Annotated in this window: 54 protein-coding genes and 1 tRNA gene (1 of these 55 cut by a window edge); 17 read left to right on the top strand and 38 right to left on the bottom strand. The window is 53.1% G+C overall.

The window, feature by feature from the left end; all coding sequences use genetic code 11:
* The first annotated feature begins 183 nt into the window (after nt 1-183).
* Nucleotides 184-2031 carry a bifunctional homocysteine S-methyltransferase/methylenetetrahydrofolate reductase gene (locus tag B5D23_RS02885; RefSeq protein ID WP_078683910.1) on the top strand — a complete coding sequence of 616 codons (1848 nt, stop codon included), beginning with the start codon at nt 184-186 and terminating at the stop codon, nt 2029-2031.
* Between the two features lie 426 nt (nt 2032-2457).
* Here B5D23_RS02885 and B5D23_RS02875 read toward each other — a convergent pair whose 3' ends face one another.
* The 16 genes from B5D23_RS02875 to B5D23_RS02800 all read right to left on the bottom strand — a co-directional run bounded on the left by B5D23_RS02875 (nt 2458) and on the right by B5D23_RS02800 (nt 16762).
* Complete coding sequence (locus B5D23_RS02875; RefSeq protein ID WP_234985055.1) at nt 2458-2778, bottom strand: heavy-metal-associated domain-containing protein; 321 nt, start codon at nt 2776-2778, stop codon at nt 2458-2460.
* Complete coding sequence (gene hisA / locus B5D23_RS02870) at nt 2747-3484, bottom strand: 1-(5-phosphoribosyl)-5-[(5-phosphoribosylamino)methylideneamino]imidazole-4-carboxamide isomerase (protein ID WP_078683871.1); 738 nt, start codon at nt 3482-3484, stop codon at nt 2747-2749. The genes B5D23_RS02875 and hisA overlap by 32 nt, the downstream gene beginning before the upstream one ends.
* A complete protein-coding gene (locus B5D23_RS02865; RefSeq protein ID WP_078683870.1) occupies nt 3481-4140 on the bottom strand; it encodes a hypothetical protein in 660 nt (219 codons plus the stop codon). The genes hisA and B5D23_RS02865 overlap by 4 nt, the downstream gene beginning before the upstream one ends.
* Nucleotides 4140-4727, bottom strand: coding sequence for an imidazoleglycerol-phosphate dehydratase HisB (gene hisB, locus B5D23_RS02860; RefSeq protein ID WP_078683869.1), 588 nt, complete (start codon nt 4725-4727; stop codon nt 4140-4142). Before hisB ends, B5D23_RS02865 begins: the two co-directional genes overlap by 1 nt.
* A gap of 225 nt (nt 4728-4952) precedes the next feature.
* A complete protein-coding gene (tatC, locus tag B5D23_RS15330) occupies nt 4953-5681 on the bottom strand; it encodes a twin-arginine translocase subunit TatC (protein WP_078683908.1) in 729 nt (242 codons plus the stop codon).
* A 557-nt stretch (nt 5682-6238) separates the two neighbouring features.
* Nucleotides 6239-6541 carry a Sec-independent protein translocase protein TatB gene (gene tatB, locus B5D23_RS02850; RefSeq protein WP_078683868.1) on the bottom strand — a complete coding sequence of 101 codons (303 nt, stop codon included), beginning with the start codon at nt 6539-6541 and terminating at the stop codon, nt 6239-6241.
* Nucleotides 6542-6615: 74 nt separating this feature from the next.
* Nucleotides 6616-8169 carry a glutamine-hydrolyzing GMP synthase gene (guaA, locus tag B5D23_RS02845; protein ID WP_078683867.1) on the bottom strand — a complete coding sequence of 518 codons (1554 nt, stop codon included), beginning with the start codon at nt 8167-8169 and terminating at the stop codon, nt 6616-6618.
* 30 nt (nt 8170-8199) lie between these two features.
* The gene (guaB, locus tag B5D23_RS02840; RefSeq protein ID WP_078683866.1) at nt 8200-9714 is read right to left on the bottom strand and encodes an IMP dehydrogenase; all 1515 of its coding nucleotides are present in this window, start codon (nt 9712-9714) and stop codon (nt 8200-8202) included.
* 724 nt (nt 9715-10438) lie between these two features.
* On the bottom strand, nt 10439-11002 hold the full coding sequence (locus tag B5D23_RS02835) for a tetratricopeptide repeat protein (RefSeq protein WP_159445883.1): 564 nt from the start codon (nt 11000-11002) through the stop codon (nt 10439-10441).
* Nucleotides 11003-11042: 40 nt separating this feature from the next.
* Nucleotides 11043-11183 (bottom strand): CcmD family protein, encoded by a 141-nt coding sequence (locus B5D23_RS02830; protein WP_078683864.1) that lies wholly within the window; start codon nt 11181-11183, stop codon nt 11043-11045.
* Nucleotides 11184-11219: 36 nt separating this feature from the next.
* Nucleotides 11220-11900: a cytochrome c biogenesis protein gene (locus tag B5D23_RS02825; RefSeq protein ID WP_284690174.1), complete on the bottom strand. Its 681-nt coding sequence runs from the start codon at nt 11898-11900 to the stop codon at nt 11220-11222.
* Nucleotides 11901-11972: 72 nt separating this feature from the next.
* Nucleotides 11973-12647 carry a heme exporter protein CcmB gene (locus B5D23_RS02820; protein ID WP_078683863.1) on the bottom strand — a complete coding sequence of 225 codons (675 nt, stop codon included), beginning with the start codon at nt 12645-12647 and terminating at the stop codon, nt 11973-11975.
* On the bottom strand, nt 12644-13309 hold the full coding sequence (locus B5D23_RS02815; protein WP_078683862.1) for an ABC transporter ATP-binding protein: 666 nt from the start codon (nt 13307-13309) through the stop codon (nt 12644-12646). The genes B5D23_RS02820 and B5D23_RS02815 overlap by 4 nt, the downstream gene beginning before the upstream one ends.
* 10 nt (nt 13310-13319) lie before the next feature.
* A complete protein-coding gene (locus tag B5D23_RS02810) occupies nt 13320-15194 on the bottom strand; it encodes a heme lyase CcmF/NrfE family subunit (RefSeq protein ID WP_078683861.1) in 1875 nt (624 codons plus the stop codon).
* A gap of 72 nt (nt 15195-15266) precedes the next feature.
* Nucleotides 15267-15695: a cytochrome c maturation protein CcmE gene (locus tag B5D23_RS02805; protein ID WP_078683860.1), complete on the bottom strand. Its 429-nt coding sequence runs from the start codon at nt 15693-15695 to the stop codon at nt 15267-15269.
* A gap of 20 nt (nt 15696-15715) precedes the next feature.
* Nucleotides 15716-16762 (bottom strand): hemolysin family protein, encoded by a 1047-nt coding sequence (locus B5D23_RS02800; protein ID WP_078683859.1) that lies wholly within the window; start codon nt 16760-16762, stop codon nt 15716-15718.
* Between the two features lie 208 nt (nt 16763-16970).
* Here B5D23_RS02800 and B5D23_RS02795 point away from each other — a divergent pair, with 208 nt between their 5' ends.
* From B5D23_RS02795 to B5D23_RS14990, 4 genes are all read left to right on the top strand, one after another.
* A complete protein-coding gene (locus B5D23_RS02795) occupies nt 16971-17588 on the top strand; it encodes a D-glycero-alpha-D-manno-heptose-1,7-bisphosphate 7-phosphatase (protein ID WP_078683858.1) in 618 nt (205 codons plus the stop codon).
* Nucleotides 17585-18622: a glycosyltransferase family 9 protein gene (locus B5D23_RS02790; RefSeq protein ID WP_078683857.1), complete on the top strand. Its 1038-nt coding sequence runs from the start codon at nt 17585-17587 to the stop codon at nt 18620-18622. Before B5D23_RS02795 ends, B5D23_RS02790 begins: the two co-directional genes overlap by 4 nt.
* Nucleotides 18615-19634 carry a glycosyltransferase family 9 protein gene (locus tag B5D23_RS02785; RefSeq protein ID WP_078683856.1) on the top strand — a complete coding sequence of 340 codons (1020 nt, stop codon included), beginning with the start codon at nt 18615-18617 and terminating at the stop codon, nt 19632-19634. The genes B5D23_RS02790 and B5D23_RS02785 overlap by 8 nt, the downstream gene beginning before the upstream one ends.
* Nucleotides 19635-19951: 317 nt before the next feature.
* A complete protein-coding gene (locus B5D23_RS14990; protein ID WP_159445882.1) occupies nt 19952-20122 on the top strand; it encodes a hypothetical protein in 171 nt (56 codons plus the stop codon).
* A gap of 99 nt (nt 20123-20221) precedes the next feature.
* On the opposite strand, the gene nadD is transcribed toward B5D23_RS14990, so the two are convergent.
* Both nadD and B5D23_RS02770 read right to left on the bottom strand, forming a co-directional pair.
* A complete protein-coding gene (gene nadD, locus B5D23_RS02775) occupies nt 20222-20878 on the bottom strand; it encodes a nicotinate (nicotinamide) nucleotide adenylyltransferase (protein ID WP_078683854.1) in 657 nt (218 codons plus the stop codon).
* 2 nt (nt 20879-20880) lie between these two features.
* Nucleotides 20881-22140, bottom strand: a complete 1260-nt coding sequence (locus B5D23_RS02770; RefSeq protein WP_078683853.1) for a glutamate-5-semialdehyde dehydrogenase — start codon at nt 22138-22140, stop codon at nt 20881-20883.
* A 266-nt stretch (nt 22141-22406) separates the two neighbouring features.
* On the opposite strand from B5D23_RS02770, the gene B5D23_RS02765 reads away from it, so the two are divergent.
* The 6 genes from B5D23_RS02765 (at nt 22407) to B5D23_RS02745 (ending at nt 28434) form a co-directional block, all read left to right on the top strand.
* Nucleotides 22407-23072 (top strand): tetratricopeptide repeat protein, encoded by a 666-nt coding sequence (locus B5D23_RS02765; protein WP_078683852.1) that lies wholly within the window; start codon nt 22407-22409, stop codon nt 23070-23072.
* Nucleotides 23073-23279: 207 nt separating this feature from the next.
* Nucleotides 23280-23414 (top strand): hypothetical protein, encoded by a 135-nt coding sequence (locus tag B5D23_RS15270; RefSeq protein WP_284690173.1) that lies wholly within the window; start codon nt 23280-23282, stop codon nt 23412-23414.
* Nucleotides 23411-24997 carry a sigma-54-dependent Fis family transcriptional regulator gene (locus tag B5D23_RS02760; RefSeq protein WP_078683851.1) on the top strand — a complete coding sequence of 529 codons (1587 nt, stop codon included), beginning with the start codon at nt 23411-23413 and terminating at the stop codon, nt 24995-24997. The genes B5D23_RS15270 and B5D23_RS02760 overlap by 4 nt, the downstream gene beginning before the upstream one ends.
* 154 nt (nt 24998-25151) lie before the next feature.
* The gene (locus tag B5D23_RS02755) at nt 25152-25577 is read left to right on the top strand and encodes a VanZ family protein (RefSeq protein ID WP_078683850.1); all 426 of its coding nucleotides are present in this window, start codon (nt 25152-25154) and stop codon (nt 25575-25577) included.
* A 66-nt stretch (nt 25578-25643) separates the two neighbouring features.
* The gene (locus B5D23_RS02750; protein WP_078683849.1) at nt 25644-26273 is read left to right on the top strand and encodes a phosphatase PAP2 family protein; all 630 of its coding nucleotides are present in this window, start codon (nt 25644-25646) and stop codon (nt 26271-26273) included.
* Nucleotides 26266-28434, top strand: a complete 2169-nt coding sequence (locus tag B5D23_RS02745; protein ID WP_159445881.1) for a glycosyltransferase family 39 protein — start codon at nt 26266-26268, stop codon at nt 28432-28434. Before B5D23_RS02750 ends, B5D23_RS02745 begins: the two co-directional genes overlap by 8 nt.
* 88 nt (nt 28435-28522) lie before the next feature.
* On the opposite strand, the gene B5D23_RS02740 is transcribed toward B5D23_RS02745, so the two are convergent.
* Nucleotides 28523-29776 carry a GGDEF domain-containing protein gene (locus tag B5D23_RS02740; RefSeq protein ID WP_078683847.1) on the bottom strand — a complete coding sequence of 418 codons (1254 nt, stop codon included), beginning with the start codon at nt 29774-29776 and terminating at the stop codon, nt 28523-28525.
* Between the two features lie 174 nt (nt 29777-29950).
* Nucleotides 29951-30439 carry a CBS domain-containing protein gene (locus B5D23_RS02735; RefSeq protein WP_078683846.1) on the bottom strand — a complete coding sequence of 163 codons (489 nt, stop codon included), beginning with the start codon at nt 30437-30439 and terminating at the stop codon, nt 29951-29953.
* A gap of 139 nt (nt 30440-30578) precedes the next feature.
* Here B5D23_RS02735 and B5D23_RS02730 point away from each other — a divergent pair, with 139 nt between their 5' ends.
* Both B5D23_RS02730 and B5D23_RS02725 read left to right on the top strand, forming a co-directional pair.
* The gene (locus B5D23_RS02730; RefSeq protein ID WP_078683845.1) at nt 30579-31103 is read left to right on the top strand and encodes a type 1 glutamine amidotransferase domain-containing protein; all 525 of its coding nucleotides are present in this window, start codon (nt 30579-30581) and stop codon (nt 31101-31103) included.
* Nucleotides 31104-31117: 14 nt separating this feature from the next.
* Nucleotides 31118-32059, top strand: coding sequence for a DUF3641 domain-containing protein (locus B5D23_RS02725; protein ID WP_078683844.1), 942 nt, complete (start codon nt 31118-31120; stop codon nt 32057-32059).
* A 44-nt stretch (nt 32060-32103) separates the two neighbouring features.
* Here the strand turns inward: B5D23_RS02725 and B5D23_RS02720 are convergent, their stop codons facing one another.
* The 4 genes from B5D23_RS02720 to B5D23_RS02700 form a co-directional block, all read right to left on the bottom strand.
* Nucleotides 32104-33876, bottom strand: a complete 1773-nt coding sequence (locus tag B5D23_RS02720) for a DEAD/DEAH box helicase (RefSeq protein WP_078683843.1) — start codon at nt 33874-33876, stop codon at nt 32104-32106.
* Nucleotides 33877-34390: 514 nt separating this feature from the next.
* Nucleotides 34391-34807, bottom strand: coding sequence for an RrF2 family transcriptional regulator (locus B5D23_RS02710; RefSeq protein WP_078683841.1), 417 nt, complete (start codon nt 34805-34807; stop codon nt 34391-34393).
* A gap of 390 nt (nt 34808-35197) precedes the next feature.
* Complete coding sequence (locus tag B5D23_RS02705) at nt 35198-36181, bottom strand: glucokinase (protein WP_078683840.1); 984 nt, start codon at nt 36179-36181, stop codon at nt 35198-35200.
* Nucleotides 36182-36243: 62 nt separating this feature from the next.
* On the bottom strand, nt 36244-37395 hold the full coding sequence (locus B5D23_RS02700) for a transporter substrate-binding domain-containing protein (RefSeq protein WP_159445880.1): 1152 nt from the start codon (nt 37393-37395) through the stop codon (nt 36244-36246).
* Nucleotides 37396-37598: 203 nt separating this feature from the next.
* Between B5D23_RS02700 and B5D23_RS02695 the strand changes: the two genes are divergently transcribed.
* Nucleotides 37599-38969, top strand: a complete 1371-nt coding sequence (locus B5D23_RS02695) for an MATE family efflux transporter (protein WP_078683838.1) — start codon at nt 37599-37601, stop codon at nt 38967-38969.
* A 40-nt stretch (nt 38970-39009) separates the two neighbouring features.
* Here the strand turns inward: B5D23_RS02695 and B5D23_RS02690 are convergent, their stop codons facing one another.
* Nucleotides 39010-39312, bottom strand: a complete 303-nt coding sequence (locus tag B5D23_RS02690; protein ID WP_233813910.1) for a DUF4389 domain-containing protein — start codon at nt 39310-39312, stop codon at nt 39010-39012.
* Nucleotides 39313-39565: 253 nt separating this feature from the next.
* Here B5D23_RS02690 and B5D23_RS02685 point away from each other — a divergent pair, with 253 nt between their 5' ends.
* A complete protein-coding gene (locus B5D23_RS02685) occupies nt 39566-40474 on the top strand; it encodes a Smr/MutS family protein (RefSeq protein ID WP_078683836.1) in 909 nt (302 codons plus the stop codon).
* Nucleotides 40475-40509: 35 nt separating this feature from the next.
* Here B5D23_RS02685 and B5D23_RS02680 read toward each other — a convergent pair whose 3' ends face one another.
* The 9 genes from B5D23_RS02680 to ftsH form a co-directional block, all read right to left on the bottom strand.
* Nucleotides 40510-40737, bottom strand: a complete 228-nt coding sequence (locus tag B5D23_RS02680; RefSeq protein ID WP_078683835.1) for a DUF2905 domain-containing protein — start codon at nt 40735-40737, stop codon at nt 40510-40512.
* Nucleotides 40734-41465, bottom strand: a complete 732-nt coding sequence (locus B5D23_RS02675) for a sulfite exporter TauE/SafE family protein (RefSeq protein ID WP_078683834.1) — start codon at nt 41463-41465, stop codon at nt 40734-40736. Before B5D23_RS02675 ends, B5D23_RS02680 begins: the two co-directional genes overlap by 4 nt.
* Nucleotides 41466-41574: 109 nt before the next feature.
* Entirely contained in the window at nt 41575-43917 is a 2343-nt protein-coding gene (priA, locus tag B5D23_RS02670) for a replication restart helicase PriA (RefSeq protein ID WP_078683833.1), read from the bottom strand.
* A gap of 56 nt (nt 43918-43973) precedes the next feature.
* The gene (galU, locus tag B5D23_RS02665) at nt 43974-44843 is read right to left on the bottom strand and encodes a UTP--glucose-1-phosphate uridylyltransferase GalU (RefSeq protein ID WP_078683832.1); all 870 of its coding nucleotides are present in this window, start codon (nt 44841-44843) and stop codon (nt 43974-43976) included.
* Between the two features lie 33 nt (nt 44844-44876).
* Nucleotides 44877-46229, bottom strand: coding sequence for a phosphoglucosamine mutase (gene glmM, locus B5D23_RS02660; RefSeq protein WP_078683831.1), 1353 nt, complete (start codon nt 46227-46229; stop codon nt 44877-44879).
* 61 nt (nt 46230-46290) lie between these two features.
* The gene (locus B5D23_RS02655; protein WP_078683830.1) at nt 46291-47208 is read right to left on the bottom strand and encodes a CdaR family protein; all 918 of its coding nucleotides are present in this window, start codon (nt 47206-47208) and stop codon (nt 46291-46293) included.
* A gap of 20 nt (nt 47209-47228) precedes the next feature.
* Nucleotides 47229-47978: a diadenylate cyclase CdaA gene (gene cdaA, locus B5D23_RS02650; RefSeq protein WP_078683829.1), complete on the bottom strand. Its 750-nt coding sequence runs from the start codon at nt 47976-47978 to the stop codon at nt 47229-47231.
* A 12-nt stretch (nt 47979-47990) separates the two neighbouring features.
* Nucleotides 47991-48866 (bottom strand): dihydropteroate synthase, encoded by an 876-nt coding sequence (gene folP / locus B5D23_RS02645; protein WP_078683828.1) that lies wholly within the window; start codon nt 48864-48866, stop codon nt 47991-47993.
* A gap of 1 nt (nt 48867) precedes the next feature.
* Complete coding sequence (gene ftsH / locus B5D23_RS02640) at nt 48868-50937, bottom strand: ATP-dependent zinc metalloprotease FtsH (protein ID WP_078683827.1); 2070 nt, start codon at nt 50935-50937, stop codon at nt 48868-48870.
* A gap of 380 nt (nt 50938-51317) precedes the next feature.
* On the opposite strand from ftsH, the gene B5D23_RS02635 reads away from it, so the two are divergent.
* Nucleotides 51318-51413 (top strand) — tRNA-Sec (locus tag B5D23_RS02635).
* Between the two features lie 245 nt (nt 51414-51658).
* Complete coding sequence (gene infA / locus B5D23_RS02630) at nt 51659-51877, top strand: translation initiation factor IF-1 (RefSeq protein WP_078683826.1); 219 nt, start codon at nt 51659-51661, stop codon at nt 51875-51877.
* A gap of 158 nt (nt 51878-52035) precedes the next feature.
* Here the strand turns inward: infA and B5D23_RS02625 are convergent, their stop codons facing one another.
* The 4 genes from B5D23_RS02625 to argF form a co-directional block, all read right to left on the bottom strand.
* Entirely contained in the window at nt 52036-52401 is a 366-nt protein-coding gene (locus B5D23_RS02625; RefSeq protein ID WP_078683825.1) for a L17 family ribosomal protein, read from the bottom strand.
* A 633-nt stretch (nt 52402-53034) separates the two neighbouring features.
* The gene (argH, locus tag B5D23_RS02620; RefSeq protein WP_078683824.1) at nt 53035-54423 is read right to left on the bottom strand and encodes an argininosuccinate lyase; all 1389 of its coding nucleotides are present in this window, start codon (nt 54421-54423) and stop codon (nt 53035-53037) included.
* 8 nt (nt 54424-54431) lie between these two features.
* Nucleotides 54432-55625, bottom strand: a complete 1194-nt coding sequence (locus tag B5D23_RS02615; protein WP_078683823.1) for an argininosuccinate synthase — start codon at nt 55623-55625, stop codon at nt 54432-54434.
* A gap of 24 nt (nt 55626-55649) precedes the next feature.
* Nucleotides 55650-56060, bottom strand: partial view of an ornithine carbamoyltransferase gene (gene argF, locus B5D23_RS02610; RefSeq protein WP_144012513.1) — the end only. Its footprint extends 492 nt past the window's final position; the window shows 411 of its 903 coding nt (coding positions 493-903); its start codon lies beyond the right edge, outside the window; it ends in the stop codon at nt 55650-55652.

The following is a 56060-nucleotide window of genomic DNA, read 5'->3' as shown; positions in this document are numbered from 1 at the left end:
AAGCTTCCACGGCTTTTAAACTCGATGAGGATACGTAAGGGAATCATTCCCTTACGCGGGGGTTTGGGGGCTGGCCCCCAACCTTTCCCCTCCCACCTGTGCAGCCATAAACTTGACAAGAAGAGGAGTGGTGTAGAATCTATTTTGCCCACTTATCGCATGTGGGAAAGGGAAAAGAAGAAGATGGAACAGAGACTGACAGAAGAGCTTAAACGCCGGGTTGTACTTGCAGACGGCGCAATGGGTTCCCGCATATTTGAAAAGGGGATACCTGCGGAGCTGAGCTACGACGAGCTAAACATAAGCCACCCGGAGCTGATTTCCGAAATCCATGCTGAATACTTGCAGGCCGGTGCAGAACTGCTAGAGACGAACACATTCAGTGCAACATCGCTGCGCCTGGAACGCTTTGGGCTGGCCGGGAAGACGCACGAAATCAACCGCAGGGGGGCAGAACTCGCGCGTGCTGCGGCAGGGGAACACTGCCAACACCGCCAGTGCTGGATTGCAGGCTCAATGGGTCCGCTGGGGCGACTGGAAGAAATGCCAAGTGCCCACAAAATTGCGGAACTCTATACAGAGCAGGCAGCGGCGCTGCTTGAGGGTGGCGTTGACGCCCTGATACTTGAAACATTTACTCGCCTGGATATGCTGCTCCCGGCACTCGAAGCCGTGCGTAAACTGACGGAGCTTCCTGTCATCGCACAGCTCGTTTTCACTGCACAGGGGAGCTCCTTCTCCGGGCTAAACATTGAAGACTCACTGCGCCGCCTCGAAGACGCTGGCGCTGACGTCGTGGGCACAAACTGCGGTTCTGGCCCACTTGGCGTACTGCGCGCACTGCGCAACGCTGGCACCCGACAGTGTCCTCTCTCGGCGTTCCCTAACGCAGGGTTCCCGGAGCAGATTGGCGACAGAATGCTCTTCAATAGTGATCCGAGCTACTTTGCTCAGTCCGCACTGCAAGCCATCCCTCTTGGTGCCCGCCTGATTGGTGGCTGCTGCGGAACAGGGCCAGCACACATCGCGGCACTTCGCAAGGCGCTTGATGCTGGCGAATACCGCAAAGTCAAACAGCCTGAGCCTCAGCCAGAGACTGGCACCACAGGCGAAGAGCTGCGCGCACTTCCCGAAACACTTTTCTCCCGCAAACTCCGACGCGGCAAAAAAATGATTCTTGTGGAGCTGGACCCTCCCAAGCACCTTGATACAGGCCTTGCACTGGAAGCGGCATCCGCCCTTTCACGCGCTGGCGTCGACGCGATCACCATTGCAGAGAACCCGCTCGCCGTTCCGCGCCTGTCCAACACCACGCTTGCAGGCATGATTCATCGCCGTACTGGAAGCGAGGTTATTGTCCACATCACAGGCCGTGACCGAAATCTTGTCGGAATGCAGGCGACGCTGATGGGCCTTGCCGCCGAGGGACTTTCCAACGTGCTCGCCGTGACTGGCGACCCGCCGCCCTCCGGCTCCGACGACGTTGTCAAAGGCGTTTTTGACCTCCGCTCTTTTGACCTGCTCGACCTGATACGTCGCTTCAACAAGGGCATGAATCATCACGGCGACAGCATGCGTCTGCGCGCTAACTTTTGCGCTGGTGCTGCCTTCAATCCCAACACCAAGAACAAACCCATGCAGGTTCGCCGCATGGAACGAAAAATCGAGAATGGTGCCGGGTATTTTCTCACGCAGCCTGTATACACAAAGGCCGACGTTGACGCCGTCGCGGACATGACCGCTCATATTTCCGCTCCAATCTTTCTCGGGATTATGCCGCTCATCAGCTCCCGGAATGCAGAATTTTTGCACAACGAATTCCCCGGAATCACCATCCCCGACGACATCCGTCAGCGCATGAAAGATGCAGGCGACAAGGGCGTCGACGAGGGTATCGAAATCGCCTGGGACCTCGTACAGCACGCCTGGGACAAATTCGCTGGCATTTACATCATGCCCCCCTTCAACCGCTATGCTATCGCCCTTGAACTTATGAAACGCCTTCAGCAAAACGGCATGTGGGAAGCATAGCAGCATATATTTTATTGGGGCGCTGCCCCAAACCCCGCAAGGGGCTTTGCCCCTTGACCCCACCCAAGGACGAGGCCCTTGGGAATCCCGCTTTCGCCCGAAATAAAAGGGGACCGAAATGTGATGAGAGCTACGCTCTCCTCACATTTCGGTCCCCTTTTTTTCGGCCTAGTTAACTGGGCGTGCGTTCTTTTTCTTTGCGCTCCACCCCTTTCTTTTTGAACGCGAGCGTTCAAAAAGAAAATGGAGGCAACGCACGGGAAAGAGAAAGAAGCCGCTTTAGGCAGCCCCAACAAGTTTAAAAGCCGTGGAAGCAAAGCTTCCACGGCTTTTAAACTCGATGAGGATACGTAAGGGAATCATTCCCTTACGCGGGGGTTTGGGGGCTGGCCCCCAATTCTTCCCCTCCCATCCATCTTCTTACCTCTACTGAACGAGGTCGCCAGCATCGAAGCCGATGCTTTCGACAGCGTCCTTGAGAACAGCGTAATCAGGCTCAGAATCAGAATAAAAAGAGGCGACGCCTTTCTCAAGGTCGACAGAGACACTGGAGAGGCCGGAAACCTTGGCGAGAGCCTCAGTAACGGCGGCGACACAATGCTGACAGCTCATACCTTTCACGACGAGCTTGTAGAGGGACTTTCCCATTTCTTTCTCCAAAGCGGCGACGCGATTGTCACGCCGCTGCTTTCCTAGCTTCATAACCTGTTTTAATTTATTCCCCGCTTCGCGAGTCAATCCACTCATTTGCAGCCTCCAGATCAAGGGTCCCCTCATAAATTGCCTTACCGGAGATAGCTCCTTCGAGGCCGATTTTGCAAAGGGGAGACAGATTCTGAATATCGTCAAGACTGGCAACGCCGCCAGCAGCTATGACGGGAAGTGAACTCGCTTCACAGAGGGCTTTCAGTGCTGGCACATTGGCACCAGACTGCATACCGTCACGGCTGATATCCGTATAAATGATAAACTGAGCGCCCTGCTCTTCGAGCCGAGGGAGCACGTCAAACACAGTCATACCGGCATCTTCGACCCACCCACGGGTTTTGAGATTTCCATCGACAGCATCGAGGGAAACACCAATCTTGCCGGGAAGAGCCGCACAAAGTTCGCCAAACAGCTCTGGATTTTCCAGGGCCATCGTTCCGATGATGAGTCTGGAAACTCCTGCTTCGACGTAGGCCTTTGCGGTGGCGATGTCTCGAATGCCGCCGCCAAGCTGTACGGGGATATCGACAGAGTGGCAAATATCATGAATCAGGCGCCAGTTTGCGGGATGCCCGTCAAAGGCACCATCGAGGTCGACGACGTGCAGATACCGTGCACCGCGAGCAGCCCAATGCTTTGCAGCGTCGACAGGGCTTTCGTTAAACACGGTTTCTTTGTGTGCCAGCCCCTGCTTGAGCCTGACGCATTTACCACCTTTGATATCAACAGCAGGAAAAACAATCACAATCCAAACTCCTTCACACCTCGAGCAAGGCCTTCCTGAGCCAGCTCGGAGGCTGTTATCCATTTCCCTTTGCGTTTAAAAAACTTGTGGGCCTCAAAAAGATTTTCTGTCAGCGACTTCTGTGTCTCGTCAAAGTGATAGCGCTTCACAAGGCTTTCATTTTTGACATCAACGAGAAAGAGATCCAGCGTTACCCCTGCTGGAGTATCCACAGAAACTTCACTTCCTTTTCGTTCGTGAAAGGCGAGCAGATGTGGGACGAGCAAGTAATCAACTTTCATGCAGTTCCCAACCCGCAGCCAGTAATCAAGAGCGGCGACCCGCTTCTTTTCCTTGTCAATTCGGCTCAGAACAATGTGTTCGCATTGCTCGGAGGTAGAAGGAACAAGATAGGACGGATTTGTACTGGCCTTCAGCTCCTGCTTGAGGAGTTCGTCAAGACGGCCAAGTACATCCTGAGAAACAGGTTCCGCACCTTCGGGAATATAGCCAGCGAGCAGTTCATTATCCATCTGCGGCTGGGTAAAATGCGCAACTGCGAGGCTTCCCTTTGGGGGTTCCACACGGGGTGTAATACCTTCGCAGGCAGTCAGTCCAAACAGAAAAACGCCACACACCACGCTCAGAACCAGAAATCGAACATTGGTGTTTCTCATCAATCGAGCCTCCCCTTGGTGCTTTGCACACCATCACCAGTCAAAGTTGCAGCTTCGCGAATAGCGAGACCAAAGGCCTTGCAAGCGGATTCAACGAGATGATGCGCGTTTCGGCCATAGAGATATCTCATGTGCAGATTCAGTCCTGCGCGGAACGCAAGAGACTTGAAGAATTCACGCCACAGGTCTTTTTCTTCACCTGCAACGAGAGCTGGTACCACGTCATCCTCATAGACCAGATAGGCACGGCCAGAAATATCAATATCAACCTCGGTTAAAGCCTCATCCATAGGAACCCGGGCGTTTCCAATGCGCTTGATGCCCTTTTTGCCACCAAGAGAATCACGAAGCGCTTCACCAATGCACAGCCCAACGTCTTCGAGGCTATGATGGGCGTCGACCTCGATGTCTCCTTCGCAGACAACGGTCAAGTCCCAGCCAGCCCAAAAGGCTATCAGGGTAAGCATATGGTCGGCAAAACCAACTCCAGTTTTAATGCTGGAAGCACCTGTGCCATCCAGACACAGTTCCATTGTGATGTTGGTTTCTCCGGTCTGTCGCTCAATGCGCGCAGCTCTGGGCTTCATGTACTACTCCAGTTTATTCATGGTTCAAAGGGGTTGTCACATATCAGATTTGCGGAAGTAGCATGCACGCTTTCTGCTTTAAGGTCAAAGAGTAAGACCGCATGCCTGCTCCATAAATCTTTCGCAGAATTCCATAGCATACTGTAGCGCGTCGGGGAGAATTTTGCACTCACCAAAAAAAGAAAGCGCCCATCCAAAGATGGGCGCTTTTAGGTTCGGGATGAACTACTCTGCGTTTTTCATTTTGCGAGGTTCAGCTTTGCCAAACAGCCAGGCGACAATGATACCAAGCTCATACAGAATAATGAGCGGACCAGCCATAAAGCACTGTGAAACCACGTCCGGGGGTGTCAAAACTGCGGAGATAACAAATGCCACGAGAACAAAGTATTTTCGTTTGTCCTTGAGCCAGCGGGAAGACACCATTCCAAGGCGGGCAAGGAAGAAAATAAAGAGTGGCAGCTCAAACGCGACACCAAAAGCGGTGAGCAGCTTGAGGGAGAAAGAGAGATACTCTTTCAGGCTGGGCATCGGCTTGATGATGTCTGTTCCAAAACCCATAAAGAACTTGAAGGCAATGGGGAACACGACAAAATAGCCAAAACATGCGCCAGAGACAAAGAAGAGGGAGGAACACAAGGCAATGGGGAAAACCCAGCGACGCTCTTCCTTGTACAGACCGGGGGCGATAAAGGCCCACAGCTGATAAAAAATAAAGGGACTGACCACAAAAAGGCCAGCAAATGCAGAGAGCTTAATGTAGGTAAAGAAGCCTTCTGGCAGACCGGTGAAGATCAGGCTCGACCCTTCGGGAAGGATAGGCTTGAGCGGCATCATCAAGAAATCAAAAAGCTGCTCAGCAAAACCATAACAGGCAAAAAGGCCAACAATAACGGCGATAACACAGTAGGTCAGACGTTTCCGCAACTCCTCAAGATGGTCAAGAAGTCCCATCTCGACGAGTTCTTCATCGTCATCATCGTCGTCGTCATCACCGTCTTCATTGCCCTGCTCTGGCTCTTTGTCCTCAGCGCCGGCAGACGTACCGGAGTCATCTCCGCCATCATCGCCACCACCGGAACCAGCAGCTTCGACTGGAGACTCGCTCGCCTGTTCTTCTGCGGCGTCCAGCTCATCCTGAAGCTCTGCGACAGGCTCATATAACGCACCTGCGGAAGGATCATCCAGCTCGTCAAGAGATTCGACGGGTTCAGCGTCGACATCCTGTGCGTGCTCTTCTGGAGTAACGTCCTGCTCAAGCTGCGAAACGGTGCTCTCTTCCGAAGAAGGCACCTCTATCTCACTCGCAGATTCTGCCGGAGTCTCTCCCGCAGCTTCTGCGGCGGTCTTGGCCACAGCAGCGTCCAGCGGAGTCATTTCTTCGCTGTGCTCTGGGCGGGGTTCGGAGCTGGTCTGCTCCGGGGAAATATTCTTGGCACTGCTCTCAGGTGCAGTACTCACGTCACGTTCCTGAGACTTCTGCTCTTTCTCGCTCATCAGTGACGACCTGCCTAAGCTTTTGCTGATTCAGCAGGCTTTTCAGCCTCGGCTGTGTCGGTTTTGGAGCTAGGAGCATCTGCCTTGGGCGCGGCGTCCTCAGGCTTAAGCTCTGCGGTGGAACGCTGACGGCTCTCTGTACGCTCAACGCGCTCGACTTCTGCGTCAATGGTCCGCTTGACGTCGTTAGAGACTTTCTTGAATTCGCCCATTGCCTTGCCAAGGGTTCGTGCAAGCTGCGGGAGCTTTTTAGGACCAATGACAAGCAGCGCGATACCCAGGATGAGGAGAAGTTCAGTGCTACCTATTCCAAACATAACAGGAACCTTGGTTAAGCGTTAAAAGCGGTGGTGCATACGCACCACCGCTCCGTCATACCGTTATTCGGCTCTTATTCCCACTCGATGGTTCCCGGAGGTTTCGACGAAACGTCGTATACCACTCGGTTCACACCTTTCACCTCGTTGATGATGCGGTTGGACATGCGTGCCAAAAGATCAGAAGGCAGGCGGGTCCAGTCAGCAGTCATAGCATCGAGGGAGTCGACGATACGCAGGGCAATAACGTGCTCGTAAGTACGATCATCACCCATAACGCCAACAGTCTTCAAGGGCAAGAGAACGGCGAAGCCCTGCCAGACCTTGCGGTACCAGCCAGCGTTACGAAGCTCTTCCTGAACAATTTTGTCTGCTTTGCGCAGAATGTCCAGTCGAGGTTCGGTGATTTCGCCGATGACGCGGATAGCCAGACCCGGACCCGGGAAAGGATGGCGCCAAATAATGGACTCAGGAAGGCCAAGCTCCTCAGCCACGCGACGGACTTCGTCCTTGAACAGCTCACGAAGAGGCTCAACAAGGCCCATCTTCATCTTCTCGGGCAGGCCACCAACGTTGTGATGGCTCTTGATGACCACACTCGGGCCACCCTTGAAGGAGATGGATTCGATGACGTCGGGGTACAGGGTACCCTGAGCGAGGTACTTCACGTTGTCGATCTTTGCTGCTTCGCGGTCAAAGATTTCGATAAACGTGTGACCAATGATTTTGCGCTTTTTCTCAGGATCATCAACGCCCTTCAGACGGCCAAGGAATTCTTCCTGTGCCTTCACCCAGACGAGATTGAGGTCAAAGTGCTCCCGGAGGTAGCCAATGACTTCTTCACCTTCGTTCATGCGCAAGAGTCCGTTATCAACAAAGATACATGTCAGACGCTTGCCAATAGCCTTGTGGAGCAAAAGCGCCACGACAGTGGAGTCGATGCCACCAGAAAGGCCACAAACAACCTGCTCATCTTCACCAATCTGCTCGCGGAGATCTTTGACCGTTGCGTCCACGAAGGAACTCATGGTCCAAGAAGGCTCGAGACCGGCAACCTTGAACAGGAAGTTGGAGAGGATAGTGCTGCCATCGTCAGTGTGTGCCACTTCGGGGTGGAACTGCAGGCAGTAAATCTTCTCTTCGGAATTTCCCATAGCAGCAATCGGCACATTGTTGGTCTTCGCGAGAATCTCAAATCCTGCGGGGACGGCTTCAACGTGGTCACCATGAGACATCCAGACGACATGGCTGTCTTTTTCTTCCAAGCCTTCCCACAGAGGGCAAGCCTGAGACAGCTCCAGATTAGCACGGCCATATTCGCGTTCTTCACTCTTGGTGATGCGGCCGCCCAGATTGTGGGCCAGAAGCTGCATACCGTAGCAAATTCCGAGAACAGGCAGGCCCCAGGAGAGGATTTCCTTGTTCAGAACAGGGGAATCTTCATCAGTCACACTGGCAGGACCGCCAGAGAGAATGATGGCCTGAGGTTCACGCGCCTTGATTTCTTCAGGGGTCGCCTCGCAGGTCAAAATCTCGGAGTAGACACCAGCTTCACGCACGCGTCGTGCGATGAGCTGCGTATACTGAGACCCGTAGTCGAGGATGACTACTGAATCGACATTTTTCATTGCGCAATCGCCTTTTAAGCTTTTGACAAGTTAGAAGGAATCAACCCGATAGTTCGGGGCTTCCTTGGTAATAATAACATCATGGACATGGGATTCGCGCAGGCCCGCGGGGGAAATCTGCGTAAACTGAGCCTTGTCCTTGAGCTCTTCAACCGTGTGACAACCAGTGTAACCCATACCGGAGCGAAGGCCACCAAGCAACTGATAAATGCTTTCGGTCACGGGTCCCTTGTAAGGAACGCGGCCGACAATGCCTTCCGGCACCAGCTTCTTGGAGTCGTCAGACAGACGGCCTCCGTGGATCTGAGCTTCCTGCTTTTCTTCCTGAGCCTGCTTCTCCTGGAAGTAACGGTCGGAGCTGCCCTGACGCATTGCGTCAATGGACCCCATGCCACGATAAATCTTATACGAACGGCCCTGGTACAGGATTGTTTCGCCCGGGCTTTCCTCAGTTCCTGCGAAGAGCGAACCCATCATGCAGGAATCAGCACCAGCAACCAGAGCTTTCACAACATCGCCAGAGAACTTGATGCCACCATCAGCGATGATGCAGCGGTCAAATTCCTTGGCAGCACGGGAAGCTTCCATGATTGCGGAAATCTGGGGAACACCAACACCAGCCACGATACGGGTGGTGCAGATGGAACCGGGGCCAATACCAACCTTTACCGTATCTGCACCGGCCTCAAACAGAGCCTTTGCGCCTTCATAGGTGGCAACGTTGCCAGCAATCAGACGGGCGTTCGGGAAGTTCTTGCGAACAGCTTCCACAGAACGAAGGATGTTTGCAGAGTGACCGTGTGCGGAATCAAGCACCAAAAAGTCAACGCCAGCATTCAGCAGAGCCTCGGCACGCTCATCGCGGTCCTTGCCCACACCAATAGCAGCGCCGCAGCACAGGCGACCATGCTCGTCCTTGCAGGACAGAGGGTACTTTTTGATTTTCTTGATGTCCTTGATGGTGATGAGACCGCGAAGCGTGTTGGCATCGTCAACAACCAGCAGCTTTTCAATGCGATTTGCATGAAGGTGCTGCTTTGCTTCTTCCAGTGTGGTACCAACAGGCACCGTCACCAGACGATCCTTGGTCATCACCTCGGCAACGGAGGTAGAGAGGTCCGTCACAAAACGAACGTCACGGTTGGTCAGAATACCGACCAGCTTCTTGCCCTCAACCACGGGCAGACCGGAAACCCGGTACTGTTCCATGACGCTCAGGGCCTGAGCGACCGTGTAGGTCGGAGGAATAGTCACAGGATCAAGAATCATTCCGGATTCGGACTTCTTGACCTTTTCGACTTCCAGCGCCTGCTCTTCAATTGTAAAATTCTTGTGAATGACACCCGCTCCGCCATTGCGGGCCATAGAGATGGCCATATCGGACTCCGTAACGGTGTCCATAGCCGCACTGAGAAGCGGAATGTTCAGTCTCAGGTCTTTTGTGAGCTGAGTTCCCACGTTGACCTGGTCCGGCAAGACTTCTGAATATGCCGGAACCAGCAGGACATCATCGAAAGTCAGTCCCTTCATGACAATCTTTTCCATTACGTTACTCCGTGCGTCCTAGAAGGTGGAATTCCAAAACGACAGCAGGCCAACAAGCCTGCGTCACAAGCATTTTGGAATCATTCGAGATTCGTTCTGAAACTCAAATCTGCGGCAGGCTCCCCTACTCCCAAAACAGGTTTTCGCTCCCCTGCATTGTTCATAATAGAGTGAGATTTCGCAAACCGGGTGAGGGTTTCAGTACTCTGCCCAACATGATTTTGTCCGTCTGGCAGTGTCTCCCGATCATCAACAGGAGACGAGGCTGTGCCATAAGTGACGCGTTGAGGCAAGCACAAGTTCCCGTTCTCTCTGAAAAAAACACTTACGGGAGCAGCAATTGCCAATGCATTCAATCATGTTGGAGTGAAATCTTAGGAAACCGCATCAGGACAATTCATTCACCCCGACGAATCCACATTCCCGACCGGGCACATGTGCCCGCGTGGAGCATACACCACGTCAGCCAGTTCCGTCTCCTGTGCGGTTGGACCTCTCCTGCGTTTCGAAAAGTGCCCCTAAAAAAAGCACCTCATAAGACTCGGAAAAAGACGCTCTGCGTTTTCTGAATCTATGAGGTTTCCTGAACACATCCTCCACAACAGGATAACAGCATGGGGAGCACACATTCGCCGATATTTCGACGCGAATACTCCCCGTAAAAATGGTATAAAAAGAAGGACCCCGTTCAAGGGTCCTTCATTGTGTTCGAAGTCTTCTACTCTTAATTGCCGAGACTCTCAAGCTCTGATTTTGCTTCGGCAAGAGTCTCTTTGGGAACATCCGGCAAATCAATCACTTTCTGGAAATATTCCAGTGCCTTATCTGGTTTATCCAAGAAGTGTTTATTCAAAATTCCAAGGTTGAAGAAGGTTGTAAAATCCTTGGGATCAAGCTGAATAACACGCCCAAATGTCTGGGCTGAGGCCTGATATTCCTGGAGATTAAATTCGGTCAGACCAAGCATCCGCAGCACCTGCAAATTATCTGGTTCAACCTTGAGCGCCCGGACGTACAGTCCCTTTGCGCGATCAAAGGCCTTCATGCGGCGGAACTGCTCACCCAAAACGTACATAATCTGTACATCATCAGGATTCTCGTCCAGCTTCTTCATCATGGCCTGAATCATTTCCATGGACGGCCCTTTTTCCATCGACGTCGGCGGCGCAGAATGCTGCTGGTTTTCAACGACCAGCGAGGGGTGTTCCATCCGATAGATAAAGGACCCTATCGCCATGGCGACAAGACCAATACCGCAGAGAAGGAGCAGAAGCTGGCGGGAACTCATCCCACTCCCCTGCCCATTCTGGGAGGTGTTTTGTGTCTCTTTAGCACTCATCGCGTAACTGCTCCATCTGCTTGAGGCGCAGCTCGTACCGACGCTGGCGAGAGCTGAGAAAAAGTATATATCCACCAACGCCAAGCCAAACGGCGACGTTTCCGATCATAAGATAACTTGTGTAATCCATCAGGAACTCCTTGCCCATTTTGGGCGGAGGAAGGCGTTAATTCAGGTCGCCCCGTGCAAGGGCGTCCAGTCGTTCTCCGTGCCGAAGCTGGCGAGTGCGCAAGGTTGTCATGCACAGCCACAGCAGCCCAAAAGCTACAATAGAAACCAGCATGGTCGTCAACATTTCGGGAGCCATTCCGCCACCAGACTTGCCAAACACCGCCGGGTGGATGCTCCGCCACATACGGGCAGAATAAAACACCAGCGGGACATCAAGGAATGCCACAATGCCCACAACAGCGCAGACCACAGGCCGACGCTCTGCCCCGATCCCACTGGAGCGCAGAATCAGATAGGCACAGTACACAAACCACATAATCAGGGTTGTGGTCAGGCGTGGGTCCCACGTCCACCACACACCCCACGAGGCGCGTCCCCAGACAGAGCCAGTCACAAGCGCAAGGCCAGAAAACAGCACTCCAATTTCTGCGGCAGCACCACCGAGGTGGTCCCAGGAACTCTGACGGCGCAGGAGATAGAAAATTCCTGCCACGAACACCACGAAGAAACTCAGAAGCGCCCACCAGGCAAGCGCCACGTGAAAATAAAACAGCTTCTGAACCGGACCTAATGTGGTTTCAACAGGAGCATAAACCCAGACAAACCACTGGGTAATGCAGAGCATGAGCACTGTGGCCACAGCTGCAAAGGGAAGCCAGTTCACTCGGGTGTTCACAAAAACTCTCCAGAAAAAGCGTTGATGACCGGTCTCGCACCGAGACACAGCCAAAGGTTCACAAGAAAGAATCTAGCCTTCCGCGCCATACACGGCTGGGAACAGGAAGAGCGCAGCCCCCGTAAACAGGGCATCAAACGCAAACGCCAGTCCCATCCAGTTCCCCTCGTGCATTGCCCCGGCACTAAAGTAGGCCGCGCCAATGCGCACACCCGCCAAGAGCAGAGGAATCAGCAAGGGAAACAGTATAACCGTCAGCAAAGATTCTTTTGCCGCCTGCCCCTGCGCCAGCGCACCCAACAGAGCACCCAGCACAACGACTCCCCAGTCTACCAGAAGTAGCCCACCAAGGGCCATCAGGCAGTCTGCATGAAGCGACTGTCCCAAAAAGACAATCGCAGCCGGCAGGAAAACAAGCTGGGACAGCACGAGCAGAGCAAAGCCTGCCAGAGCTTTTCCCAGCCATATAGCATGAATGGATACCGGAGAAAGCAGGAGCGCGATGCGCGCGCCATTGGCTTCTTCCAGCCCATACAGAGTATTAAAGATAAGAACCTGCGAAAAGCAGGATGCGACCCAGAAAATTGCTGCGGCAGCCTGCGGAGAGGCCAGCTCTCCAGTTGCAAGCGATGTGCTGAAGACAAAAATCAGCAGCAGGCCGAGCAAAACAGGCTGGGCAAGGCCAACGCCACCAGCCAAAACAAGTTTCAGGTCTTTCTGGAACAGTGCGCGAAGCTGGGCAATCATGCGTCACCTCCGCTCACAATAGCACCATGCGGCGTGTAGTCCTGTGCAGGACCAAAGTACCCAAGGCTGTGCCGGGCAATCTCACACACCATATCGGCGCGCCTGAGATCATCCTTCACATCATGGCTCACCCAGACAACCGTTGCGCCACGCTCGCGGGCCGCAGCAATTTCCCTGTGCAAAATGCCAAGGGAACGCTGGTCAAGACCCGTTCCGGGTTCATCAAGAAACAGCAGCTCAGGCTCAAGCATGAACACTCGCGCCAAAGAAAGGCGCTGGGCCATGCCCCGGGAAAAGGTCCCGGCTTCTTCATAGGCTGCTGCCCTGAGTTCAACCCGTTCGAGTACGGACATCAGAAAATCCTCATCATCTTTCCGCTGGTAGAGCTTCGCCCAAAAGCGAAGGTTTTCCATTGCGGTCAGGGCCGGATAAATAAAGGTCTGGTGTCCAACGTACGCAATTTTGTCCTGCGCCACGCGGCATTCCATGTCGCCCCCAGAGCTGCGGGCAAGGCCCGACATCACCTTGAGGAGCGTGGATTTGCCAGCGCCATTTTCTCCAACCAGCAGAAGGACCTTTCCCTTGGGTAATTCAAAGGAAATGTTCTTCAAAACCAGCTTGGAGCCGTAAAACTTTGAAAGCTTGTTCAGACGGAGCATCATGCCGAAATGCCTACGCCTTTCTGCGCCAAAATGCCAGCAAGGGGAACAGCGTCATGAGCACGCCGCCAATCCACAGCCAGTTCACAAGCGGGTTCACGCTGATGCGCAAAGAGACCTGCCCATCAGGAGAAGAACCAACCAGCGTTGAGTACAGCTCGTCACCCAGGCCCGGAATAACCGAGACCTCAGCAAAAACGTTCCGGTTGTTCCGGTACGCCCGGCGCTGCGGGGTCATGGTGCCAACCTTTTTGCCATTCTCGGTCACAGTCAGTCGCGCTTCGACATAGTCCATACCCGGAGTTCTGCGCTCCTGCATGCCCTCATACTTTACGGTGTACTCAGCAATCTGCATGCTCTCACCGGGATGAAGCACGGCTTCGCGCTCAATCTTGTACGGGCCAGAAAAGGCAACAGCCAGCGTCATCAGCAGCAGGCCGACATGAACGCCGTATGCAGCCCATGAGTGGGGATTTCTGAGCATGTCTTTGCGGCTGGCAAACAGGACAACAATGCCAAAGAGACCAACCACGGCAGATACCGCACCAAGCAGCGCAACCGGGTGATGAATGCCACGCATCCACATCAGGCCAGCAGCAGGAATGATTGAGCCACACACTGCATAGAATGCCTTGCGATTCACCACGCCCCCCTTCCATCCGAGCCACGGACAGAACACGAGGAACAGGGAAATACACGCAAAGAGCGGCAGGCAGACCCGGTTATAGAACGCAGGTTCAAGCCCAATTGGCTTGGGATTCCACATGCTGGAAATCAGCGGCCACATAGTGCCAAGGAAAATCACAAGACCAATGGCGAGGAAGAACCACGCAGCAAGAAAAAGCAGGCCGGAACGGGACAGCAGCTCATCAAGCGGACGGGCATTCTTATCCTTGTGGGACAAGACCACCAGCACGCCAGCGATGAGGGTTCCGAGCATGAAGAACACCAACGGTTCCCCAAGCTCACTGCGCCCAAAGGCATGCAGAGAATCAATAACTCCGCTTCGCACCACGTAGGTGGCAAAAATGCAGAGGAAGAATGTCAGGGTAATGAAAAACACGTTAATGCGCGGCAGGGAGCCACGTCGACGCTGAATGATTGCCGTGTGCAAAAAGGCCGTTGCAGCCAGCCACGGAATCAGGGAAGAGTTCTCCACCGGGTCCCATGCCCAGTATCCGCCCCAGCCAAGCTCCATGTAGGACCACCATGCACCAAGGATGATGCCCGCAGTCAGGAAAAGCCAAGCAAAGACAGTCCACAGGCGGCCCACAGGCAGCCAGTCCACGTTCTCTTTATTCACCCAGCTCGCCAGTGCGAGACAGCACGGCACAGTAAAGCCTGCGTAACCAATGAACAGAAGCGGCGGATGGAAAATCATGCCGGGGTTCTGGAGCAGTGGATTCAGGCCATTGCCCTCAACGGGCGCATGGGCAAACTCAAGGAAGGGGTTGGAGGGACCACTCAGGATATACAGGAAGAAGGCCTGAACGGAGTAATGGAAAAGCCAAAACCACACCCGGGTATTGGGCTGGAGTTTGGCGTAATGTTTTGAGGCAGCAAAGAAAAGTCCACACGTCACAATGCACAGTGCCCAGAACAGCATAGAACCAGCCTGTCCTGCCCAAAATGCCGTCACGGTATAGAAAAGCGGAAGGTAGCTGTCTGTGTACTGCCAGACGTACTGGAGGGAAAAATCCTTTGCAACAAGTGCCCGAAGCAGGACCACAGAGGACGCCATGACCAGCGCAAAGCAGGCAAGCTGCCCCCGCTCGGTCCAATGGGCGTACCGAGTGCGTCCCGTCCAAAGCATATACAGAGAGAGTCCGCCAAAGAGCAGCGACACGAAGAGCGCTGCAAGCAGACAGAAGTAGGCAAATAGATGCATCAGCAACCTCGATGAAGGGGGTACCGGCAAGGCCGGAATTATGACAACGTTTTCGAGCCAAAGCCCACCGGATTATCCCTGGTGGGCTTTTTCCTCATCACGCTTTTTTTGATACTTGGAAGGACACTTGGTCATAAGCGTCCGGGCGCTAAACACACCGTTTTCGGTCATGCCACCTTCCACGATCACTTCGGCACCGGGTTTAAAGGTATCCGGAACAACACCGTGGTAGGCAACACGAATGGAACCGTCACCACCGTTGCTGTCCGCAAGCTGGAATTCCACATCAAGCTGTCCGGGACCGCCCAAAAGATTTTCTGGGGCAACCTTGCCAAAAAGACGGATGTTCGAAAGTTCATTCGTCTCCATGGACAGCGCTTCGGAAACATTCAGGAAGTACACGCTGTTTTGCGAAAAACCGGAAAACAGCAAGTAGCCAAAACCACTCAAAAAGAGCAGCAGGGCAACAATGTAGATATTCCTGTTACTTTTCTTAGCCATACTCTAACCCGACCCGGTTACTAGGGTTTCTTGGCCGAACCCGCAATTTGGGCACGACGCTGGCGGGCAAGTTCCCGCATGTCTTCCACCTCGTCGGTTTCGTCGACGATTTCCTTTCCAAGGATTTCCTCTAAAACGTCCTCAAGCGTGACCACGCCTGCAAGTCCACCATATTCATCGAGAACGATAAACAAGTGGATATGGGTTTCGAGGAATTTAATGAGCAACCTGTCCAGGGTCAAGGTTTCCAGTGCAAACTGGACGGGGTGCATCAAGTCTGCAAGCCGTTTCTCTTCGAGATCTTCGGCAGCAGCAAGCAGCACTTCGCGTCGCGTCACAAGACCCACAATGTCTTCAGGATCATCGCCTTCAAAGACGGGAATCCTGCTGTGTGACCAACAGTGCTTTTCCTCTCGGGCCTCCTTAACGGTCATATCCGCAGGGAGAGAAGAAACAACTGTTCTGGGCGTCATGATCTCGTGCGTGGTTTTCACGTCGAGCTGCAAAATATTTTTAATCGACTCTTCCTCATAGGGCTTGAGGATGCCCGCTCTTCTGGAGAGCGTGGCAAGAGCCGTAATGTCCTCTTCTGTTGCGGCCGGACCTTTGCGTTTTGGCTTTTGGACAAGCTTTGACACAATCCCGAGAATCCAGATCGCAGGTGACAGCGCCCAAACCAAAAAGGTCAGGGGGCGAGCCAAAAGCGGAGCTAGCGTGCGAGAATACATCACGCCAACCGTTTTGGGTAAAATTTCGGAAAAAACCAGAATAATGAGCGTAAAGACCGCCGTAAAATAGCCCAGCCACTCTACCCCAAACACCCGGGCCGCAGCAGCGCCAGCAACAGCAGCACCAGCGGTATTGGCCACGGTATTCAAGGTCAGGATGGCCGCAATGGGCTTATCCACATTATTCCGAAGCTCATAGAGCATTTCACCGGATTTCTTCCCTTCATTCCGAAGCTGTTCGATGCGGCTCCACGGGACAGAATACAGAGCTGCTTCACTCACAGAACAAAATAGCGACACGCCAACAGCAACTCCAACGGCAAGCAATAACTCTAACACGTTCCTCCCCACTCGCGTTTTCGCGAAAATGTATGCAAATCAACAGTTGATGCAGACGTATTGATTCTTATAGAATAAGCTGACTCCTACCAGAGGCAGCTTGCACCGGGCAAGTGCCAAAAATTGCACGAGTCGTCACTTGACGCAAGGCCCAGCTTGCCGCACAACACACTTTTGTACGGCATATAGCCTTTAGCCACTTATTCTTATGCAAAATATAAAAAATATCATTCTCGACCGTGACGGAACAGTCATTATTGACAAACATTACCTGCACAAGCCAGAAGGCGTCGAGCTTCTTGATGGAGCTGCCGAAGGATTACAGGAGCTTGCCAAGGCAGGCATGAATTTGTTCATCGCCACCAACCAGTCTGGAATCGGCCGTGGGTATTTTTCTGCCGAAGACTACAGCGCTGTCCAGAAACGGCTGCTCGAAATCCTTGAGCGTAAGGGCATCCAGATTACAGGAACCGCCTTTTGCCCCCATGCCCCCGAAGAAAACTGCTCCTGCCGCAAGCCCCTCACCGGAATGTGGGAGGATCTTTCATCCCGCTTTGGACTTCGACCAGAAGAAACTGTTATGATCGGCGACAAATCAGCAGACATCAGCTTTGGCCACAATGCAGGCCTCGCTGCGTCCATTCTCGTGCTCACTGGCAAAGGCACAGACCAACTCGCGGACTATGAGCTTTCCACACCATTTACCGCGTGGAGCGTTCCAGAAAACGCCAGTCCTGCTGCTCCGTTTGCCATTGCTCACGACCTTGAGGCCGCTGCTGACTGTATCTTACACTACAACACAATAGATCGCGATACGAACTCATGACACGTATAGGCATTTGGAACACCGCCTTTCTGGGCGACGCCATTCTCACCCTTCCGCTTATTCACTCACTCTCTGCTGCATACCCCGACGCAGAACTCCACTTCTTTGTCCGCAAAGGCGTTGATCAGCTTTTTGTGGCCCAGCCGGAACTCTGCACCGTCCGCAGCTTTGCCAAGCGTGGCGCGCAAAAAGGTTTTTCCGGGGCCTACTCCTATGGTCAAAAACTCGCCAAGGAGCGCTTTGACCTCTGGATCAGCCCGCACACCAGTTTTCGCAGTGGTTTGATTTCCCGGTGGACCTCTGCGGGCAAGCGCATTGGATATTCAAAACCGTGGTTCAACAACTGGTTTTACACCCACACCGTTGACCGCGCCTTTGACCAGTTCGACGAAATCGAACGCCTTTTGCGTCTGCTTGGACCACTTCAGATTCCTGTCACGACTAAGCCGCATCTTGTCTTGCCAGAAGAGGCGCACATCGCCGCAGCAGAAACGTTCGCGATTCGCAATGCCCCGCTTTTGGGCATTCACCCCGGCTCAACGTGGCCCACAAAGCAGTGGCCACTTGAATATTTTTCTAAAATCGTCCGCAAGGCCATCAATCAGGGCGTCAAAGTCGTTCTCTTTGCCGGTCCCGGCGAAGAACCCCTTGCAGCCAAGGTTCTTGAGGGTGCTCAGCTCTCCCCGCAGCAACAGGACGGCGTTCTCAACCTTGCAGGACAGCTTTCCATGACCGAGCTTGCCGCGCACATTGCCGCGCTCGACTGTTATCTCTCGGGAGACTCCGGTCCCATGCACCTCGCCTGGGTTCAGGAAACTCCCCTCGTTGCCATCTTTGGGCCAACAGTCCGCAAGCTGGGCTTCTTCCCCCGTGGCAAAAATTCAACGGTACTGGAGCACACCCTGCCCTGTCGCCCCTGCTCGCTACACGGTCCCAAAGAATGCCCCGAAGGACATCACGACTGCATGCGCAAGATCACGCCAGAGCACGTCTGGGCGTCCATTGCCCAAAAACTGGAGCAGCGGAATGTCTAGTCCTCTCCCCAAAAACTGGCTCGCCATCAGGCTTTCAGCTCTTGGCGATCTTATTCTCACCTCCGGGCCTCTTCACTATCTGCACGCAACCCACGGCTGGAACTTTCACGTTCTCACCCGCAAAGGCATTGCACCAGTGTTAGAGAACCACCCCGGTATTGACCGACTCATCTTTCCCAATGAGCACAGCCTCAAAGGCAAAGAATGGTTTCGCGCCGCCCGTGAGCTTTCTGAGCGCTACAAAGGCTGGGGGCTTCTCGACCTCCACGGCACCTTGCGGTCTCAAATTTTGACAACCTTTTGGAAAGGCCCTGTACGGCGCTATCCAAAATTCAGTCTCACTCGCCGCGTCTTCAGTCGCACGCGTCTGAACCTTCTCGGTGAGCGCCTTAACCGGTACAACGTACCGCAGCGTTACGCCCTCGCAATTGAGAAAGAAGCCCCATCTCGCGAGGAACTTCGACCGCGAATTTGGCTCACCGCACAAGAAAAATCATTTTCCGATTCGTTTTTCACAGAGCATGGGCTTACTGAGCGTCCCGTCGTCGCCCTTCACCCCTTTGCAACGCATCCCGGAAAGCAGTGGCCCATTGGCCATTGGCTGACCCTCATCAGGAAGCTTGATGCAAAAGGCTGGTCTTGCCTCATTCTCGGCCGCAGCAGCGAGCCTCTCCCGGCTCAGGAATTGCCCGAGAATGTCGTCGACGCCACAAACGCCAGCTCCCTTCGGGAAACCTGCGCGCTCATCGCACGCTCTCGCGCCCTCGTGACTGGAGACTCCGGCCCCATGCACATGGGAACAGCTCTCGGCGTTCCTACAATCGGACTCTTTGGACCCACAACATCTCACTGGGGCTTCTTCCCCAGCGGAGAGCATGACGTCGTCCTCGAATCCGCGCTGCATTGTCGCCCCTGCTCCCTCCACGGTGGCAAAGGCTGTCCCGATTCCATCCGCTGCATGCGAGACATCATGCCAGAACAGGTCCTCACCGAAATACTTCGGAATTCCTGACCACTACAGCACTCTCCGGCCGATTCCTTGACCTAAGTCAATTTTTCGCGCCTCCGTGTGCATCAGCAGAACGCAGCTCCTCGCCCTTTCCTGCGCTTTTTTTTAAAAAAAACGCAGGAAAGGGCGCAGGGGTGGGTGCTCTTGTTGTTTTATTGGGGCGCTGCCCCAAACCCTGCAAGGGGCGCTGCCCCTTGACCCCGCCCAAGGACGAGGCCCTTGGGAATCCCGCTATCGCCCAAAAATTAAGGGCCGGATGTGTGAAAGCCGTTGGCTTTCCCTTACATCCGGCCCTTAATTTTTGGCCTAGTGGGCGTCCCGTGTGTTCTTTTTCTTTGCGCTCCAACCCTTTCTTTCTGAACGCTCGCGTTCAGAAAGAAAAAGGTGGCGAACTCGCAGAAGAGAAAGAAGCTCTCGACGTTATGCCCAACAAGTTTGAATTTCATTCACGCGAAGCGTGGAGGGAATTCAAACTCGCTGAGGATACGTAAGGGAATCATTCCCTTACGCGGGGGTTTGGGGGCAGGCCCCCAATTTTCCCCTCCCACCCATCCAGCGCTAACGCACTGGGGCAGGCCCCAATTTTCCCTCTACGCCTTCCAAACGGTAGCGACTTCGTGCTCATACTGCTCGAGAAGGGAGTCTATGCACTCAGGGACGAGTCCATAGACACTGCGCTGGGAAATCCACCGCTCACGGACCTGCGAGGAACTTATGTCGAGACGTGGAATCTCGACAAAATCGAGTTGATGGCCGTCGAGGAAGCGCCACGTGCTAGCTCCATCTCGCTGAGCTTCTGGCCACGTGCGCCCCATAAAACGAATCACTCCGTCGAGGGTGTCGTCGACGCGATTGGCAACGGCGAGATTGGCATAGTTCACGATCTCCAAACCTCGCTTCCAAAGGGGAACCATCAACAGGTCACACGCCCCAAGGATGAACCAAAAGCTGTCATCGGGGCGAGTCTCACGCAGGCGGCAAAGAGTATCGATTGTGTACGACGGTCCGGGTCGGTTAGCCTCAAGCGTGTTAACTGAAACCTGCGGAAGACTCGCCGTAGCGGCTTCGAGGAACTCAACGCGCCGATCAAAGTCGAGCATACCCTGCCCGGGTTTGTGCGGAGGCACGGCCGAGGGGATGCACTCAATACTGTCGAGACCGAGCTGCTCCTGCACTTCAAGTGCGAGACGCAGATGGGCGTTGTGCACAGGATTGAAACATCCACCGAGCAAACCAATTCGAGCCATTGCTATTCCCTTACCTGACCTTCGCCAAAGACGACAAACTTGGCACCGGTCAATTCGGTTACACCCATAGGGCCGTACGCATGGAGCTTGGAGGTGCTGATACCAATTTCTGCACCAAGACCGAGCTGCCCGCCGTCGTTGAAACGGGAGGAGGCGTTGATGGCGACCATAGAGGCGTCAGCTTCACGCATAAACCGCATAGCCGTGTCGTGATCCTGAGAAATAATAATCTCAGTGTGGTTTGAACCATGCTCGGCAATGTGGTCGAGGGCCTCATCCATAGAGTCGACCACCTTAACAGCAAGAATCAAATCGTGGAACTCCATGCCCCAGTCATTTTCTGCTGCGGGCTGGGCAGACGCACCGAGAAAAGGCAAGGCACGGGGGCAGGCCCGGAAACTCACACCAGCAGCGGACAGAGCTTCTGCCACGCGAGGCAGTAGCTGCTCTGCGACAGCCTTGTGTACCAAAAGACACTCAAGGGCGTTGCAGACACCGGGGCGCTGAGCCTTGGCGTTGAGCACGATTTTTACTGCACGGTCAAGGTCGGCAGCTTCATCAACATAGGCATGAACGACACCCTTGTAATGCTTGAGCACGGGCATGGTTGCTTCGGCAACAACGGCACGAATGAGACCTTCACCACCGCGCGGGATCATGACATCAATGTACTGATCGAGCTTGCACAGGGCGGGGACAGCGGCACGTTCGGTGGTTTCGATGACCTGAACAGCGTCAGCGGGAAGCGAATTATCCGTGAGCGCTTCGTGCAAAAGCGTGGCAAGATACTGATTTGAATGAAAAGCTTCACGCCCACCGCGCAAGATAACGGCATTGCCAGCCTTGAGGCAAAGGATGCCGGAATCGACCGTGACATTGGGTCGAGACTCAAAAATCATGGCAATAACACCGAGGGGGATGCGCATCCGGCCGACGAGAATGCCATTTGGACGCTTGTGCATGCCGGAAATTTCGCCTACAGGGTCGTCCTGAGCGGCGACTTCGCGACAGGCCAGAGCCATTGCATCAATGACGGCAGGAGTCAGACGGAGTCTGTCCATACGCGGGGCGTCGAGGCCTTCTTTTTCTGCGGCGTCGAGATCGCGGGCATTTGCCGCAGCAATTTCATCGCGTCGCGAGTCGAGAAGTTCGGCCAGTCGAATAAGCACGGCATTTTTTTGAGCGGTAGAGGCCTTCGCCATACTGCGCGAGGCAAGCTTTGCACGCTGACCAACGGACAGCATCATTTCCTGAATGTCCATGACTCCTCCTAAAAAAAAGAATATGGTTTCCCTCTGATTGCTAAAAATGAAGAAAATGGACAAAAAAGCCAATTCTTTTGGGAAAACCAGGGGAAAAACCTTGAAATCCTGTCGAAAACGTTTACAACAGAAATGAAAAAACTCTTGAGACTTGTTTTGACATTTCTGTAAAGCAGAAGTAAAAATAGAACTTCAGCCGCATGAGCTGTTTGAGTTTTTGCCAAATACAGCCAGCAAGTCAATATCCATATGGAGGATAACCGACAATGACCGAGACCCAGTCACATCCGACTCAGGGTAACCCTAGTGAAGAACTTCTGGAGAACGTGCCTGACAAGCTGCATCCCGTGCTTCAGGTTATCGTAGACAACATTCGCTTTATCCTGGCGGCTATTGCCATTCTTATCCTGGCGCTGGCTGGTACGGCAATGTATAACTCGTACCAGAATTCCCGGCTCGAAAAGGCTCAGACCCGCATGGCAGAAATTCTGGGACAGCCCGCAGACGCTCGCGTTGCCAGCCTCCGCGAGTTTGCAAAAGAGGCTCCAGAGTCCATGCAGACCGCCCTGCATTTTGAAGTTGCTTCCACACTTGTCGAAAATGGCAAACACGAGGAAGCAGCCAAGGAACTTGGCATTATTGCAGGCAATGGCCACAGCCTTTCTGCTGTTGCTGGCCTTGCTCAGGCCGCCGAGCTGACCGCCGCGGGCAAAGATGCCGATGCACTCAAGGTTCTGCAGGCACTGCAGAAGACCGCTCCGGCTTCATTTAAAAATCAGGTGCTCCTGCGTACCGCCTTTGCCGCAGAAAAGGCAGGCGATATGAAAGTAGCACTCGACACATACAAGGCTCTGGAAAAAGAAAAAGCCCTGCCACTCGAAGGCTTTGCCGAGTTTAAGGCCGCAAGCATCGAAGCAGCGCAGAACAAATAATATTCCAGACCGACAAAGAGTACAGGACAGCCATGAAACGGTACACAGAAAAACCAACACCGATTCACAACATTTGCGCAGAACGACGTCGCGAAAAACGCGAACGCATCCCTGCTGCAGAATCTGCTGCTGCCCAATGCACTTTGCACAAACTTCACAACTTTTAGAACAGGCCTTCCTCGGCGTTTTGCCGAGGGAGGTTTCGTTTTGAGACTTTTTGAAATTTATAGCTACGACCTGACGCTGCATGCTGTCCTGATTGCCAGCACAGCCAAGGCCGTGGACACGTTTCACCCGCGCCAGATGCCTTTGCACCTGGGGCACAACCCCAAGAAGCGATGACACGCCTAGCCATCTCGTCAGAAAAACAGTCTGCGTACTTCCAGACTCTTGTACGGATTGTTGAAGAAATCGGTCCGCGTGGTTCCATGCAGTCCGGACTCAAGTCCCTGCTGCGTACCCTGTGCGAAAATCACGGATACAAACGTGCCCTGCTGACCATCTTCGACCCTGAAACAAATTCCCTCAAACTGACTGTCACCGTGGGATCTCAGCGCTATTCCGAGGTCTCCTATCAGCCCGGACAGGGCGTGACAGGTCAGGTCATGGACTCTGGAGAATCTGTCATTGTCCCGGTTCAGAAAGATGACCCGCATTTTCTGAATCTGGCCTTTGGCCGTACCAAAGAGGAAATGTCGAAGCTTGGCTTTATCTGCGTCCCAGTTCGCCATGCGGACGACAACAACCAGACAGAAGTCCTGGGAACGCTTTCCGTCGACGTTCCTGCCGGAACGCAGGAAGAGCTTGAAGCCGACTGCAACTTCCTTCAGGTTGTGGCCTCTCTTGTGGCCAAAGAAGTTGCATCACTTCAGGAAGAAATGGCGATGCAACGCCACCTGCTCGCGCAGGGCATGACGCAGGAGCCGCACGACAGCTCTGACGACACTTTTTCGCATCCCAATATTATTGCCGCATCCAAGCCCATGCGCATGGTGCTCCAGCAGGTTTCTCAGGTTGGCCCCAGCCGGGCCACTGTTCTCCTTCGCGGTGAATCTGGCACTGGCAAGGAGCTTCTGGCCGAAGCAATCCACAGCGTCAGCCCCAGAAAAAACAAGCCACTCATTAAGCTCAACTGTGCGGCTCTGCCCGCAGAACTTATTGAGTCCGAACTTTTTGGCCACGTGAAGGGCGCCTTTACTGGCGCTGTTTCCAGCAAGAAGGGCCTGTTCGAACTCGCCGATGGTGGTACCCTGTTCCTTGATGAAATTGGTGAACTTTCCCTTGAGGCACAGGCTAAACTTTTGCGCGCCATTCAGGAACGCGAAATTCAGCGCATCGGCAGCGAACAGACCATTCGTGTTGACGCCCGACTCATTACAGCAACCAACCGCTCACTGGAGCAGATGCTGGAGGACGGCACCCTTCGCGAAGACCTTTTTTATCGCATCAACGTCTTCCCAATCTTCATTCCCCCGCTTCGGGAACGTCGACTGGACATCCTTCCTCTGGCTGAGCACTTTATGCAGCGCTTCTCCGAGGAGTACAAAAAAGACGTCAAGCGCATCTCGACCCCTGCCATTGATATGCTCCAGCAGTATCACTGGCCAGGAAACGTCCGCGAACTTGGCAACTGCATGGAACGCGCCGTGCTGATTTGTGACGAAGAAGTTATTCGTACCTATCACCTGCCGCCAAGCTTGCAGACCGCAGAGTCTTCGGCAACAGACACCAACCTTTCCTTTGGTGAATCCGTTGCCCGCTTTGAGCAGGAACTGCTCGTTGACGCGCTAAAAAAAGCCCGAGGCAATATGCTTCAGGCTGCGCGTGATCTCAAAGCCAGCTACCGCATCATCAACTACAAGGTGAAAAAATATCACCTTGATCCCAAAAAGTTTGCCGTTGGCAAATCCAGAAAGCGGAGCTAACTCGACGCATCACAAAGGCTCTGGACCAGCTCCAGAGCCTTTTTCCTTTTCTCTGCCTGACGCACGTTTTTATGGAGCAGAACTCCAGGGAGCGTGCTAAACTTTTTTTTGCTCCACAACGGTCGCCTGACCGCAAGAGACACGGGACACAGTCATGCCAAAGCAAAAAACAGCAGTACCACTGCTCATTTTGTGGATAGTCTCCATCATTGCCATTTCATGGCTTACGCTCCGGCCCGAGACAGTTGACGACACGGCTTTCAAATATTTCGACATCGTGCAGCACTTTGGAGCTTTTGCCTGGCTCGGATTTTTGCCTATGCGCACCTTCCGCGAACGGGACACCGCCATCACAGCCGCTGGAGCCATGATTTTTTTCGGGGCTGTCCTCGAACTTGCCCAGATCATGACCCCTACCCGCGACCCGTCATGGCTCGACATGCTGGCAAATACGGTGGGCGTTTGCGTCGGAATCTGGATTGGCCAGCGTTTAAAAGAGCGGGAATATTTTGTTCAGCTCAAAAAAAGTATTGAAGAACGTGAGCAGGAAAACAAGAGACGTTCCCAACATCACCGATAAACAGGCCGCAGTGCAGCTTTTTGCGCAGGCTTGCCATGCACACACTCATTACCCTATAAAGCGCCAATGAACACACGACATCCCGCCGTGCACTTTTTGCTCGGATCATTCCCCTTTCTGCTGCTTCTTGCAGTCATTATGTATTTTTACCCCGATGAATACGCGCTTATGCAAATCATTCGGGTCCATAAAAACGCCCACGACCTGCTGCGGCAGTATGCATTCTGGTTTACGGACTGGGGCAATGCCGTTATGTACGTCAGCTACCTGGGCATACTGGTCTACGGCTACCAAAAGAAAAAGAAGGATTGGGTTCGCTTTGCCCTGACCTTTTTGTTCTTCCACCTGCTCATATGCGGCGGAGTGGTGCATGTGTTCAAAATGATTATTGGCCGTCCACGTCCCATGACAGGCGAAACCCTGTTTCACATGTGGACGCTAAACCCGCATTACCATTCGTTCCCATCGGGTCACACAGCTGACATCAGTGGCTCGACGCTCGCTCTCATTCTGTGGCGCAGACGCTGGCGCTGGACTCTTTTCCTTGGTCTGGTACTTGCGCTCATGGCTGGCACAAGAATATATCTTATGCAGCATTATCCGACGGATACCTTCTTTGGCTGGGTTCTTGGCTCGCTCTCGGCCTGGGCTATCTATACCTTTGGAATACAAAAGGATGTTGTCGCTCATGAATAAATTTCTCTCCAAGCTCTGGACCGCAGCAGCGTTTTTCCCATTCCTGCTGCTGCTCCTTCTGCTCGCGCTCCAAACCCTGCCTTCACTGGACAGCCGCGCGCTCTGGTTCTCTGACGAGATCCGCTACGGCAACGTACTGGAGCATGTCCTCTATGCCAAAAAATGGCTGGTCATGTACCTCAATGGCGTTCCATACCCAGACAAGCCACCAGTCTATTTCTGGTTCCTTGCTGCGTTTATGCCCATCTTTAAGGCTCCGACTGCGCCGCTCTTTTTTGCTGGTGCAGCGGCAAGCGCACTGCTTTTCCTCGTTGCCACCCTGTCCATGAACCATGGCATTCTCCGCGAAAAGAATGAAAACGGTCTGGGTGCAGGACTTATCCTGCTGACCTGTTTCTATTTCGTGGCCCTTGCCCAGTACTCACGCATGGACCTGCTGTTCACAACGTTCATCACCTTTGCACACATCTGCTTCTACCGCGCATGGCAACGCGAAAAGGCTACCGGTCTGCTTCTCCTTGGCTTTGCTCTCTGCGCAGTCGCAACGCTGACCAAAGGACCGCTGGGCTTTGTGTTCCCTGTTCTGGCGTCCATTGTGTACCTCGCCATCACAGGCCGCATCTCCCGTTTCTTCCGGCGTGATGTTGCCTATGGCTTCCTGCTCTCCCTTGTCATTCTTGGAGCATGGATAGCTGGCGCATGGTTCTCAGGAGAACAGGAACTCATCAAAAATATTTTCTACAAACAGATTTACCGCCGTGCTCTGAACGCCTCGCATCATCAGCAACCGTTCTGGCACTACTTTGCAACCTTCCCGGCAGCCCTCTTGCCGTGGACTTTTGTAATCTTCCTGCTGCCACTCAAAAAACTCGTACAGGGTCCGTTCTGGTCCACCATCCTGGGCAAAACAGCTCGACATGCAGACGTTGACAGCACACGCTCCGGCCAGATTTATCTGTGGTGCGCCCTGCTCTCCGGGTTCATCCTGCTGACAAGCCTGAGTACCAAAATTGTGGTCTACCTTATGCCCCTGTTCCCGCCGCTCAGCCTGCTGCTGGCACAGGGCGTACTGAATCTGCCACAAACTCGCGTCAAATACTTCATCCGCGCCTTTGCAGTGCTGCTGACCATCCTTGGACTGGCAACTCTCTTTGTAAACGCCTTTACTCCGTGGCCAACCGACCTCAAGTACATCTGGGTCATGGCTCCGGCTTCTGTTCTTATGGCTCTGCTTCTGTGGTTCTGGGTTGCCAAATGGGACGTTCGCCCCGCGCTCCTCAGCACCGCAGTGCTCATGGCCCTCTGGGTCCAGCCCCTTGCCATGCTCGCCGTTCCAAGCCTTGACCCCATCATGAGTCCCAAGGCTCAGGGTGAACTTATGGGCAAATACATTCGTGCGGGCTACACCCCAGCTGCCTACAAGATCTACTCTGGTGTTTACACCTATTACTGTGGCTCCAACATTCTGGAGACACAGGATCTTGAAAAACTGGGCAAAATGGCACAGACCGAAAAGAAATTCGTTCTGGGTATGCAGAAACGCTACTGGGATTCATGGAAAAACCGTCCGGCAAACCTGCACGTCATTCACGAGCAGTGGATTGCTGACCGCCCCTATGTTCTGCTGATTAATGGCCCGGCCCTGTCTGCCGATCCGGCAAGCAAGCGCAAAGACATCGTGCCTATGCCCATGCCGACCGTCGATCCTGTGCAGCCCAAGGCAACACCTGCACCGGCACACAGTGAGAGCGTCACTGAGGCACAGCCAGCACCGCAGCCCAATCCTGCAAGAACAGCGGAGCCACAAAAAGAAGCCATTGACGCTCCGGCAGCACCTCAGGAAACGCCCGGACTTTTTGCCCTGTTCGTTGATGGACTCGAAGCTATCTGGGACTCCGTGTCTGGTCTCTGGACCGATGACACACCAGAAGAGCAGCCCCGAGTACAGCCTACCACCCCGCAGGACAAACCAGAGTCTTTGAACAAGGCTCTTGATCTGCTGGACAAAAACGGAACAGCACAGGACGAAACTTTGCCAGAAGAAGATGAGCTTGAGCCACATCTTCAGGACGTGCCGACACTGCCCCGTCATGACGACACGCAGAAGCATGACGAAAAACCTGAAGTCATCATTCCCAATGGCGAACAAATCGTCATCTAGTTCACTCAGCTAACAGACAAAAAAGGCTGCCCAGAGCATCACTCTGCGCAGCCTTTTTTCATGCATTTTCAAAATATGTGTGAACGAACTAGTGCCCCACGGCCACCTGATTACGCCCGCTGTTCTTTGCCTTGTACAAGGCTTTGTCCGCCTCTTTCAAAACATCTTCTGGCTGCTGGCGCTGGTCTTTGCGTTCAGCAACGCCAATAGAAATTGTCACAGAAACAGTCTCACGAGGTTTGGGCGTTGCCTTCCCGCGTCCCTTGGCCCCACTTCCAGCCCGGTCATTTGCCCGAAGCGTAAACGGCGAGTTTTCAATATTGGCTCTGACCTGTTCCAGATGAGGCTGGGCGTCGGTCGTATTGGAATTCGGAAAAAGGATGGCAAATTCTTCACCACCATAGCGGTAGGCACTTCCTCCGCCACTCACCCGGTTCAGATGCGTTGCCACCATACGCAAAACATCATCGCCGACGTCATGCCCATAGGTGTCATTAAACTTTTTAAAATGGTCAATGTCACACATGGCAAGCGCATAGCAGCCCCCAAGCTTCTTAAAGTCGGCTGTCATGGCTCGCCGTGAGGGAATTTCCGTCAGTTCATCAAGAAAGGCCATGCGGTAGGAATCCTGGAAAAGCGGCACAATAAGACTCACAAAGGCCGCGAAAAAAAACAGCCCGGAGGCCGAAGGGTTTCCAACACAGTGCAGGCCTGCGGCAGTGCACAGCAAGGCTCCCAGAAAACCAACTTCCAGAGGATCAGCAAGAAAAAAAGCCCGAAGGAGCAAAAAGACAACGGCTAAAAACGTGTGCACCATTGCGGGCTGAGGGAGCCAGGTCCACATGTCGGCCCAGCTTGGAAGCAGGCGGTGATGAAGCGTCGTCGCAAAGAGATTCTGGAGATCCTGCGCGACCTGCGGAGTCAGCAGGCCCCAGCCACCGTCCACGACGGTCAGAAACAGCGCGCCACAGAATGCCACTGCGGAGAAAAAAAGGATGCCCCACGGTGTCAAAAGGCCACGGTCTCCCATGAGAACCAGAATACAAAAAAAGATGGGCAGGAGATCTGCATAGGCTGCATAGCCGACCAGACTGACAGCATCATACTGCATGCCTGAAGCCAGAGGAAAACTCACCAGCCAAAAGCCAAGAAGTATCAACCCCGTGGCAAAAACGCCCCGACTGCGCTTAAATCGCCAGCACAAAACCCCGGCCAGCCCCGCAGCAGCGTAGCAGGCAGCTTCGGGAAGTCCCGGCGTTATGGTCATTCCAGAAACATTCAGGACAAATGCTCCCAAAAAGAGAACGAGCGGCAAAATCAGTACACTGAACAGCTTGGACATACGGCATTTTTCTCCTGTAACCGCGCTTGTAGCATGGAGAAGGGTGACTGAAAAGCTTCTGTACTGTGACAGAGACGGTCACACGCCGCAGTGCGTTCACTCCTCTTTTGTCTCTACCACAAGAAAAAAGCCGCAAGACTGCGACTTTACATATCTTTCAGGGCTGTACCTGCATTAGAACACCTGCAAGACTTCATCCCCAATCTCCTGAAATATATCTGTTTTCAAGACAATACCCAGTATTTTTTCTCCCTCACGGACCAGTGCCCAGTCTCGACGGTCCCGCTGAAGATTTTCCAAAATCAGAATCATGGGTGTTGTGGGTTCAAGGCATGGCACGCCATGCTGTCGCATGAGCTTCTCCACGCCAATGTGACAACTCAATCGGCACGCAGTCGCAAAAGCTTTATCCCAGTCAGCATGTTCAAAATCCACAAGCTCATCCCGCTGAAAAATCTGCTTCTCAAAATAGCCCACCACATCCCACATGGTGATGACTCCAAGGTAATGACCATGACTGTCTTCAATCACGGCCACATGATTATCCGCATCCCGTTCAATTGCCGCCTGCATCCGGCGCAACAGAAAGATCAGGTTCTCACCGCGCACCCCTCTGGTGACATCCTCCCGCATCAGGTCCCAAGCCCGCTTTCGCAGCAGCATAGTGCAGTCTCCTTTTCCGAATAGTCACTTCTCACCGAAGTTCGGCGGCGAATTGCCGCAAGCCTCAGCATAGCGTATACTTCTCTGATACTGTGCGCACTGTACTGTATACATCTTTTCTGGACAAGGAGGACTCGCCATGCAGGAGTTGCTGGGGAAAATTGCACTGGTTTTTGTTGAAGACAACTATGAAGATCTGGAGCTGTGGTATCCCGTTCTTCGCCTGCGCGAAGCAGGTGCAGAGGTCCTCATTGCCGGGCCAGAAAAGGACCACAGCTACGTATCCAAACATGGCTACCCCTGCGTTGCGGACATTGCCATCAGGGATGTCAGCCCAGAACGATACCACCTTCTCATCATTCCCGGAGGCTTTGCTCCTGACCGTCTCCGGCGCTCGCAGCACGTTAAGGACATTACCCGCGCCATGCACGAGGCAGGCAAACCCATTGCCCATATCTGCCATGGTGGCTGGGTTCCTGTTTCTGCCAATATTCTGGATGGATTCCGCTGCACGTCAACGGTTGCCATTGCGGATGACATTCGCAATGCCGGTGGCCGCTGGGAAGATGCAGAAGTTGTTGTTGACCGCAATCAAATATCCAGCCGCAAGCCTGACGACCTGCCCGCATTCATGCAGGCCGTCATTGCTGTGGCCAAGGGTTAAGCCAAGGAGCGCACATGCTTCTCCAGCCCCTGCGGGGAACCTTAGGCGTCCGGCGTATAGAACACATGCAGCTCAATCTTGGAACGCGCTGCATGCTCACCTGTCTCAACTGCCCACTCTCCTGCCTGCCCTCAGAGCGGGACATGATGGGCTGGGCAGTAATCCTTGAAGCCATAGAACTTGCCAGACGCCTTACCCCAGTCGAGCTTCACCTCACAGGCGGCGCACCAGAACTTAATCCGCACTTTCGGCAACTGCTCAAAACCCTCAGTCCAGAATTCCCCCTCACGGTCTACACCAGCCTTGCAGCCCTCACTCTGGAAGGCCTTGAGGATATTCTGGACCTCTACGCCCGATACAGGGTGAAGCTTGTTGCCGCCCTGCCCGGCTATCTGGAAAATTACATTAACGAGCTTCCTGACGACGCCCTTGTTCCGTCACAAATTCGCGTCCTGCACAAGCTCAATGATCGTGGCTATGGCATGTCTCCGGATCTCCAGCTTTCACTCATTCTGCATCAGCCGCTCGGGCCACACGCACCGAGCCTGCGCATTGCCTATGACAGGACGGTGCGCACCCTGTTTGAAGAAATTCTCAACGTCAAAGTCACGGCGCTGATTCCACACGTGAATGTTCCGCTGTGGCGCTTTATGGAAATCCTTACCACGCTTGATGAGGATGATCTTTTTGTACAGATGCAGGTCTCTGCCCAAAGCGGAGCGAATCTGCCGGGGCTAAACTGTCAGAATGGGATTTCTGTTGGCTGGGATGGACTTCTGTATGACTGCGATTTTAATCAGGCGCTTGAGCGCCCCTGTGTTCTGGGGGAAAGTCCAAACATCATGTCGAGAAACATTGGGCGCGAAGAACTGGAACGCCGACATGTCCTGACAGGACCACAATGCCTTGGCTGTGTGTCGGGCACAGGTCCGGCAGGACTCATCTGGACCGCATAAAAAAAAGCGCCTCCCAAGGGAGGCGCTTTTGATGTGCATTCAAACTATGCGTTGCTCTCTGCAGAGCGAGGGGGACGACGGTCAGAACGCGGAGCACGATTTTCGGAACGGCCACGACCTTCGGACCGGTTTCCGTTATAGCCTCCACCCTGACGGCGGGGTCCACCACGGTAATCGCGGCGAGGACGTCCACCACCATCATTCCGGCGACGGTCATAGCCACCACCGGAAGAACGGCGGCGATTGTCGCGAGAACGTCTGACCAGCGGCGGAGCGCCAGCGGCCAGCTTGCGGAATGCGCGTTCAATACCCTCAACCTCTTCATCCGGAACGGTGAAGATGGCGTGGCGAGCCATGATGCGGACGCCCTGAATGAGACGGGAATTGACGTGTGCATCACGAGCAACAACGTCAACCAGCTCACGCGGGGACAGACCGTCTGCACGACCACCAGCAAAGAACATTTCAGCACGGCCATTGCCACGGCTGTTGCGGCGGGAGGCTTCGCTGATTTCGCGGTAGCGGGAAGGATCAAGTGCATCGCTGTATGCCATCTTGAGCACAGCAGTCAGAGCCTGCTCTGCGCCAAGAGACTCAACCAGTTCGGAAGCAAAACCTTCGAACGGCTCCATGCCACCCTTTTCTGCAACGCCAGTAATGCCCTCAAAAAGGCGCTTCTTGCGAGCATCCACAACAGCCTGCACTGCCGGGAGGGTTCCCTTCTGGATTTCGCCATTTGCATTGCGCACAATGTAGCGCAGGCGGCGGAACTCGTTGGGGGAAATCAGGGTAACAGCACGACCAGTACGGCCAGCACGGCCAGTACGGCCAATGCGGTGCACGTAGGTTTCGGGGTCCTGAGGCAGTGCGAAGTTCACAACATGCGTCAGGTCCTGAACGTCGATACCACGGGCAGCAACGTCAGTTGCAGCCAGGACCTTAATGCGGCGACGGCGGAAGGACTCCAGCACTTTTTCGCGCTGGGCCTGAGATGCCTCACCATGAAGGCCCTCTGCACCGTAGCCACGCTCCTGCAAGCGTACAGCAACCTGGTCAACGTCTGCACGGGTACGGCAGAAAACAAGACCATAGAAGTCTTCGGTAGCGTCGATCACGCGGCACAGGGCCTCGAAACGATCGCCTTCGTTGACTTCGTAGTATACCTGCTCGGTCAGCGGCATATCACGCTGTTCGCGCTTCACGGCAACATGATCGAATTCTTTCATGTAGCGGCGGGCAATGCGCAGAATGTCCGGAGGCATGGTTGCGGAAAACAGCAGTGTCCGACGATCGGGAGATGCAGCATTCATGACAGCTTCAATGTCGTCAATGAAGCCCATGTTCAGCATCTCGTCTGCCTCATCCAATACGAGGAATTTCAGCTGGGAGAGGTCGAGGCTACCACGCTCAATGTGGTCAATCACACGACCAGGAGTACCAACAACGATGTCGGCACCACGACGCAGTCCTTTAAACTGCGGACCAAAAGACTGCCCACCATAGATAGGCAAAATATGAACTCGACGCCTGCCCTGCAAAGAACTCATTTCGTCGGCCACCTGAATGGCCAGTTCACGGGTCGGTGCCAGGACCAGTGCCTGCACATGACCAGCTTTTTCTTCCACAGATTCCAAAATAGGCAAACCAAAGGCTGCGGTCTTACCAGTACCGGTAGCAGCCTGACCAATGGTGTCCTTTTCGCCGCCAAGCAGTCTGGGAATCACAGCTTCCTGAATGGGGGTGGGGTTGCTGAAACCTTTTTTGGCCAGCGCCTCACAAATTTCGTCCGAAAGGCCAAGGGCCTTAAAACTCTCCATAATACCTAACCTTTAAGGGGGTTGAGACTCGGGCAGGACGCGTGCGCATTCGGGCTGGAAAACGGCAGGGCAGGACCGGACGGTCCGCATGCTTCGGCGTTCTGCGGTAAAGGATGCTCTGGGTACAATACTTCTTTGCAAACTGCAAGTGCATGCATACACAGCATCACAATAAAACGTTCGCAAATTCATGTTACATGATTCACATACAGTTCAAAACAGGCTCACACATATTGAATCGTCTCAAATATGCATCTGAAAATAGCGTTGTATACAGCTGTTTTTCTTCTTTTTGCAAAAATACCCGTCCGCACTGTGTATGGCATTGCGCAAAAAGCCCAAATCCACTGTAGCCTTCACCGTCACGCTCAGAGTTTTTTCCACAATAAAAAAGCAGGAAGTCTCTACTAGAGTCTTCCTGCATGTGGTCCAGCCACTGGACCAAAAAGTCTTCTCCTGCGGACCGAGTTTTCTCGGCCTCTCCCCGTACTGAGCGTCACCACCACAACGACGCCTAGCAGCAGGACCCCTCACTATGGCTAATTTGCGAAAGGGTCATGGAATCCAGAATGGAATTCATGGCGCGGGTCGCCTCGACCCAGACGTCGCGCACAGAGCATGTTTCTGCCCTTTCGCATTTGTCTGGTTCTGCAACACATTCTGTCAGGTTAATCCCGCCCTCAAGCAATCGAACAACTTCGCCAACAGTGATTTCTTCGGGAGAGCGAGTCAACATGTGTCCACCTTTGGGTCCGCGCACACTATCCAGATAGCCCCCGCGCTTGAGCGGGCGAATGAGCTGCTCCAGATATTTAACCGAGACTCCAAGGCGTTTGGAAATGTCGCTTACGGAAACGGGCCGCCCATTGCTATGCAGAGCAATGTCAATCAGCATCCGGGTTCCATAGCGACTCCGGGTAGACAGTTTCATAATCGAACTCCTGAATAAAAAGGCTGAAATCAGAATCCTTTGCCACAAAGGACTCTGAGACGTCAGTCAAAAGGGAACATATCCTTTTTAAAAGACCTTTGCCATTGCTTTTCCCTTTTTTTTGTAGGGAATTTAACAGCCTAAAATCCTTCACTTTCTGATATATATCTTCTTTCGACCTACATGTTCATATCTAGTACAAAACAGACTTTTTCACAAATTATATTATAGAAAAACAATCTGAAATAAAAAATAGGCAGAAATCAGTTTCTGTTATTCACAATAGCTGCACTTTCAACCAAATGATGAAGATGGAGGCTCACCATGTGCCACAAAAAAATGGCACACGCCAGAAAAACCGCATGTGCCTGTTTCTTTTTCCTCTATTGCCTATGCCTTGGTCCAGCCTGCGCCCTGCTCCACTCCCAGATATCGCAACGCGGCAAAAGCAGCACCCCACAACCCGGAATGCTCATTTGCATTCAGCCAGACCGGAATTTCCTCAAGCATTTCCCCATGCGTTTCTGACCAGTGAAATGCCGAACGAAACGCAGGGCAGGTCACGAGCTGAGGAGTCTTTGCGGCAACACCTCCGGCGATGTACAAACCGCCAAGAGCGAGCGTATTCAGCACAAAATTCCGACAGGCACGACCATAAAACCGTGCAGCCCATGCCAGCGTTCGAGACTGCGGCAGCAAGCCCTCGGCAACTTCCGAAGGTGCAAGCCGTTCTCCCGTCAGGTACTCGTGCACAAGCGACAGCCCCGGCCCAGACACCACCAGATCCCCAATGACCTGCTGGCGTCCTGTACGCTGCATAACAAAATCCATGAACTCAAATTCGTCACGGCTAATAAACGGAAATACCGCATGTCCGCCTTCTGTAGGCATCACATGAAAAACATCTGACTCGTCAGGTACAAGCGCAGCCTTCCCCAAACCAGTTCCCGCTCCAACGACGGCCCGGGTTGCCCGAGGGACAATTCGCCCCGGCAAAACCTGCAAGGCATCGCTCAGAGCAGGAGTCAGACAGGCATAGGCCTGCGCCGTAAAGTCATTCAGCAAAACATAATCACGCAGAAGTTCGGCATCTCGGTGAACAAGATCAATATCCCACGGGATATTAGACGGATTGGAGTAGCGTCCTTCCCGCTGCACAGGACCAGCAACAGCAAGCCCAACACAGTCTGCATCGTGTGGAGACAAGGCAAAGTTTGCGTCACGAACGCCCTGCATCAACGCCTGAAACGATGCAAAACGACGCGTTTCGAGCCACAGGGTTTCCCCCTGCTCCAGCACTCCGTATGCATTAACTGTAAATGCAGCAAAACGGCTGTTCGTCCCTCCGATATCCACTGCGAGAACGCTATGCATAACCTTCCTCCCATCAAAAAGGCACAAGCTCCAGAGTCTTCCTCCGGGCTATCCTAGCATATTTACTGCCGACTTGCGCCCTTCCCCGAGTACGGTAACATTTGCGTAATCATCCACGTCGCGTGTGTTCCTGGACTTGGGTCCCACAAGACCAGCACGTCACGTCCAAAATGCCGAACAAACTTCCGTTCTTTCGCCGAAAGTACCCGAGCCTCGCCGTTTGCTTTCACAACGGTCACGGCCCGCACTTCGAGATTCCCCGCAGCCGCAGCCTGCAAAAGTGCCGACTCCAGTGGGGAATAGTCCTGCGTTGGGCCTTTGACCAAAGAGCCAGCGCTATACATCTTTCCAGAACACATGAGGACCGCAGCACCTTCGCCATGCCCGCGACCAGGAAGATAGCGGGCACCCCGCGCCTTTTGCGCAGCTGTCAAAAGCTGTGTCTTCTGCTTTGGGGACAGCTCACGAACAAACCACTTCCGAAAAAGCTTGTCATAGCGTCCATTTTCCAGAATTCGCTCCAGTCCCTGTTCAATGGCATCGCGAAGTTTGGGAGTATGGCGATGCACGGCAAAATACACGGGCACCTGCGCCAGCGGAATGCCAACAGTCTTGAGGCCAGAAATATTGTCTCGCTGTATGTGGTACCGAATGATTCTGTCCGCACCAAAAAAAGCATCAACTTCACCATTTTTGAGTGCAGTCAGGCCCTCGTCTTCTGTCTCAAAGCGCCGAACACTGACGCCGCCAAAAGATTCCAGAAGGCGTTCATACAGGGTGTCGCCAAGCGTTCCGACCTGATGCCCCCGGATGTCATTGACATTGTGCATTCCTTCGGAGCTACGCACAAAAAAACTCAGATTCAGATCAACACTCGGCGTCTTCGGAAAAAGAAAAACTTTGTCCCGAATCGGGGTCCGGGTCATACCAAGGGCAACTTTCGCCTCACCACCAGAAACCCGCTGCTGGGCCTTGCTCCAGTCATCCATAGCCTCAAAGCGTGGCTCATAGGACGAATACTGCAAGGCTGCGCGCAAAACGTCTGCCTCAAAGCCAAGAGCCTTTTGATTGCGCTCATAGGCAAGCGGGACAAAACCTCTGTCATACACGCACAAAATTTTTTCAGCACAAAACGCACTGCGCCCAAAAGCCAAAACGCAACACAGGCTCAGCAGGAGCACTGCTCCAGCCTGAAATCGAACAGATTTCTGCATAACGGTATGACACCTCAACTCGTCATAATCTCTCAAAATTTTCATCGTTCCGTACATGACTTTTCGACAGCAGCACAAAAATCTTTACGCAAGTGGGCAAAAGCCCTCTCTCTGCTCTAGCTCATTCACCGGACTTGCGCTATTTTCCCTTTCGCTCTTCTCAGGGTATACTTTTTTTTCATCGTAGCAGAACAGGAGTTTTCATGGCTGATGATTCCCTGCTGTTGACGCAGCAACCCATACCTCAGCTCATTCGCAAAATAGCGACTCCCGCAAGTGTCGGTTTCTTCTTTCAAACGATGTTTAACATCACCGATACCTATTTTGCCGGGCTTATCAGCACGAACGCCGTCGCAGCGCTCTCGCTTTCCTTCCCCGTCTTTTTCATTGTCATTTCATTAAGCAGTGGCCTCCAGACCGGTGCCACCGCTCTTATTGCCACGGCCATTGGAAGCCGGGACATGAAAGACGCCCGCGAGCTGGCCCGTCAGGCCGTCATTTTTGGTGGTCTTGTCGCCTTCCTTGTCTCCGTTATTGGCTACTTTGCCTCGCCGTTCTTTTTTGGGCTTCTTGGTGCAAGCGGAGAATATCTTGAAGACTGCCTGCTCTACATGCAGCCTATTTTCATTGGTGCTGTTTTCTTTGTGCTCAATGGTATTTTTAACGCGGCGCTGAATGCGACTGGTGACACCAAAACCTTCCGTAATGTTCTCATTGTGGGCAGTCTGGCCAACGTCGGACTGGACCCGTGGTTCATCTACGGTGGCTTTGGCATCCCGGCCATGGGCATTACAGGTATTGCCCTGTCGACGGTACTGACGCAGGCCGTTCAAATGATCTACCTTGCCTACCGGGCAAAACAGACCGGACTGCTTCAGGATTTCCTGACTCCGAGGGGCTACACACCGCATCCGGCGACCCTGACCCGAATCTTTAAGCAGGGCTTCCCCGCCTCCATGAATATGGTCACGGTTGGTCTCGGAATCTTTATCATCACCTACTTCATTTCCATCTTTGGCAAAGAAGCGGTCGCGGGCTATGGCGTTGCCACCCGTGTGGAACAGATCATCCTGATGCCCACCATCGGACTCAATGTTGCGGTGCTTTCCCTGACCGCACAGAATCACGGCGCCGGACTGGATGAACGCATCCGCGAAACCCTGCATAAGGTTCTGGTTTATGGTGCATGGCTCATGGTCGGCGGAGTTATAATTATTTATACCCTCGCCGAACAGCTCATCGCCCTGTTTACCCCCGACCCGGCGGTTGTTGCCGCAGGCTCACAGTACCTGCACGTTGCCGCACTCACCCTGTATTCCTACGTGGTGCTCTACTCACACACCTCCTGCATGCAGGGACTCAAATGCCCCATGTTTGCCGTCTGGATTGGTCTTTTTCGACAGATTATCGCTCCAGCACTGGTCTTCTGGACCTGCACCTCGGTTCTTGGGCTTGGCCTGAATTCCATCTGGTGGGGCATCTTTGCTGTCACCTGGGTCGCAGCGCTCTATGCCTTCTGGTATTGCCGAAAAATCCTGCGAAACTTGCCCACAGAAAAAATCTGCATCAAATAAAAAAAAGGCCCCGCAATGCGGGGCTTTCTTTTTATTCATATTATTTTCCGTACCGAACAGGCCGGTCTGGCTCTTCCGTGTCATACGGCATCTGGCTAAACGGAAACGGACGCTCGTTGCTGTTCAAAGTCATATAGCGCAGGCAATGATATGCATAGCGAGACATCACATTACAGAAATGACGAAGCGGCTCACTTTCCTTCTTTGTGACCAAAACAATCGCATATTGCACAAGGGTACACAAAAGCGCAACGAAACGAACGACTTCAAATCCGATGCAAACAACAATGGTGTACAGGAAACGAATCAGGACATTTTTACGACTAAAGAACTCATTAGACACAGAACTTCCCTCACATATGTAAAATGTTCTCAAACGCATGTGTTCTTTTACACAGGTTCAATTCTGTACTGGCCAAGTTCCCTCTTGTCCAGAAATCTCTCCATCTTCATCATCAGCAACAGTTGCCTTCACACCTGTTTTTTCATCCCGTCACAAAAGAAACAACAAAGCATTTATGCAGTCATCAAGGAGTTCCTGAGCTTCACTTGACAGTCCGTGCCTGCTGCGTGAAAAAACACAAAGGAGGCATACCGTGAGCAAAAAAGAATTTACCTCATTTTCGGCCCTCTCCAAGGCCAAACTGGACCTTCCTGACGCTGATAAGCCAAAGAAAAAAGAAAAGAAAAAGCCCATCCCGGTCGCCAAACCCGAGCTGGGCAACGATGAAAGCGCACTGTTTATGCGCGCCATGTCTGGCGCACAAAAAATAGAAAAAACAACGCACCACAAGGCGCAAAAAGTTCGTAAACCTATTCCGGTCAAAGCACAGGCCAAAAAGCCAGAGCAAAAAAAAGCAGAACCGCCTAAGGCGATTTCTCACAGAACCCAGCCAATGACCCAAAAAACAAAACAGGCTCCAGCCTCCGAAGAGGACATGTTCCTCAAGGCAATGGGCGGTGTTTCCCGTATTGATGGCTCAGGCCGCGACGTTGCGCCTAAGGTCAGCCCAGAAAAAACTCTGGACCTTGCCCAGGCGGAGCAGAACACCCTGCGCGAGCTGGCTCTTGGTGACATTCACTTTGAGCACGAGAATACCCCGAATTTCCAGTACGGCCGGGTCAAAGGACTGGACCCCAAGATCTTTAACAAGCTCAAGGCTGGCAGTATGCCTCTTGATGACCGCCTTGATTTGCATGGCATGTTTGCTGATGAAGCTATCCACGCCACTGTGGACTTCATTCACCGCAGCTACAAGCTCGGCAAACGCTCCCTGCTACTCGTCACAGGACAGGGACATAATTCCCCGCAGGGCCGCAGCGTCGTGCGTGAAGAAGTCTTCTCCATCCTGATGCACGAGCCACTTTACGGCGTTGTCCTCGCTTTTGTGACAGCGCAGCCCAAAGACGGCGGTTCTGGCGCACTCTATGTGCACCTGCGAAAATACCGCAAGTCTATGGACAAGCTTCTCAAATGGGACGCCAGTCTCCCTGAAATTGACTAAAAAAAAGTCCGGCTCCACAAGGAACCGGACTTTTTTTATTTTCGAAAAATCGAGAGCAGAACCGAAAGGATTATGCTCACAATGATGCAGGTCACTATCGGAAAAGAGAATCGGAATCCCTCCCGCTCTATGTTGATGTCTCCGGGGAGCCGACCAAGCGGCAAACGCGAAAGCGGCAGCTTGTCCCAGAACAGCAGTACCAGCCCTGCCCCGACACAAACTATTCCCAAAAGAATCAGCATCTTTCCAAGTGACGCGTTCATATCATTCCAGAACTTCGGACAATCATCATAGCCCCAAGCGCTAAAAGCAGCGCGGTAAAGACATGCCTGTATCCACCTTCACCGAGCCGGACATAGGCCAGTCTGCCGGCAAAAGCACCAAGAAGCAAAACGGGCAGACACCATGCGGAAAGTCGCATAATCTCCATACTCATCAGCCCCTGTGCCGCCTGCACAATGATGACCAGAATTCCCGAAACAAAGAAATAGCCAATAAGCGTTGCCTTGACTTTATCCTTGTCCCAGGGCTGGAGCGCCGCGTACAGCATAATAGGCGGTCCCTGTGAATTCAGGCTTCCACCAAGCACTCCGGCCAGAAAGCCCGCAACCGCAACCCAGGCCTTTCCCAACTCCCGCGGACGCGGATGGAAAAACCACTGGTACAGCGCAAAAAGAATCAATGTGACGCCAAGCGATCCCTGCAAAAACGGTACAGGGAAAAAGCGTAGCATGTACACGCCCACCGGAATACCCGGGAGGGTCACAACAGTGAGCTTCAACAGGAGTTTCCAGTCGGGGCGAACCTTGTGAAACCACAGAATCATCACGTTGAGAATCTGGGCCAAAATCACAAGCAAAACAACCGCGACCTTAAAATCCATAAAAAACGACAGGATTGGCAGGGCAAAGAATGCAAATCCAAACCCCGCAAGCCCCTGTGTAAATGCGCCAACAAAAACAACAAGCGCAATTAATGATATAAGTTCCATGTACTCAAGCCAATTCCTTTACACGCTATTCCCTCAAGACCAACAGGCCTAACGCAAATGCGACTGGCGGGCAAGCCATGAGCACGTTCTGTAGAATCAGCGCACAGCACTAGAGCATATTCACAGGATCAAGATCGAGCGACAGGCGAATTTTCGTATACCGCGACAGGGAATTGTACAGATGGGCATACACCTTTCTGATTGAAGGCCAGTCCTTTCCCTTGAGCAGACACTGAAAGCGCTTTCGTCCCCGTAGCTGGGCTATTGGCGCGGGCGCAGGCCCCAAGACACGGACGCCAAGACGCGCTCCAGCCTCACACAGCCCTTGCACGAGGTCCATAATGCGGGCCTCACCGTCTTCCCATTCCTTGGGGTAATTCATACGGACAAGACCAAGGTGCACAAAAGGCGGGTACGCATATTTTTTTCTCAGCACGACTTCATGCTCAAAAAAACCTGCGTAGTCATTTTCTCGTACATACTTCCAGCAATAATGCTCAGGGTCACGCGTCTGGATCAATACATTGCCAGGCTTTTCGCCACGTCCTGCACGTCCTGCCACTTGCACCAGAAGCTGAAAGGTTCTCTCTGCCGCACGATAGTCAGGAAGATTCAGGCCCATGTCGCCATCCGGGACCGCAACAAGCGTCACATTCGGGAAATGATGCCCTTTGGACAGCATCTGCGTCCCCACAAGCACCTGTGCCTCCTGCCGGGCAAATGCATCCAGAATTTCTTCCATACGGCCCGGACGCCTCGTGCTGTCCCTGTCCATACGCAAGACGCCAGTCCCCGCAGGCAGAACAGTACTCAGGGTCTCCTCAATGGATTCTGTTCCTTCGCCCATTGGCAAAAAGTTACTGCTGCCACAGGTGCAGCGACACGGAAAATCAAGGCTGTAGCCACAATAGTGACAGACAAGCTGCTCCCGGTTCTTGTGGTACGTCAGCCCCACATCACAATGTGGGCAGCGCATCACAGAATGGCAGTCAAGGCAATACACCAAAGGCGCATAGCCTCGGCGATTCAGCATAATAATTGCCTGCTCGCCCTTTTCCACCACATGCCGCAAAGCTTCGGCAGCGGTTGGCGTCAGCGGTCCTACACTCTCTTTCTCCACCCGCAAGTCAACGAGCGTAATATCTGGGAGTGTGCCAGCACCGACACGATGCTCCATGGTAACTGAAGAAATGGCTCCCTGTCGGGCAGCCTGAAAAGTTTTGAGGTCCGGGGTTGCAGAACCAAGGACAAGCAAGGCCCGGTCGCTACATGCCCGAAAATGTGCCACTTCCTTGGCCTGATACGGCATCCGCTCTTCCTGCTTGAATGAGCCGTCATGCTCTTCGTCGAGCACAATAAGTCCAAGGCGAGGCACTGGCAAAAACAACGCAGACCGCGTTCCAACAATGATCTTTGGACCATTTTCTGCGGTACAGGACAAAAACGAAGTCTCACGCGTGGCTGGTCCCTGATACCCGTGATACAGGAGCACATCCCGATCAGGAAAATGTGTTTTCACAGCGCGATACAGATGACAGGCAAGGGCAACTTCTGGAGCAAGAAGCAGAACACTCTTCCCCTGTGACAACGCTTCTTCGGCAAGCTTGAGATACACAAGGGTCTTGCCGCTTCCTGTCACTCCGAACACAAGGTGCGGTTTGGGATGCTCGCTTCGCATGGCCCCCAAAAGCTGCTCCAGTGACGTCGCCTGCTCTCCTGAGAGTGCAGGAGTATCCGGAATGCGCTCGCAGGCGCAATCTTCGGGGTCACCATACTGCGGAGCGGCACCAAGACGAATCACGCCATTGGTTACCAGCGTCTTGAGTGGGGTCGACACATCAGCCCCAAGCTCACGAGTCAGAGCCGGGCGCGGTGTCGGGCCATGCTCCCACAAATATTCCAAAAGCTTTTTCTGACGCTTAGCAGAGGGGCGAACTGGCCACGGCGGGTCCTGCGTCAAAAAACAGTATTCCTGCTCTTTTTGCGCCACCCGCTTGGCAGACACCTGCATTTTTCCTTCTGTCCACAGCTCATGCAAACGAATGCGCTCCTCAGTAGAACAGCGCGTCAGCTCAATGCCAGACATTCGGGAAGGAAATTCTTTGTCAAAAAGGCGAAAGGAAATTTTAACGGTACGAAACCCGTGAGGAAGAAGCACTTCGAGGATGCGCCCAAGAGGGAGCATCTGCCGGGCCGCAAGGTTTTCGGCAAGCTTCATGTAGCGCTCATCGAGCAGGGGCGACTGTTCCGCAGGCCAGACAATTTCCTTGAGGGTCACGCCCTCTGGGGCATCATCAGTTTCGCGGACAAGCACGCCCAAACGGGTTGAGCGCCCGAGGGGAACAAGCACCCGCTGTCCTGGCTGCAAAGAATCCGCAGGAAAACAGGACGGGTGCGCATACGTCAGAGTCTGAAAAGGGGCGCAGGGAAGCGCAACATGCCAGAGTTTCATAAAAAAATACCCCCACCGGTCCAGACCGATGGGGGTCGGGATTGCGTTGGGACAGGTTATTTGCAGGGCAAAAGTTCGAGCAGGTTCTTCACGAGACCATCGCGAAGCTGCTCATCCTGGAGAGCAAAATAGATGTTAGCAGTGAGATACTCGGCCCAGTCGCCCGCGTCAAACCGGCGACCAGCCATGCGGACAGCAAGAAGCTGTCCGTCAGAAGCCAGCCCCTGCAAGGCGTCCGTCAGCTGAATCTCGCCACCAACGCCCGGCTTGACGTGCTCCAGATGATCAAAAATCTCTGGAATGAGCACATAGCGTCCCACAATAGCCATCTGGGAAGGAGCGTCTTCAATAGCAGGCTTTTCCACGAGGTTATTTACGCGGAACAGACCAGATTCATACTCCTCGCCTTCAATGATGCCATAGCGGTCAACCTTATTACGAGGCACTTCCACGACACCGATAACGGCCTTTTTTTCGGCCTTGGCAACGTCAACGAGCTGCTTAATGCCCGGCTCCATGCCAAAGATCAAATCATCGCCAACCATAACGCCAAAGGCTTCGTCTTTGACAATTTCACGGGCGCACAGCACCGCGTGCCCAAGGCCCTTCTGGACCTTCTGGCGAACAGAAATGATGTTTGCCATTTCTGCAACACCACGCACTTCTTCCAGAAGCTCTGTTTTGCCTTTGCGGCGAAGCAGTTCTTCCAGAACAAGATTGTAGTCAAAATGGTCTTCAATTATTTTTTTATTCTGATTGTTGACGAAAATCACATCAGACAGGCCTGTCTGAATGGCTTCTTCAACGACATACTGCACCACTGGTTTTTTATAAATGGGCAGCATTTCCTTAGGAATATTTTTTGTTGCGGGAAGAGAGCGCGTTCCCCATCCAGCCACAGGAATAACTACTTTTCGAATATCCATAAAAGCCCTCTCATATCTTTTCTTTGTGTCAAATTACTTCAAATGTGCTTTCAACACATCTGCAAGCTCCTGAGCCAGTCGCTCAACCTGAGCTTCATCCTGACCCTCGACCATCACGCGGGCCACAGACTCAGTCCCAGAGTATCGTAACAGAACCCGGCCAGTTTCACCAAGTTCATGTTCAGCTTCCTGGACTGCGTCCATCACCCGAGGGGCTTCTTCAAAAGGTATTTTTCGCTCAACGTGAACGTTGATAAGGCGCTGTGGATATGGTTCCAGAAGATGAGCCAGCTCAGACAGTGGCTTGTTCTGTTCCACCATAATCCGCAAAAGCTGGAGAGCAGCAAGGATACCGTCTCCAGTTGTAGAATGATCCATAAAAATAAGATGCCCAGACTGTTCGCCCCCAAGCATGGCTCCACGCTGACGCATGGCCTCCACAACATGACGGTCACCAACAGCGGTTCTGAGCAACTGTCCACCCTGCTCTTTCATGAAGACTTCCAGAGCCATATTGCTCATAACCGTCGCAACAAGGGTCTTTTCAGGAAGAGCATCACGTCCCATCATCTCCCACGCACACAGAGCCATAATCTGGTCGCCATCAAGAATGCGGCCATTTTCATCAACAACAATCAGTCGATCACCATCACCATCAAGGGCAAGACCAATGTCTGCGCCTTCTTCACGCACACGCCGGGCAACCTGCTCAGGATACAGCGATCCACACTTGTCGTTAATATTCAGTCCATCAGGCTCATTGCCGATGACAACAACTTCGGCTCCAAGCTCTTCAAAAACACGGGGAGCGACGCTGTAGGTTGCACCATTGGCGCAGTCCACAACAATCTTGACGCCATCAAGAGACAACTCTCGCGGGAAAGAATTTTTGACAGCTACGATATAACGCCCATCACTGTCACCAAGCCGAACAGCCTTACCGACATTTTCAGGAGCAGGATAATCCCACTGAAAATCCGGGTCCTGCAGCATGTCAGAAATGCGGTCCTCTACAGCATCGGGCAGCTTAAAACCGTCGCTATCAAAAAACTTAATGCCGTTATCCATAAAAGGATTATGCGAGGCGGAAATGACAACGCCCAGATCAGCTCTCATGCTTCTCGTCAAATACGAAATCGCTGGGGTAGGAAGCGGACCAACAAGCAGGACATCCATACCAGAGGCGCAAAAGCCAGAAGTCAGTGCAGCCTCAAAGACATAGCCAGAAATACGGGTGTCTTTTCCGATCAGTACCTTGTGGCGTTTTTTGCCGTTTCGAAAATACTGGCCAGCCGCCAGCCCCAAACGAAGGGCAATCTCCGGCAGCATCGGAAAAATGTTTGTCTGTCCCCGCAGTCCATCCGTTCCAAAAATACGTTTCGCCATGAATAAAAGACCTTATAGTGCTCAATGAGGAAATGAAGCTGCCGAGGCAGTCACCTCAAGCTTATTTTTTACGAACCTGTATCTCGATCTTTTGCGGCACAGCCTTCAGCAGCGTACATCCCGCAGGAAGACGAGTATTATACTCAATCACGTTCCAGCCCTTTGACAGCGGACTGTCAATATCAACAAAGGCTGCGAACTCTTTCTTGAAATCCTTTTTCCGAAGCAGGCTCAGAGGAACCTCTACATGGAGCTGCACCATTTCTGGCTTCACTTCCACCTGAGACTGAGGGTCCATGCCCTGCCCAACAATTCGAGCTTCAACAGGAAGCTTGACCCAGACATCCTTTGTTTTTTCTTCGAAAACAAAGCGAACTGTGACTCGCGCAGGAGTGGCCTTCATTGCTTCCGGCACATCAACCAGTACGCTCTGCACCACAGTCTTGGCCATCTTGATTTCTTCTTCAAGTGGCTGTGTGCTGACTTTTCGTAGCGCCAAAACTCGCCGCTCCGGCCCCTGAATCATCACACGGGCAGGCTCGGCGGACGCCTCTGTCAGCATAAAATCAGACGTCAGCTTGCCCCGCCACATCGGCTCAACAGGAAGCTCCAGCGTTATCAGCGGATCAGCCTGAACAGAAAGACGGCCGGGATCAATTTCAATGACCTCAACAGCCTTGGGGACCGGGACTCGACCTCGCTCAATTGTCAGCGAGTTCATCCCAGCTCTGATTTTCGAAAAATCAAGAGGATATGCCATGTTGCGTTCATCAAGTCCCCGCAACATGGGCTTGGACCCTCGAACCCGCACCTTGATGTGGGTCTGGAGTCCTGAATGTATGGCTAGGTCTTTGGGAGCATTGACAATTTCAATAGGCATTTCGATCCAGCGCTCCACCTTCTCCTGCCCCGTGACAAGATACCAGCATCCAAGCGCAAGGATGAGAGCCAAAAGACGATAGGACCAGTTCTTTCTCATGCAAGCTGCTCCATATCCAGTTACCTGCTCCAGATGCGCCGCATAACGCGCTTCAGCCGGACTTCATCCAGCGCGCCTGTCAGACGGCCACCCACAGCAACAGAAATTTCTCCACGCTCCTCAGACACAACCAAAGCCACAGCATCAGATTCCTGCGTAATACCTAACGCAGCCCTGTGCCGGGTTCCATAATGCTGTTTGAACTTCACGCCAACCGCCAGCGGCAAAATACAGCCAGCAGCCATAATGCGTTTCCCACGGACAATCACCGCGCCGTCGTGCAGGGCCGTATCTGGATAAAATATGGTCTGCAAGAGTTCTTTCGAAATGCGCGCATCAACAGCCACTCCGCGCTCGACAAGGTCACCAAGTGGAACGTGCTTTTCTATGACAATAAGAGCACCAATCCGCTTTTCGGCCATAGCCAGTGCAGCAGCTATAATGGATGTAAAATCCTGGTCTTCCTGGGATGTTCTTTTCCACAAACGCCCTGCCCCAAACTGGGACAGAGCGTTGCGAATATCCTGCTGAAACAGGATAACAATGACAAGAAAGATGGGACCGAGGAATTTTCCGAGCAACCAGTGCAGTGTGCTCAGTCCCAGCTCTCCAGAGAAATAAAAAATGAGGACGATAAAAATCAGCCCGGTAAAGGCAGACAAGGCTCGTGTCCCCCGAATAAGGAGGATAAGCTGATAAAAGACAACCGCAACAAGCGAAATGTCTACAAGCTCAATCCACGATATGCTCAGCCCGCCAAATTCGAGCATTCCGCCTCCTGACTAAAAATTGGATGACGCTTTGCGATCCAGTGCCTTAACGATCTTCAACGATTGTACCGTAAGACCGACTTCATGAACACGATGAATTTGCACTCCTCGAGCACTCAGGAGCGCCGTTGCCACCTGCGTTGCATTCGCACGCTGATCCAGCTCCAGCCCCAGCAGGTCGCCCCACAAAGACTTATTGGACAGCCCCATGTAAATGGGCAGACCAAAGCGGCCAAATGCTTCGATGTTCCGCAAAATTTCGAGATTGTGTTCAAGGTTCTTGCCAAAACCAATGCCCGGATCCAACACGATGTTTTCTTCCGGAACACCCGCACGGGTCAGAACACGCAAGCGCTGGTCAAAAAAGTCAATCACCTCATCCACAACATCAACGTAGGAGGGATTGTTCTGCATGCTTCCGGGAATGCCCTGACAATGCATCAGCACGTAGCCCGGTTTGTACTGGGCCAGCACGTCCATCAGCTCAGGGTCATAACGGCAGCCAGAGATGTCGTTCACAACGACAGCACCGGCTTCCAGAGCCGCAGCAGCGGTTGCAGCCTTGTAGGTATCAACAGAGATTGCCGCGTCTTTCTCGTTCTCGCGAACATAACGGGCAAGCTCTCGCACAACAGGAACAACCCGGCGCAGTTCTTCGCCAGTTCCCACGTGCTCGGCCGACGGGCGGGTGGACTCGCCACCAATATCAAGAACCTGCGCACCGTCGTCAATAAGCTTCACACCATGTGCAACTGCCGTTTCTGCCGTCGGATGCGTTCCGCCGTCATAAAACGAGTCAGGAGTGACGTTGACAATACCTACGACAAAAAAGGGGGCGGGGCCGAGCACCCTCCCCCCCGAAACGTTCCAGTGAACGTTACCATGCATGTTAATTTTCCTTTTCTTCCTTACCAGAAGCCTTTGACGACGCATCCTTGGACTCCTCAGCAGAATCCTCAACATGCGGTTCCAGTTTAAACTCCTCTTCCTGCTGTGCATCTTTCAGAGGAAGCTCATCGTTCATTGCCTGCTTAAACAGGCCGGGCTTCTTCTCTTCATCAGCAGCAGGTGCAGTTGTCTCGGTTTCAGGTGTCGTCGAAGCCTCTTCGGCAACAACAGGCGCAGCACTCGGAGCAGCTTTTCCATTCTGGCCATTTTCGACAGGAGGGAGTTCCTCACCACGCATAATGCGGTGGATGTCGTCACCAGAGATGGTTTCACGCTCCAGCAAGGCCTCAGAAACCTTGTGCAGCAGGTCCAGATTATCATTAAGCACCTTACGAGCGCGCTCATTGGCTTCGTCAATGATTCGGCGAATCTCACCATCAATCAGACGAGCTGTCTCTTCGCTCATGTGCTTATGGCTTGCCATTTCGCGACCGAGGAAGACAGAGCCATCCTTTTCAGCGTAGGCCAGCGGTCCAAGAGCCTCGCTCATGCCCCACTGTGTCACCATTTTCCGAGCCATGTCTGTAGCACGCTCAATGTCATTGCTGGCGCCAGTCGTGCGCTGAGAGAAAATAATTTCTTCAGCCATACGACCACCAAGCATCACTGCCAAAGTTCCTTCGAGGAATTTCAGGCTATAATTTCGACGGTCATCAACCGGAAGCTGCTGGGTCACACCCAGAGCCATACCACGAGGAATGATTGATACCTTGTGAACCGGGTCTGTGCCCTCGGTCAGGATAGCAACCAGAGCATGACCAGCTTCGTGGTATGCAGTGGTTTTCTTTTCTTCCTCGGACATAATGACGCTACGACGTTCTTTACCCATCAGGACCTTGTCCTTGGCTGTCTCGAAGTCCTCCATGAGGACCTGATCCCTGTCCAGCTTGGCAGCCTGAAGAGCTGCCTCGTTCACAAGGTTTTCAAGATCAGCACCGGAGAAGCCGGGAGTTCCCTTTGCAAGGGTCATCACGTCAACATCCTTGCCAAGCGGAGTGCGGCGGGCATGCACGCTCAGAATGCGGGCACGACCACGCAGGTCCGGAGTCGGCACAACAACCTGACGGTCAAAACGGCCGGGACGCAGCAGGGCCGGGTCAAGAACATCTGGGCGGTTGGTTGCGGCAATGAGGATAACGCCCTCATTGGACTCAAAACCGTCCATCTCGACCAGCAACTGGTTCAGGGTCTGCTCACGTTCATCGTGACCACCACCAAGACCAGCACCACGCTGACGACCAACAGCATCAATTTCGTCAATAAAAATCAGACAGGGAGCATTTTTCTTGCCCTGAACAAACAGGTCACGAACACGGGATGCACCCACACCGACAAACATTTCAACAAAGTCAGAACCGGAAATGGAGAAGAACGGGACTCCAGCCTCACCAGCAACAGCACGTGCCAGCAGGGTTTTACCAGTTCCGGGAGGGCCTACGAGCAGCACGCCCTTGGGAATGCGGCCACCAAGACGAGTAAACTTTTTGGGGTTACGCAGGAATTCAACCACCTCGGAAAGTTCTTCCTTGGCTTCATCAACACCCGCGACGTCTTCAAACGTAACTTTTGACTGATCCTGCGAAATCATTTTCGCCTTGGACCGTCCAAAACTCATGGCCTTGCCACCACCCGACTGCATTTGGCGCATAAAGAAAATCCAAACGCCAATGAGCAGCAGCATGGGGAACCACGAAATAAAGAGCGTCATATACCATGGCGACTCTTCATCTGGTTCGGCGGTAACCTGAACCCGCTTGTCCAAAAGACGCTGCACAAAGCCCGGATCCTCTGGTGCAAAGGAGACAAAACGCTGCCCCTCAACAACAGTACCGGTAATGCGCTGGCCCTGGATTTTAACATCGACCACATCGCCCTTATCCACGCGCTGCAACAGCTCAGAATAGCTGAACTTCAGCTGCGGAGCAGGAGGCTGGTTAAACAAATTAAACAGGACGATCATGATCAGCGAGATCGCCGCCCATAAAAAGAGGTTCTTGGCGAAGTTGTTCAAGTTAGAACTCCTCTATAGCGTTGACGCCTAAGCGCTGATTAGCAGAATAATCGGCAGTATAAGAATTGAAATAGCTCCAGGCAATGGCCGGAAGCCTTTTTCTTTTGCAAAATGTGCCATGTAACCTTTACCATAAAAAACTAGCATACAGCTCGCGGGGTGTCTATGTCAGCAGGGGGGCGAAGGTTCGGAGTTTTTATGGTTTTATGCGGATTATTCTCCAAAAAGTGAACACATCTTCAACAATTGGAAATTGTCATTTTTATCCTTGAATACCATCCGCTAAGCTGATACTTCACTGGCTCTGCTTACGTTGCGACTTTACCTCGCACATCTACAGGATTACACTTTCTTTTACACCACTTTCCTGTTTTCCGCTCGGAGGGTCTTCCAGTCTGGTGGCTGGCGCGGTCTTCAAAACCGTCTGAATCGTTGGAGAAACGATTGGCAGGTTCGATTCCTGTGACCCTCCGCCAATACTCCTGTTTTTTCCACTCCTTCTTGTCGCAGGCTGTATTAGCTGATACACAATTGTGCGTCGGTCCAAGCCGCTTTCTGCCATGAACAACATCAAATGTGGCCCCCGTCATCAACGCTCTCAGCTTGACGACCCGGCCCCCATGTTGTAGGCGCTTTTGGGCCTGCCATCCTGCATCAACTCAGGATGACAATATTTTTATGTATTTTAAACGTGGCTTAACCCATCCCATGAGGAGAACAAATGGCTAAAGAAGAAGCTATTGAAGTACAGGGCGTTGTTGAAGAAGCCCTCCCTAATGCGACCTTCCGTGTGAAACTCGAGAACGATCACGAAGTGCTGGCTCACATCTCCGGCAAAATGCGTAAATTCCGCATCCGTGTTCTTCCCGGCGACAAAGTGACCGTGGAACTCTCCCCCTACGACCTGAATCGCGGCCGTATCACTTTCCGCCCCCGTTAATCTCGCGGTCTCCCACTTAGGCCGGAGAAAGGGGGAGAGGCTCTCACTCATCGTGAAGTCTCTCCCCCTCTCTCCGGTTTTTTTATCCCCTCCCCCTCACCATAAAAAAAGGCCGCGACTTCCGCCGCAGCCCTTGCTCGCTTCTTTATCCCTCTCTCTTAATGACCAAACGGATGCCCCGCCCCCGGCAAAGTCAGCCGAGACATACACGACGCACCTTCAGGACACCCCACAGGCTCCACCCGCAGGTAACTTCCGTTCTCCTCAGTGCAGCACTGCCCAACTTGATTGAACAGTAAATTCAAAGCCCTGTTGTCATTCAAATATAAATATGCCTGACGACGAGATGGATCAGAATTGTCTACCGCCAATGAGACCAGCCTGTTCACAACAAACTGAATTTCCTGAGCCTTTTCCTCGCTTGTGTTCAGCGTACCCTGAAAAAGTAACTGCTTAATCATAGGACGATAGTTCGCATAACGACGTACAAAATCGCGCCCAATGCCAGCTTGTTTTTGACTCATAGATTCTACTCCGAATGTTGAAGTGGAGAAACTCAGACGTACTCCCTCTATATGACGCCTTATCTATTTTATCAACATGCTTTTTTATATTTGTTTTCCAAACACTCAAATTCATAGCACTACACTCTCATAACACTACATCAGAACTGCTGCTTAAGCTCCCTTTTTTGCTTACGAGACTCCGTCTCGTGCTCTGCAAGGGGTGCGAGGGTGGGCGGGGACTCTGTCCCCGCACCTCTGCAAGGGGCGCCGCCCCTTGACCCCGCCCAAGGACGAGGCCCTTGGGAATCCCGCTATCGCCCAAAAATAAAGGGCCGGATGTGTGAAAGCCGTTGGCTTTCCCCTACATCCGGCCCTTTATTTTTGGCCTAGTGGGCGTCCCGTGTGTTCTTTTTCTTTGCGCTCCAACCCTTTCTTTTTGAACGCTCGCGTTCAAAAAGAATACACGTAACAACACGTAAAAGAGAAAGACGCACTTTACGCACACCCAACAAATTAAAAAAGTCCCCTGAGTTTTACTCAGGGGACTTTTTTAATTTTCGTTGAGGATACGTAAGGGAATCATTCCCTTACGCGGGGGTTTGGGGGCTGGCCCCCAACTCTTCCCCTCATACCTCATCCCAACTCAATAGCTTACGCATACTGCCCAAGCCACTCCCGCAGATCAGAGATCTGACGAGAGACAGAATTCGGACCTGTGCCGCCGCTGGTTTCGCGACGAGCGACTGCCGTCTCATAGGCAAGAGCCTCAAAGACATCAGCCTCAATAAGCTCAGAAAACTCACGAAGCTCTTCAAGCGTCAAGTCTTCCAAACCTTTGCCCTGCTTCTCAGCATAGCCAACAGCGTTGCCAGTGACATGATGCGCCTGACGGAACGGAAGTCCCTTGGACGCAAGATAGTCTGCCAACTCTGTTGCATTGAGATAGCCTCGGGCACAAGCTGCACGCATGCGCTCGGCGTCAAAACCAAGCTCAGCCATCATGTCTGCCATAATGGACACAGATGCACGCACCGTCCGGTCAGCGTCAAAAAATGGTTCCTTGTCCTCCTGCATGTCGCGATTATACGCGAGGGGCAGCCCCTTGATGAGCGTCATCAAGGTGTTCAGGGCACCATACACACGACCGGTCTTGCCACGCATCAGCTCGGCAACGTCGGGATTCTTCTTCTGAGGCATAATGCTGGAACCTGTTGCAAACGCATCAGGCAGCTTAATGAACCCAAAAGCGGGATTGGACCAAAGAATAATCTCTTCGCAAAGGCGGGAGAGATGCGCCATCACCATGGACCCCGTGAACACAGCCTCGACAACGAAATCGCGGTCTGAAACAGCATCCATAGAGTTCGCAAACACACCATTCATGCCCAGCTCTTCCGCAACAGCAGAAGGCTCAAAGGCATAGGTGGTTCCTGCCAGAGCAGCAGCGCCGAGCGGAGAAACATTCGCACGCTTCTCGCAGTCAGCAGCACGCTCGCTGTCACGACGGAACATCTGGGCATACGCAAGCAGGTGATGCGCAAGGCTCACAGGCTGTGCAGGCTGCATGTGCGTACAGCCGGGAAGAATCACAGAACGATTCTCATCGGCACGCGCCACAATGCTCTCCACAAGATGCGCCAGCAAATGCTGCCACTCACGCATGCGGCGAGTGACGTGCAGACGGAAGTCCAGAGCAACCTGATCGTTCCGGCTCCGGCCAGTGTGGAGCTTTCCACCCAGCGGGCCAACGATTTCAGTCAGGCGAGCTTCGATGTTCATGTGAACGTCTTCAAGCTCTTTTTTCCAGACAAACACGCCGCTTTCGATCTCTTCGCGGACTGAATTCAGACCGTTAACAAGAGTCTCTGCTTCTTCTGCCGTCAGCACACCCTGCTTTGCCATCATGTGAGCATGAGCAATAGAACCGCTAATATCTTCGGCGTACAGCGCACGGTCATACTGCTGGGAGGACGTATAGTCTTCAACAGAAGCTGCGGTCTTTGCCGCAAAACGTCCGCCCCACATTTTTGTTTCGGACATGGCCGCTCCTACTTTTCGAAGCCTCTCAGCCGCAGGCCCTGCAACTTGATGAAACCGGCTGCGTCAGCCTGATTGTAGACATCATCTTCCTCAAAGGTCGCAAGGTCAGCCCGGTACAGAGAGAACGGAGACTTACGGCCAGTAGGAATAGCATGACCCTTGTACAGTTTCAGGCGCACAGTACCAGTGACGTGTTCCTGAGACTTGTCAATGAATGCCTGAATGGCTTCACGCTCTGGGGAGTACCAGAAACCGTTGTAGACCATCTCGGCGTAGCGAGGAATCAGGCCATCACGCACGGACATCAGTTCGCGGTCCATTGTGATGCCTTCGAGATCACGGTGTGCAGCGTACAGAATGGTTCCGCCGGGGGTCTCGTACACGCCACGGGACTTCATGCCCACGAAACGGTTCTCAACCATGTCCAGACGGCCAATGCCGTGCTTGCCACCAAGCTCATTCAGCTTGATCATGATCTCGCCGGGAGTCATCTTCTCGCCATCGATGGCAACAGCATCACCCTTTTCAAAGTCGATAGTGATGGTTTCGGACTCGTTCGGTGCATCTTCAAGAGACACGCACATAGCGTAGGCCAAATCGCCAGGAGCATTCCACGGATCTTCCAGCTCGCCGCCCTCAAAGCTGCAATGCAGGAGGTTACGGTCGCAGCTGTACAGCTTGCCGTGGCTGATAGGCGTTTCAATGCCGTGTGCCTTTGCAAATCTGAGGCAGTCAGAACGGGACTTCAGGTCCCACTCGCGCCAGGGAGCAATGGTCTTGAGGCTAGGATCAAGAGCCGTTGTTGCCAGCTCAAAACGCACCTGGTCATTGCCCTTGCCAGTTGCACCATGTGCAACAGCCTGAGCACCCTCTGCGTGAGCAATCTCCACCAGACGCTTGGTAATGAGCGGACGGGCAATAGAGGTACCCAGCAGGTAACGACCTTCATAAATTGCTCCGGATCGGAACATGGGGAAAATGAAGTCGCGTGCGAACTCTTCCTGCAGGTCTTCAACGTATGCCTTTACAGCACCAGTGGCCAAAGCCTTTTCATCAATGCCGTCCAGTTCTTCACCCTGGCCAAGGTCAGCTGTCAGTGTCACAACTTCGCACTGATAGTGCTCTTTAATCCATGCCAGAATGACCGATGTGTCCAGACCACCAGAGTAGGCCAGAACAACTTTCTTGATATCCTTGCTCATTACGTCCTCTAACTCTTAAAAATACTATTCACTGAATACCCACTCGAGGATAGCCTTCTGCATGTGCAGCCGGTTTTCAGCCTGGTCAAAAATAATTGACTGCGGCCCCTCGAGCACCGACTCGGAGACTTCTTCGCCACGATGGGCAGGCAGGCAATGCATAAACTTCGCCTGCGGGTCTGCGAGCGCCATAAGATCATCGTTCACCTGGAAGCCAGCAAAAGCCTTCTCTCGTGCCTTCTGCTCTTCTTCCTGCCCCATGGAGGCCCATACATCCGTGTTGATGTAATGTGCGCCTCTACAGGCTTCGCGAGGATCGCGGGTGACCGTGATGTTTGCACCAAGACTGCGCGCCTTCTCCAAAATCTCTGGATCAGGGTCAAAACCCTCAGGCACAGCCAGTGCAAGCTCAAAGGGGAAATGCACAGCAGCATT

Origin of the sequence: Desulfobaculum bizertense DSM 18034 (assembly GCF_900167065.1) — a bacterium.
GTDB lineage: Bacteria > Desulfobacterota > Desulfovibrionia > Desulfovibrionales > Desulfovibrionaceae > Desulfobaculum > Desulfobaculum bizertense.
The sequence above is the reverse complement of the archived record's forward strand: the minus strand, read 5'-3'. Positions and strand labels throughout refer to the sequence as shown.

Coding starts and splice junctions, on each gene's coding strand:
- B5D23_RS02885 (WP_078683910.1), top strand. CDS start 184: ATGGAACAGAGACTGACAGAAGAGCTTAAACGCCGGGTTGTACTTGCA.
- B5D23_RS02875 (WP_234985055.1), bottom strand. CDS start 2,778: ATGAGTGGATTGACTCGCGAAGCGGGGAATAAATTAAAACAGGTTATG.
- B5D23_RS02865 (WP_078683870.1), bottom strand. CDS start 4,140: ATGAGAAACACCAATGTTCGATTTCTGGTTCTGAGCGTGGTGTGTGGC.
- hisB (WP_078683869.1), bottom strand. CDS start 4,727: ATGAAGCCCAGAGCTGCGCGCATTGAGCGACAGACCGGAGAAACCAAC.
- tatC (WP_078683908.1), bottom strand. CDS start 5,681: ATGGGACTTCTTGACCATCTTGAGGAGTTGCGGAAACGTCTGACCTAC.
- tatB (WP_078683868.1), bottom strand. CDS start 6,541: ATGTTTGGAATAGGTAGCACTGAACTTCTCCTCATCCTGGGTATCGCG.
- guaA (WP_078683867.1), bottom strand. CDS start 8,169: ATGAAAAATGTCGATTCAGTAGTCATCCTCGACTACGGGTCTCAGTAT.
- guaB (WP_078683866.1), bottom strand. CDS start 9,714: ATGGAAAAGATTGTCATGAAGGGACTGACTTTCGATGATGTCCTGCTG.
- B5D23_RS02835 (WP_159445883.1), bottom strand. CDS start 11,002: ATGAGTTCCCGCCAGCTTCTGCTCCTTCTCTGCGGTATTGGTCTTGTC.
- B5D23_RS02830 (WP_078683864.1), bottom strand. CDS start 11,183: ATGGATTACACAAGTTATCTTATGATCGGAAACGTCGCCGTTTGGCTT.
- B5D23_RS02820 (WP_078683863.1), bottom strand. CDS start 12,647: ATGATTGCCCAGCTTCGCGCACTGTTCCAGAAAGACCTGAAACTTGTT.
- B5D23_RS02815 (WP_078683862.1), bottom strand. CDS start 13,309: ATGATGCTCCGTCTGAACAAGCTTTCAAAGTTTTACGGCTCCAAGCTG.
- B5D23_RS02810 (WP_078683861.1), bottom strand. CDS start 15,194: ATGCATCTATTTGCCTACTTCTGTCTGCTTGCAGCGCTCTTCGTGTCG.
- B5D23_RS02805 (WP_078683860.1), bottom strand. CDS start 15,695: ATGGCTAAGAAAAGTAACAGGAATATCTACATTGTTGCCCTGCTGCTC.
- B5D23_RS02795 (WP_078683858.1), top strand. CDS start 16,971: ATGCAAAATATAAAAAATATCATTCTCGACCGTGACGGAACAGTCATT.
- B5D23_RS02790 (WP_078683857.1), top strand. CDS start 17,585: ATGACACGTATAGGCATTTGGAACACCGCCTTTCTGGGCGACGCCATT.
- B5D23_RS02785 (WP_078683856.1), top strand. CDS start 18,615: ATGTCTAGTCCTCTCCCCAAAAACTGGCTCGCCATCAGGCTTTCAGCT.
- nadD (WP_078683854.1), bottom strand. CDS start 20,878: ATGGCTCGAATTGGTTTGCTCGGTGGATGTTTCAATCCTGTGCACAAC.
- B5D23_RS02770 (WP_078683853.1), bottom strand. CDS start 22,140: ATGGACATTCAGGAAATGATGCTGTCCGTTGGTCAGCGTGCAAAGCTT.
- B5D23_RS02765 (WP_078683852.1), top strand. CDS start 22,407: ATGACCGAGACCCAGTCACATCCGACTCAGGGTAACCCTAGTGAAGAA.
- B5D23_RS02760 (WP_078683851.1), top strand. CDS start 23,411: ATGACACGCCTAGCCATCTCGTCAGAAAAACAGTCTGCGTACTTCCAG.
- B5D23_RS02755 (WP_078683850.1), top strand. CDS start 25,152: ATGCCAAAGCAAAAAACAGCAGTACCACTGCTCATTTTGTGGATAGTC.
- B5D23_RS02750 (WP_078683849.1), top strand. CDS start 25,644: ATGAACACACGACATCCCGCCGTGCACTTTTTGCTCGGATCATTCCCC.
- B5D23_RS02745 (WP_159445881.1), top strand. CDS start 26,266: ATGAATAAATTTCTCTCCAAGCTCTGGACCGCAGCAGCGTTTTTCCCA.
- B5D23_RS02740 (WP_078683847.1), bottom strand. CDS start 29,776: ATGTCCAAGCTGTTCAGTGTACTGATTTTGCCGCTCGTTCTCTTTTTG.
- B5D23_RS02735 (WP_078683846.1), bottom strand. CDS start 30,439: ATGCTGCTGCGAAAGCGGGCTTGGGACCTGATGCGGGAGGATGTCACC.
- B5D23_RS02730 (WP_078683845.1), top strand. CDS start 30,579: ATGCAGGAGTTGCTGGGGAAAATTGCACTGGTTTTTGTTGAAGACAAC.
- B5D23_RS02725 (WP_078683844.1), top strand. CDS start 31,118: ATGCTTCTCCAGCCCCTGCGGGGAACCTTAGGCGTCCGGCGTATAGAA.
- B5D23_RS02720 (WP_078683843.1), bottom strand. CDS start 33,876: ATGGAGAGTTTTAAGGCCCTTGGCCTTTCGGACGAAATTTGTGAGGCG.
- B5D23_RS02710 (WP_078683841.1), bottom strand. CDS start 34,807: ATGAAACTGTCTACCCGGAGTCGCTATGGAACCCGGATGCTGATTGAC.
- B5D23_RS02705 (WP_078683840.1), bottom strand. CDS start 36,181: ATGCATAGCGTTCTCGCAGTGGATATCGGAGGGACGAACAGCCGTTTT.
- B5D23_RS02700 (WP_159445880.1), bottom strand. CDS start 37,395: ATGCAGAAATCTGTTCGATTTCAGGCTGGAGCAGTGCTCCTGCTGAGC.
- B5D23_RS02695 (WP_078683838.1), top strand. CDS start 37,599: ATGGCTGATGATTCCCTGCTGTTGACGCAGCAACCCATACCTCAGCTC.
- B5D23_RS02680 (WP_078683835.1), bottom strand. CDS start 40,737: ATGAACGCGTCACTTGGAAAGATGCTGATTCTTTTGGGAATAGTTTGT.
- B5D23_RS02675 (WP_078683834.1), bottom strand. CDS start 41,465: ATGGAACTTATATCATTAATTGCGCTTGTTGTTTTTGTTGGCGCATTT.
- priA (WP_078683833.1), bottom strand. CDS start 43,917: ATGAAACTCTGGCATGTTGCGCTTCCCTGCGCCCCTTTTCAGACTCTG.
- galU (WP_078683832.1), bottom strand. CDS start 44,843: ATGGATATTCGAAAAGTAGTTATTCCTGTGGCTGGATGGGGAACGCGC.
- glmM (WP_078683831.1), bottom strand. CDS start 46,229: ATGGCGAAACGTATTTTTGGAACGGATGGACTGCGGGGACAGACAAAC.
- B5D23_RS02655 (WP_078683830.1), bottom strand. CDS start 47,208: ATGAGAAAGAACTGGTCCTATCGTCTTTTGGCTCTCATCCTTGCGCTT.
- cdaA (WP_078683829.1), bottom strand. CDS start 47,978: ATGCTCGAATTTGGCGGGCTGAGCATATCGTGGATTGAGCTTGTAGAC.
- folP (WP_078683828.1), bottom strand. CDS start 48,866: ATGCATGGTAACGTTCACTGGAACGTTTCGGGGGGGAGGGTGCTCGGC.
- infA (WP_078683826.1), top strand. CDS start 51,659: ATGGCTAAAGAAGAAGCTATTGAAGTACAGGGCGTTGTTGAAGAAGCC.
- B5D23_RS02625 (WP_078683825.1), bottom strand. CDS start 52,401: ATGAGTCAAAAACAAGCTGGCATTGGGCGCGATTTTGTACGTCGTTAT.
- argH (WP_078683824.1), bottom strand. CDS start 54,423: ATGTCCGAAACAAAAATGTGGGGCGGACGTTTTGCGGCAAAGACCGCA.
- B5D23_RS02615 (WP_078683823.1), bottom strand. CDS start 55,625: ATGAGCAAGGATATCAAGAAAGTTGTTCTGGCCTACTCTGGTGGTCTG.